Annotated in this window: 62 protein-coding genes and 1 riboswitch (2 of these 63 cut by a window edge); of the genes, 32 read left to right on the forward strand and 30 right to left on the reverse strand. The window is 44.4% G+C overall.

What is annotated here, in order from left to right; genetic code table 11:
* From FD04_RS10470 to FD04_RS10480, 3 genes are all read right to left on the reverse strand, one after another.
* A protein-coding gene (locus FD04_RS10470) for a M13 family metallopeptidase (protein WP_056948724.1) crosses the window boundary here: on the reverse strand, positions 1-650 show its 5' portion. 1,270 nt of this gene lie to the left of the window's left edge; 650 of the gene's 1,920 nt are visible here — the first part of the coding sequence; its start codon is at positions 648-650; its stop codon lies beyond the left edge, outside the window.
* A gap of 160 nt (positions 651-810) precedes the next feature.
* Positions 811-1,239: a universal stress protein gene (locus FD04_RS10475; protein WP_054700583.1), complete on the reverse strand. Its 429-nt coding sequence runs from the start codon at positions 1,237-1,239 to the stop codon at positions 811-813.
* A gap of 47 nt (positions 1,240-1,286) precedes the next feature.
* Positions 1,287-2,870, reverse strand: a complete 1,584-nt coding sequence (locus FD04_RS10480) for an amidohydrolase (protein WP_056948726.1) — start codon at positions 2,868-2,870, stop codon at positions 1,287-1,289.
* Positions 2,871-3,078: 208 nt separating this feature from the next.
* On the opposite strand from FD04_RS10480, the gene FD04_RS10485 reads away from it, so the two are divergent.
* The 3 genes from FD04_RS10485 to FD04_RS10495 all read left to right on the forward strand — a co-directional run bounded on the left by FD04_RS10485 (position 3,079) and on the right by FD04_RS10495 (position 5,979).
* The gene (locus FD04_RS10485) at positions 3,079-3,303 is read left to right on the forward strand and encodes a hypothetical protein (protein ID WP_054700585.1); all 225 of its coding nucleotides are present in this window, start codon (positions 3,079-3,081) and stop codon (positions 3,301-3,303) included.
* Between the two features lie 763 nt (positions 3,304-4,066).
* On the forward strand, positions 4,067-5,209 hold the full coding sequence (locus FD04_RS10490) for a YibE/F family protein (RefSeq protein WP_056948728.1): 1,143 nt from the start codon (positions 4,067-4,069) through the stop codon (positions 5,207-5,209).
* Positions 5,188-5,979 (forward strand): YibE/F family protein, encoded by a 792-nt coding sequence (locus FD04_RS10495; protein ID WP_056948730.1) that lies wholly within the window; start codon positions 5,188-5,190, stop codon positions 5,977-5,979. The genes FD04_RS10490 and FD04_RS10495 overlap by 22 nt, the downstream gene beginning before the upstream one ends.
* 31 nt (positions 5,980-6,010) lie before the next feature.
* Here FD04_RS10495 and FD04_RS10500 read toward each other — a convergent pair whose 3' ends face one another.
* The 3 genes from FD04_RS10500 to FD04_RS10510 form a co-directional block, all read right to left on the reverse strand.
* On the reverse strand, positions 6,011-7,057 hold the full coding sequence (locus FD04_RS10500) for a peptidoglycan recognition protein family protein (protein ID WP_056948731.1): 1,047 nt from the start codon (positions 7,055-7,057) through the stop codon (positions 6,011-6,013).
* A 304-nt stretch (positions 7,058-7,361) separates the two neighbouring features.
* Entirely contained in the window at positions 7,362-7,826 is a 465-nt protein-coding gene (locus tag FD04_RS10505; protein ID WP_056948733.1) for a Fur family transcriptional regulator, read from the reverse strand.
* A 98-nt stretch (positions 7,827-7,924) separates the two neighbouring features.
* Entirely contained in the window at positions 7,925-8,317 is a 393-nt protein-coding gene (locus FD04_RS10510; protein WP_054700591.1) for a GNAT family N-acetyltransferase, read from the reverse strand.
* A 143-nt stretch (positions 8,318-8,460) separates the two neighbouring features.
* On the opposite strand from FD04_RS10510, the gene FD04_RS10515 reads away from it, so the two are divergent.
* Together FD04_RS10515 and FD04_RS10520 are read left to right on the forward strand one after the other, a co-directional pair.
* Positions 8,461-9,501, forward strand: a complete 1,041-nt coding sequence (locus FD04_RS10515; protein ID WP_056948735.1) for a lactonase family protein — start codon at positions 8,461-8,463, stop codon at positions 9,499-9,501.
* A gap of 202 nt (positions 9,502-9,703) precedes the next feature.
* Entirely contained in the window at positions 9,704-9,985 is a 282-nt protein-coding gene (locus tag FD04_RS10520; RefSeq protein ID WP_054700596.1) for a hypothetical protein, read from the forward strand.
* 796 nt (positions 9,986-10,781) lie between these two features.
* Here FD04_RS10520 and FD04_RS10525 read toward each other — a convergent pair.
* Genes FD04_RS10525 through FD04_RS10535 form a run of 3 tightly spaced genes read right to left on the reverse strand, consistent with a single transcriptional unit; the run spans position 10,782 to position 14,774 of the window.
* Complete coding sequence (locus FD04_RS10525) at positions 10,782-11,681, reverse strand: sce7725 family protein (protein ID WP_054700601.1); 900 nt, start codon at positions 11,679-11,681, stop codon at positions 10,782-10,784.
* Positions 11,678-12,373 (reverse strand): hypothetical protein, encoded by a 696-nt coding sequence (locus FD04_RS10530; protein ID WP_056948737.1) that lies wholly within the window; start codon positions 12,371-12,373, stop codon positions 11,678-11,680. Before FD04_RS10530 ends, FD04_RS10525 begins: the two co-directional genes overlap by 4 nt.
* On the reverse strand, positions 12,363-14,774 hold the full coding sequence (locus FD04_RS10535; RefSeq protein WP_056948740.1) for an ATP-dependent DNA helicase: 2,412 nt from the start codon (positions 14,772-14,774) through the stop codon (positions 12,363-12,365). Before FD04_RS10535 ends, FD04_RS10530 begins: the two co-directional genes overlap by 11 nt.
* 433 nt (positions 14,775-15,207) lie before the next feature.
* Between FD04_RS10535 and FD04_RS10540 the strand changes: the two genes are divergently transcribed.
* From FD04_RS10540 to FD04_RS10560, 5 genes are all read left to right on the forward strand, one after another.
* On the forward strand, positions 15,208-16,152 hold the full coding sequence (locus FD04_RS10540) for an aspartate carbamoyltransferase catalytic subunit (RefSeq protein WP_054700604.1): 945 nt from the start codon (positions 15,208-15,210) through the stop codon (positions 16,150-16,152).
* A 1-nt stretch (position 16,153) separates the two neighbouring features.
* On the forward strand, positions 16,154-17,431 hold the full coding sequence (locus FD04_RS10545) for a dihydroorotase (RefSeq protein WP_054700607.1): 1,278 nt from the start codon (positions 16,154-16,156) through the stop codon (positions 17,429-17,431).
* A 146-nt stretch (positions 17,432-17,577) separates the two neighbouring features.
* Entirely contained in the window at positions 17,578-17,793 is a 216-nt protein-coding gene (locus FD04_RS10550; RefSeq protein ID WP_156660457.1) for a hypothetical protein, read from the forward strand.
* Between the two features lie 134 nt (positions 17,794-17,927).
* Entirely contained in the window at positions 17,928-18,320 is a 393-nt protein-coding gene (locus FD04_RS10555) for a hypothetical protein (protein ID WP_056948744.1), read from the forward strand.
* A gap of 515 nt (positions 18,321-18,835) precedes the next feature.
* Positions 18,836-19,990 (forward strand): 5-methyltetrahydropteroyltriglutamate--homocysteine S-methyltransferase, encoded by a 1,155-nt coding sequence (locus FD04_RS10560; RefSeq protein ID WP_056948746.1) that lies wholly within the window; start codon positions 18,836-18,838, stop codon positions 19,988-19,990.
* A 120-nt stretch (positions 19,991-20,110) separates the two neighbouring features.
* Here FD04_RS10560 and FD04_RS10565 read toward each other — a convergent pair whose 3' ends face one another.
* Genes FD04_RS10565 through FD04_RS10585 form a run of 5 tightly spaced genes read right to left on the reverse strand, consistent with a single transcriptional unit; the run spans position 20,111 to position 24,314 of the window.
* Entirely contained in the window at positions 20,111-20,449 is a 339-nt protein-coding gene (locus FD04_RS10565; RefSeq protein WP_056948748.1) for a hypothetical protein, read from the reverse strand.
* Between the two features lie 46 nt (positions 20,450-20,495).
* Positions 20,496-21,575, reverse strand: a complete 1,080-nt coding sequence (locus FD04_RS10570) for an ABC transporter substrate-binding protein (RefSeq protein ID WP_056948750.1) — start codon at positions 21,573-21,575, stop codon at positions 20,496-20,498.
* The gene (locus FD04_RS10575) at positions 21,572-22,387 is read right to left on the reverse strand and encodes an ABC transporter permease (protein ID WP_056948752.1); all 816 of its coding nucleotides are present in this window, start codon (positions 22,385-22,387) and stop codon (positions 21,572-21,574) included. Before FD04_RS10575 ends, FD04_RS10570 begins: the two co-directional genes overlap by 4 nt.
* Positions 22,384-23,205 carry an ABC transporter permease gene (locus tag FD04_RS10580; protein ID WP_056948754.1) on the reverse strand — a complete coding sequence of 274 codons (822 nt, stop codon included), beginning with the start codon at positions 23,203-23,205 and terminating at the stop codon, positions 22,384-22,386. Before FD04_RS10580 ends, FD04_RS10575 begins: the two co-directional genes overlap by 4 nt.
* Positions 23,202-24,314 carry an ABC transporter ATP-binding protein gene (locus FD04_RS10585; RefSeq protein WP_056948757.1) on the reverse strand — a complete coding sequence of 371 codons (1,113 nt, stop codon included), beginning with the start codon at positions 24,312-24,314 and terminating at the stop codon, positions 23,202-23,204. Before FD04_RS10585 ends, FD04_RS10580 begins: the two co-directional genes overlap by 4 nt.
* A gap of 177 nt (positions 24,315-24,491) precedes the next feature.
* On the opposite strand from FD04_RS10585, the gene FD04_RS10590 reads away from it, so the two are divergent.
* The 5 genes from FD04_RS10590 (at position 24,492) to FD04_RS10610 (ending at position 27,892) form a co-directional block, all read left to right on the forward strand.
* Positions 24,492-25,172 (forward strand): Crp/Fnr family transcriptional regulator, encoded by a 681-nt coding sequence (locus FD04_RS10590; RefSeq protein ID WP_235805693.1) that lies wholly within the window; start codon positions 24,492-24,494, stop codon positions 25,170-25,172.
* Between the two features lie 67 nt (positions 25,173-25,239).
* Positions 25,240-25,602: a YxeA family protein gene (locus FD04_RS10595; RefSeq protein WP_054700625.1), complete on the forward strand. Its 363-nt coding sequence runs from the start codon at positions 25,240-25,242 to the stop codon at positions 25,600-25,602.
* 267 nt (positions 25,603-25,869) lie between these two features.
* On the forward strand, positions 25,870-26,301 hold the full coding sequence (locus tag FD04_RS10600) for a MarR family winged helix-turn-helix transcriptional regulator (protein ID WP_054700628.1): 432 nt from the start codon (positions 25,870-25,872) through the stop codon (positions 26,299-26,301).
* A gap of 1 nt (position 26,302) precedes the next feature.
* Positions 26,303-27,025 (forward strand): SDR family oxidoreductase, encoded by a 723-nt coding sequence (locus tag FD04_RS10605; RefSeq protein WP_056948762.1) that lies wholly within the window; start codon positions 26,303-26,305, stop codon positions 27,023-27,025.
* 162 nt (positions 27,026-27,187) lie between these two features.
* Complete coding sequence (locus tag FD04_RS10610) at positions 27,188-27,892, forward strand: MIP/aquaporin family protein (RefSeq protein ID WP_056948764.1); 705 nt, start codon at positions 27,188-27,190, stop codon at positions 27,890-27,892.
* Positions 27,893-28,007: 115 nt separating this feature from the next.
* Here FD04_RS10610 and FD04_RS10615 read toward each other — a convergent pair whose 3' ends face one another.
* The gene (locus FD04_RS10615; protein WP_054700631.1) at positions 28,008-28,676 is read right to left on the reverse strand and encodes a hypothetical protein; all 669 of its coding nucleotides are present in this window, start codon (positions 28,674-28,676) and stop codon (positions 28,008-28,010) included.
* A gap of 303 nt (positions 28,677-28,979) precedes the next feature.
* Positions 28,980-29,348 (reverse strand): hypothetical protein, encoded by a 369-nt coding sequence (locus FD04_RS10620; RefSeq protein WP_056948766.1) that lies wholly within the window; start codon positions 29,346-29,348, stop codon positions 28,980-28,982.
* 129 nt (positions 29,349-29,477) lie between these two features.
* On the opposite strand from FD04_RS10620, the gene FD04_RS10625 reads away from it, so the two are divergent.
* Both FD04_RS10625 and FD04_RS10630 read left to right on the forward strand, forming a co-directional pair.
* Positions 29,478-30,926: an MFS transporter gene (locus FD04_RS10625; RefSeq protein WP_054700634.1), complete on the forward strand. Its 1,449-nt coding sequence runs from the start codon at positions 29,478-29,480 to the stop codon at positions 30,924-30,926.
* A 5-nt stretch (positions 30,927-30,931) separates the two neighbouring features.
* A complete protein-coding gene (locus tag FD04_RS10630; RefSeq protein WP_054700637.1) occupies positions 30,932-31,618 on the forward strand; it encodes a YjjG family noncanonical pyrimidine nucleotidase in 687 nt (228 codons plus the stop codon).
* Here FD04_RS10630 and FD04_RS12510 read toward each other — a convergent pair.
* A complete protein-coding gene (locus FD04_RS12510; protein ID WP_156660458.1) occupies positions 31,615-31,770 on the reverse strand; it encodes a hypothetical protein in 156 nt (51 codons plus the stop codon). The genes FD04_RS10630 and FD04_RS12510 overlap by 4 nt on opposite strands.
* 129 nt (positions 31,771-31,899) lie before the next feature.
* Here FD04_RS12510 and FD04_RS10635 point away from each other — a divergent pair, with 129 nt between their 5' ends.
* A complete protein-coding gene (locus FD04_RS10635) occupies positions 31,900-33,054 on the forward strand; it encodes a hypothetical protein (protein WP_235805694.1) in 1,155 nt (384 codons plus the stop codon).
* 12 nt (positions 33,055-33,066) lie between these two features.
* Positions 33,067-33,429: a hypothetical protein gene (locus FD04_RS10640; protein WP_054700645.1), complete on the forward strand. Its 363-nt coding sequence runs from the start codon at positions 33,067-33,069 to the stop codon at positions 33,427-33,429.
* Positions 33,430-33,497: 68 nt separating this feature from the next.
* Here FD04_RS10640 and FD04_RS10645 read toward each other — a convergent pair whose 3' ends face one another.
* A complete protein-coding gene (locus tag FD04_RS10645) occupies positions 33,498-34,337 on the reverse strand; it encodes a DegV family protein (protein ID WP_056948770.1) in 840 nt (279 codons plus the stop codon).
* A gap of 178 nt (positions 34,338-34,515) precedes the next feature.
* Here FD04_RS10645 and FD04_RS12515 point away from each other — a divergent pair, with 178 nt between their 5' ends.
* Together FD04_RS12515 and FD04_RS10650 are read left to right on the forward strand one after the other, a co-directional pair.
* The gene (locus FD04_RS12515; RefSeq protein WP_156660459.1) at positions 34,516-34,692 is read left to right on the forward strand and encodes a hypothetical protein; all 177 of its coding nucleotides are present in this window, start codon (positions 34,516-34,518) and stop codon (positions 34,690-34,692) included.
* Positions 34,693-34,708: 16 nt separating this feature from the next.
* Complete coding sequence (locus tag FD04_RS10650) at positions 34,709-35,200, forward strand: O-acetyl-ADP-ribose deacetylase (RefSeq protein ID WP_056948771.1); 492 nt, start codon at positions 34,709-34,711, stop codon at positions 35,198-35,200.
* A gap of 127 nt (positions 35,201-35,327) precedes the next feature.
* On the opposite strand, the gene FD04_RS10655 is transcribed toward FD04_RS10650, so the two are convergent.
* Together FD04_RS10655 and FD04_RS10660 are read right to left on the reverse strand one after the other, a co-directional pair.
* Entirely contained in the window at positions 35,328-36,488 is a 1,161-nt protein-coding gene (locus FD04_RS10655) for an MFS transporter (protein ID WP_056948773.1), read from the reverse strand.
* 146 nt (positions 36,489-36,634) lie between these two features.
* Positions 36,635-36,823 (reverse strand): LBP_cg2779 family protein, encoded by a 189-nt coding sequence (locus FD04_RS10660; RefSeq protein WP_054700658.1) that lies wholly within the window; start codon positions 36,821-36,823, stop codon positions 36,635-36,637.
* Between the two features lie 205 nt (positions 36,824-37,028).
* On the opposite strand from FD04_RS10660, the gene FD04_RS10665 reads away from it, so the two are divergent.
* Both FD04_RS10665 and FD04_RS10670 read left to right on the forward strand, forming a co-directional pair.
* Entirely contained in the window at positions 37,029-37,643 is a 615-nt protein-coding gene (locus tag FD04_RS10665) for a C40 family peptidase (protein ID WP_056948775.1), read from the forward strand.
* A 148-nt stretch (positions 37,644-37,791) separates the two neighbouring features.
* Positions 37,792-38,349: a hypothetical protein gene (locus tag FD04_RS10670; RefSeq protein WP_156660460.1), complete on the forward strand. Its 558-nt coding sequence runs from the start codon at positions 37,792-37,794 to the stop codon at positions 38,347-38,349.
* A gap of 86 nt (positions 38,350-38,435) precedes the next feature.
* On the opposite strand, the gene FD04_RS10675 is transcribed toward FD04_RS10670, so the two are convergent.
* The 5 genes from FD04_RS10675 to FD04_RS10695 form a co-directional block, all read right to left on the reverse strand.
* Positions 38,436-38,786 carry a hypothetical protein gene (locus tag FD04_RS10675; RefSeq protein WP_056948777.1) on the reverse strand — a complete coding sequence of 117 codons (351 nt, stop codon included), beginning with the start codon at positions 38,784-38,786 and terminating at the stop codon, positions 38,436-38,438.
* A gap of 78 nt (positions 38,787-38,864) precedes the next feature.
* On the reverse strand, positions 38,865-39,521 hold the full coding sequence (locus FD04_RS10680; RefSeq protein ID WP_054700670.1) for an energy-coupling factor transporter transmembrane component T family protein: 657 nt from the start codon (positions 39,519-39,521) through the stop codon (positions 38,865-38,867).
* Entirely contained in the window at positions 39,518-40,957 is a 1,440-nt protein-coding gene (locus FD04_RS10685) for an ABC transporter ATP-binding protein (protein WP_056948778.1), read from the reverse strand. Before FD04_RS10685 ends, FD04_RS10680 begins: the two co-directional genes overlap by 4 nt.
* A gap of 15 nt (positions 40,958-40,972) precedes the next feature.
* Positions 40,973-41,545: an ECF transporter S component gene (locus FD04_RS10690; RefSeq protein WP_056948779.1), complete on the reverse strand. Its 573-nt coding sequence runs from the start codon at positions 41,543-41,545 to the stop codon at positions 40,973-40,975.
* Between the two features lie 130 nt (positions 41,546-41,675).
* Positions 41,676-41,765: riboswitch (TPP riboswitch) on the reverse strand.
* Between the two features lie 59 nt (positions 41,766-41,824).
* Positions 41,825-43,048: an MFS transporter gene (locus FD04_RS10695; RefSeq protein WP_054700685.1), complete on the reverse strand. Its 1,224-nt coding sequence runs from the start codon at positions 43,046-43,048 to the stop codon at positions 41,825-41,827.
* Between the two features lie 327 nt (positions 43,049-43,375).
* Here FD04_RS10695 and pyrF point away from each other — a divergent pair, with 327 nt between their 5' ends.
* The 4 genes from pyrF to FD04_RS10715 all read left to right on the forward strand — a co-directional run bounded on the left by pyrF (position 43,376) and on the right by FD04_RS10715 (position 46,503).
* Positions 43,376-44,086 (forward strand): orotidine-5'-phosphate decarboxylase, encoded by a 711-nt coding sequence (pyrF, locus tag FD04_RS10700; RefSeq protein WP_056948780.1) that lies wholly within the window; start codon positions 43,376-43,378, stop codon positions 44,084-44,086.
* A gap of 2 nt (positions 44,087-44,088) precedes the next feature.
* Positions 44,089-44,730 carry an orotate phosphoribosyltransferase gene (pyrE, locus tag FD04_RS10705; RefSeq protein WP_056948782.1) on the forward strand — a complete coding sequence of 214 codons (642 nt, stop codon included), beginning with the start codon at positions 44,089-44,091 and terminating at the stop codon, positions 44,728-44,730.
* A gap of 121 nt (positions 44,731-44,851) precedes the next feature.
* Entirely contained in the window at positions 44,852-45,658 is an 807-nt protein-coding gene (locus FD04_RS10710) for a Cof-type HAD-IIB family hydrolase (RefSeq protein WP_054700688.1), read from the forward strand.
* A 44-nt stretch (positions 45,659-45,702) separates the two neighbouring features.
* On the forward strand, positions 45,703-46,503 hold the full coding sequence (locus FD04_RS10715; RefSeq protein ID WP_054700690.1) for a Cof-type HAD-IIB family hydrolase: 801 nt from the start codon (positions 45,703-45,705) through the stop codon (positions 46,501-46,503).
* A 73-nt stretch (positions 46,504-46,576) separates the two neighbouring features.
* On the opposite strand, the gene FD04_RS10720 is transcribed toward FD04_RS10715, so the two are convergent.
* Positions 46,577-47,536: a nucleoside hydrolase gene (locus FD04_RS10720; RefSeq protein WP_056948784.1), complete on the reverse strand. Its 960-nt coding sequence runs from the start codon at positions 47,534-47,536 to the stop codon at positions 46,577-46,579.
* 210 nt (positions 47,537-47,746) lie between these two features.
* Between FD04_RS10720 and FD04_RS10725 the strand changes: the two genes are divergently transcribed.
* Positions 47,747-48,769 carry a PrsW family intramembrane metalloprotease gene (locus tag FD04_RS10725; RefSeq protein ID WP_056948786.1) on the forward strand — a complete coding sequence of 341 codons (1,023 nt, stop codon included), beginning with the start codon at positions 47,747-47,749 and terminating at the stop codon, positions 48,767-48,769.
* 20 nt (positions 48,770-48,789) lie between these two features.
* Positions 48,790-49,785: an NAD(P)/FAD-dependent oxidoreductase gene (locus tag FD04_RS10730; protein WP_191981760.1), complete on the forward strand. Its 996-nt coding sequence runs from the start codon at positions 48,790-48,792 to the stop codon at positions 49,783-49,785.
* A gap of 75 nt (positions 49,786-49,860) precedes the next feature.
* Here the strand turns inward: FD04_RS10730 and FD04_RS10735 are convergent, their stop codons facing one another.
* Complete coding sequence (locus FD04_RS10735) at positions 49,861-51,993, reverse strand: LTA synthase family protein (RefSeq protein WP_156660472.1); 2,133 nt, start codon at positions 51,991-51,993, stop codon at positions 49,861-49,863.
* Between the two features lie 215 nt (positions 51,994-52,208).
* Here FD04_RS10735 and FD04_RS10740 point away from each other — a divergent pair, with 215 nt between their 5' ends.
* Positions 52,209-52,865 carry a histidine phosphatase family protein gene (locus tag FD04_RS10740; RefSeq protein ID WP_054700701.1) on the forward strand — a complete coding sequence of 219 codons (657 nt, stop codon included), beginning with the start codon at positions 52,209-52,211 and terminating at the stop codon, positions 52,863-52,865.
* Between the two features lie 104 nt (positions 52,866-52,969).
* Here FD04_RS10740 and FD04_RS10745 read toward each other — a convergent pair whose 3' ends face one another.
* Complete coding sequence (locus FD04_RS10745) at positions 52,970-53,890, reverse strand: VOC family protein (RefSeq protein WP_054700705.1); 921 nt, start codon at positions 53,888-53,890, stop codon at positions 52,970-52,972.
* A 156-nt stretch (positions 53,891-54,046) separates the two neighbouring features.
* On the opposite strand from FD04_RS10745, the gene FD04_RS10750 reads away from it, so the two are divergent.
* Positions 54,047-54,469, forward strand: a complete 423-nt coding sequence (locus tag FD04_RS10750; protein ID WP_054700707.1) for a GNAT family N-acetyltransferase — start codon at positions 54,047-54,049, stop codon at positions 54,467-54,469.
* Positions 54,470-54,546: 77 nt separating this feature from the next.
* On the opposite strand, the gene FD04_RS10755 is transcribed toward FD04_RS10750, so the two are convergent.
* Entirely contained in the window at positions 54,547-55,035 is a 489-nt protein-coding gene (locus tag FD04_RS10755; RefSeq protein WP_056948790.1) for a C40 family peptidase, read from the reverse strand.
* 180 nt (positions 55,036-55,215) lie between these two features.
* Between FD04_RS10755 and FD04_RS10760 the strand changes: the two genes are divergently transcribed.
* Positions 55,216-55,662: a MerR family transcriptional regulator gene (locus FD04_RS10760; protein ID WP_056948792.1), complete on the forward strand. Its 447-nt coding sequence runs from the start codon at positions 55,216-55,218 to the stop codon at positions 55,660-55,662.
* Between the two features lie 356 nt (positions 55,663-56,018).
* On the opposite strand, the gene FD04_RS10770 is transcribed toward FD04_RS10760, so the two are convergent.
* Positions 56,019-56,828 carry the final stretch of an MMPL family transporter gene (locus FD04_RS10770; RefSeq protein WP_056948796.1) on the reverse strand. The gene runs 1,905 nt beyond the window's last position, so the window shows 810 of its 2,715 coding nt (coding positions 1,906-2,715); the start codon falls outside the window, past its right edge; its stop codon occupies positions 56,019-56,021.

Consider the following 56,828-nt stretch of genomic DNA (forward strand, 5'->3'; position numbering starts at 1 on the left):
ATTTTACTGTAGTCGGCACCTTCCTCAGCTGATTTAACGTGTGGGGCGACTGACCGGTCAAAGGCAATGGCTTGTTTAACGATGGTGGATGCGTGCGCGTCGTCGTAGCCCGCCTGAGTTAACAGTTGCGTCATCATCTTAGTAAAGACCGGCATGAGCTGTTGAGCTGCCTGGTTACCAGCTTCGTAGTAGGTTTTATCGGGTAAGAATAAGCGCGGGCCACCGGCAAATAGCGCGTAGGTGGTAGAATTTTTCATGTCTGAATCAATATCAAGTGAGAAGGGTGTTGGTAAACCAGTCAAGATCCAGTCGGCCAACTGGTCACTGAGATCTTGATAGTTATTCAGTGCTTCGATACGATCTAAAAATGGTTTTAAAGGCTTGCTGCCATCTTGTTCTCGCTTGTCAAAGTCGCGGACCAGCTGGTAAAAGGCTTTGAATTGATTCATTTCATCTGAATTAACGTCTAATTGGCCAGCCAATAATTGATCAAAATCAGCCATCAGCGTTTCTTCAATGCCATCGGCCAAGTCAGTGAAGCCACCCGTTGTAGCATGGTCACCGGGAATCGTCGCGGTTTTAAGCCACTCGCCATTTACGGCATCGTATAGGTCATTTTTAAGTTCAGGTTCATTGATTGTTTCTGCCATATGAAAACCTCCAAGTTATCTGATAGATTGTAACTAGTATACTGCTGTAAAATTCAATTTTAAACGAAAAGTCTTTCACGAATTGCTCAATTAAAAAAGAGTGAACGTTGTTTAATAAGTTCACTCTTAGAGTAAGTTCATTGATAACGTCAGGATGTGGTTACTGACCGACCACTAAAACCGGTGTGGTGGACTTGCGGACCACGTAGGCGGTGGTTGAGCCCATAATCGCGCGGTTGAGACCGTGAACCCCTGATTTACCAATTACCGTAAGATTGGTGCCATAACGCTCTGGTATTGACTCTGCGATGGCTTGTTTGGGAATCCCGACTTCAAACTGTGTTTCTAGTGCGACCTGAGCTTTTTCACCATGAGCCTTGGCTTCAGCCAAAGTGGCCTCAGCTTGCTCTTTCATGTGGGTCATGATATCAGTACCAAAGCGGGCACCGTACTGCGTATAACTTTGGTCGTTGGCAACTACAACTGCAAGTACCTGTGCTTGATAGTGTTTTGCCAGGTCCAGTGCAGCGTCTAAAGCCTGAAATGCGTTTTGGCTACCATCCAGTGGCACTAAGAGTTTGGAAAACATGCGCAACACCTCCATAAGTTTAATCTACTACTATACTACCATAAAGTTTAATCGTTACGTACATATACGCACTGTCCCTTGAGCCAAGTTTCGTTCACTTTAACTTGACCAAGTTGATCACTTGGCGAGGTGAATGGATCTTGATTTAAAATCACAAAATCTGCACGCATCCCGGGCACTAACTGGCCGTTATATTTCAAACCGCCAATTTTAGCTGCATCTCGCGTATAGCCAAGAACTGCTTGGCCAACACTAATGGCTTCGTCAGCATTGACAACATCCCCGTTAGTGGCCTGTCGGGTCACCGCGGCCTGCATGGCAATGAATGGATCGTCGGGTTCGGCCCAAGGGGTGCAGGGAGCGTCTGAACTCAGTGCAGTGGGGGCGGCTTCAAGCATTGATTTGATGCGGTAAGCGGTTTTGAATTGATCTGGTGATAAAAAGTGACGGTATGATTCATCTTCTGCAAAAAAGAAGATTGGTTGGGTCACTAGGGCGAAGTTCATGGTAGCCGACTTAATTTGTGCCAACATGGCATCATCCAGGAGTGTGGCGTGTTCGATGCGAATCGATGGTCGATCGGTTAGCCAAGGTGTTAAATCGGCTGTTGTATCGATAATTAACTGAATAGCTGCATCACCCATCGCGTGCACGGCCACTTGTAAGTGGTGTTGACGGGCAAAGTCAACGGCCGCCAGGAGATCATTTGGTTGAGTGAGTTGGACGCCATTTTGACCAGTTGGGTAAGGTGCCTTGTTCCAGGCCGTCTCACCCGAAATACTGCCGTCCATGAAGACTTTGAGACCAGCTACAGTTAATAATTGGTCGCTTTGTGGCATTACGAGTGGCTGCGCTTGTTTTTGGACCTCAGACCAAACGTAGTAGATTGCGGCTTGAGGTTGAAAACCACGACTGACGGCATCTTCATATAGCTTTAGGCTGTCGTAAGGTTGTTTGCGGCCCATTAACTCACCGATTGCAACCAGACCATTTTCAAGGTAGTGGGTCGATGTTTTTAACATGTTATCGACGTCGGCCGCATAATTTTGGGCGGATTTTGCGCGAATCAGCAGCTGTGTGGCAGCTACTTCTTGCATGTAACCGTTTGGACGACCGTCTGCAAAGTGGCCAATGTGGCCGCCCTTGGGGTCTGGTGTTTCAGCTGTGATACCTGCTAATGCCAGTGCTTTTGAGTTGCCAACCGATGAGTGGCAATCAGAGCGGTAAATAAAGATGGGTTGAGTGGTGGTAATTGCATCTAGGTCGTCGACGGTGGGCGTTCGGTGTTCCTTTAGCTTTGTTTCATCAAAGCCCCAGCCTTCGAGCCAAGTGGCTTCGTCTTGTCCAAACTGTGGTGAATAGCGCATTGCGGTTTGCAGTTCTGAAATACTGTTGACTAGGGGTGGCGTACAGGCGACACCGTGCAAGGCATCGGCTATGTACTTGGGGTGGGTGTGAATATCTAATAGACCGGGTAGAATGGTCTGTTGGTGGAGATCAATCGTGGGTTCTTCCGTGACTTCTTGATCATCGCCGATCCATGTGATGTGACCATTTTCAACACGCATGGCACTCACAAAGTCAGAAGTGCTCCGACCAGTAAAAATGTGTCCGTTAACATACGTTGACATGACGCAATTCCTCCTTGAATTGGGTAAATTATCTTTAAAAATAAAACGCTTTCAAATATAGTTTACCGATTTTTAGGTGTAAAAAAAAGTTAATTTGCGAAATCCTTTGCTGGCGCATGGTCGGCGATTGTGGTGAAAAAGTCAAGATTGAAATCAAATTTTTGGCTTCATATAATGGAAATCGAGTTCTTAAATCGGGGGGATTAGCATGCAGCAATCAACGCAGGAATTAGCATCAACCATCACAGCAGCTTATCATCACAATTGGGTCATTAAACTCAACTTGAATCAGTCTCAAGACGTGACTGGCATGGTGAGTACGTCACCCAACCACGGCGTCTTTTATTTAACGCATCAGGGCGATATCGAGAAATTTGATTTAGCTGATTTGGATGACGTGACCATTTTAGAGGAAAAATGGTGGCAAGATTAATCGAATATTTCAATGTGTTAAAGCACAGTCATTTTTTGGCTGTGCTTTTTTTAGAACTAGATTAAAGATAGTGAGAGCGCTCGCCTTCGGCCACCACCCAAAAACTGGCTTCTGGCACTACGGCTGAGATTGTGAGTGATACTTCTATGCCATATTCACTAGAACAGAGGATAAAATAATACCATTTGCAATGATAACGTTTCCTGAAGTGATAGTGATAGTAATGAACAACTTTCCAAATTAAAAGAGGCGGAAGACACTTGGTTTTCGTGGCTGAAGCCGGTCCCACAGTAACTGAAAAGGAGCGTTACCTGGAGTGAAGTAGCAGTGAAGGTTTAATCTAAGTAGAATCGAAAAAACGCCTCAGTCAACTAACCAATAATGGTTGTTTGACTGAGACGTTTTTACTTGCTAAGCATTCAGAATTCGAATTACTTCTTGTTCTTAAGCCATTGTTGCAAGTTTGAAATTTCTTTTTGACGCTTGGCGTCCTTCTTTTGGTTCACTGGACGACGGCCTTGTACGCCATGTGGATGTGCTTTTCTCATGTGTCTAACCCTCACTTTAAAAATATGATGTAATCAATCATTTAACTATTCTAACGCATGTAAGGGGGTGAATGCAAGTGCCGGTTGCGTAAAGTTCACTTTTGAGATAACACAGCGTTAGTTGGCGCTAAAAGTAACTGTTTTTTTAACCTTTTATCGTGACTGCATTTTAACATTCTGTTTATGATATGATGGTGTTCGACGAGGTGGAATCAATGTTAAAAAAACAGGAGCGTGCGGCTCAAAGTGGGTGGTGGTACCGCTGGTGGCCAATATTAATCGTATTAATTGGCGGATTGGCGGTACTTGGCGTTGCCCATGATGATCAGTTATATCAGACACCAATTTTAAAAATTCAGTCAACTCAAGTCGTCAGTCAGGAAAAACAATCTGATCAGTTTCAAAATGAAGATCAGCAAATTACGCAAAAACTTCACGGGACGATTACCAACGGTCAGTATCAAGGTCGGCGACTAACCGTTCCTAACACCTACATGCGTTCCCAATCAACAACCCAGGGATTTCATACCGGCCAGAAGATTTTTCTCACGCTACATCATCAAAAGGGAAAACTATCAGCGACAGTTTCAGATTATAAACGAGATGTTGCGTTAGCCTTTACGGCCTGGTTAGCGGTGAGCTTGTTACTCGTGTTGATGCGCTTCAGTGGCTTGATGGCTTTAGTAAGTGTTATCGTGAACGGCGTGTTATTCTGGTTAGCGGTTAGTTGGAATACGACGACACAAGGTGGCATTGTGTTGGTTATTTTTGGTGGCTTAGCGGTTGCCTTTGCAGCCTTGACGTTACTCATTGTCATTGGGTTTAATCAACAAATGTTGATGACGCTTTTAGCAACGGTTGGGGGTACGGCCATTTCAATCTTGATTGCGTTGGCCGTTTTTTCAGTAACGCATGAAAAGGGCGTCTATTATGAATCAATGCAATACGTGACCCAATTACCACGACCGCTATTTTTAGCTGAAACCATTTTAGGGTCGTTAGGTGCGGTCATGGACGAGTCAACCGATATTATTGCCTCTCTGATGGCACTGAAGACGGAAAAACCAGATATTTCAGCGAAACAACTATTTGCCTCTGGTCGACAAATCGGTGGCGAGATTATGGGCCCCTTAGTGAACGTCTTATTCTTCATCTTCGTTGCGGATACGTTGCCGTTAGCAGTTCTGTACCTGAAAAATGCCAACTCGTGGGGCTACACGTTTAATATGACCATGAACTTAGGTGTGATTCAGAGTCTAATCAGTGGCATTGGCATTGTGTTGACGATCCCACTTGCATGTGGCATCACGAGTTTGATGATGGGAGGTAAGTTCTCTTGGGGACGATTACGGCGTTAGGATTGTTACTATTGATTGCAATGGTTGTGGTTGGCGGCGGTCAAGGCCTACAAGCCTGGTTGAGTCTCTTGTTTAACTTTGGCGCACTCTTTTTTGCGATGGTGTTAATGGCGTTTCATTTCTCACCGGTACTGGTGACGCTGATTACCGGTGTTATGGTGCTTGCCATGACCATCTTTCTCGGCGGCAATGATTCGAATAGTACATTGGTGGCCTTTTACGCGTCAATTATTGTGTTGCTTTTACTTGTGGTGATGATTATTCCCGTTGAGCACTGGGCTCAGATTCAGGGCTTTGGCCAAGAAGATAGTGAGGACTTAGAGGGGATGTCTACAGTGTTAGGAATCAACTACCTGGATATTGCAATCTCAACCGCGATTTTAAGTACGTTGGGCGCAATCGCTGAGGCGGCAATTGCCATCGCTGCCGGTCTGGCAGAAATTTTAGCGCAGCATCCCAAAATTCCACTTAAGAATCTGCAACGGGCTGGCTTTAAGGTTGGATCACAAATTATCGGGACGACGTTTAACACGCTATTTTTTGGGTTCTTCGGTGGTTTTCTAGCGTTGTTCATCTGGTTTGCTGGTGTTCATTATTCACTGGGCCAAATTTTAAATGATAAAATTTTGGTGGGTGAGGTTTTAATGGTCCTATTCTCAATGACAGCTGTGATTATCACAATTCCGCTCACAACCTGGGCCACAGTCACGTGGGAACGACAAACCCGCCAACACGCACTTAAATTAAAAAATGAAGACACAAAAAAATGAACTCATTGTTGAGTTCATTTTTTTATCCCAATTATTTAGTTGCACTACTTGATGATGCTGTAGCAGAACTTGCAGTAGTTGCGGTAGCATCAACGTTTACAGCACCTGAGTAAGCCCAGTATTGCTTAGCGCCAGCAGCGGTACTAAAGGTGAAGCGATACCAAGTAGTCCCTTGCTTATCCTTAACACCCTTGTTGTTGATATAAATCTTCTTACCAACTGAGGCACCAACGGATGACCAACTGTACTTCTTCATGTTGGTATAAGCGTTTTTAACGTGGTTGTAGAGACGGTACTTAGTGTAGTTGCTTGAAAGGGTACCAGTGGTTGATTGTTTAGTGTAGGTAACCTTGTCAACTGAAGTTGCAGCAGTCGCGCTTGAAGTTGATGAGGCACTAGCAGAACTGAAGTCACTGTTATAATACGACGATACCAATTGATAGAATTGAACCATCGTGTAACCTTGACCAAAGTACTTCTTACCAGTGGTTGAGTAGTAACCAACTGGATCAGTGTGGTCAGAACCACCAAGGTACTTCGCAACGGCACGGTGAGACCAAACAGTTCCCTTACCATCGTAATCAGCACGGTTTGGTTTCAACCCGTATTGGTGAAGTAAGTAGGCGGTGTACCAAGCAGCGTTAGAAACTTCGTGAGCAAAAGCTGACTTACTGTGCACTTCAACTTGTTCAAACTGAACAAAGCGAGCGTTACCTGGGAACCCAACGCCCCAAGCTAAGTAGTTCGTGTTGGCGATATCAATGATGTGCGTTGCATCAACGAATGAGTGAACGAAAGCGTTGTTGTAGTTTGCTTTCATATAGGCAATTTCGTTATAAATCGTTGAATTTGGGTTAGCTGTTTCATGAACAACGACGCCCTCTGGTTTACCAACACCGTGACGATAGGCATTCTTTGGAAAACCGCTCCAAACGTTGCTGGTCACTTTAGCTGGCGTGATCTTTTGGCTGGCAATATAGCTGTTCACGGCAGAGCTGGCATGCGCTGTCGTGGTTCCGGCGGCGCCCACAGTAGCGAGGGTCAGCAGGCCGGTTAATAATAAAGGAAATTTTTTCACGTTAGTCATCTCTCTATAAACATATTTTTATGAACGGTCAATTCATTCTGAAGCTTATCTTACCGATAAAAAGCGATGATGACAAGGTCAATACTGAGTATAAAGCCTAATATTACAGCGTTAGTTGTTGCTTTAACGGCAGAAAGCAGACTTAGTTTCAATCATGTTAAATAAACGTAACAAAACTCTTAAGATTGGGCAGTTTGTTACATTTAGACGTAAATACTTGTGCTTTCAAAAAAAAACATCGAAATCGTCGAGCTGACGTTTCAATGTTTTTTTGTTGATACAAAAAGCACGCGGATTACGAAGCTAAAGTAATGCCCTTCGCTTGGCATTCTGGACAAAGTCCGTACAGCTCAATATGACTACTATTGAAGGTGTAACCGGACTGGGTCTTAGCCGTGTTCTGCAACATTTCATCAATCTGTGGGAGGTTCGGATCATAGATGTCCGTGACTTTTCCACAGTTTTCACAGATGGCGTGATAGTGAGGCCGACCAAAAAAGTCATAGCGAACGCCACCGTTTTCGTTAGGAATCTCAATAACGATGCCTAATTCCACAAAAAGGTTGAGTGTGTTATAAACGGTTGCTAAACTCAGTGAAGCCATTTGTGGTGCAAGTTCCTGGTAAATGGTTTCAACCGGTGGATGATTCTCGTGCGTCATCAAGTAATCTAGAATTAATTTACGTTGCGGGGTGATTCGTACGTGTTGTTCGCGTAACTTTTCAAGTGCCGCATCAAGCGCAGATTCGGGTTGTGACATGACCGAACCCCTCCTTTCAGATTAGAGTTGTTATTAACTAACTCTATTAAAGCACTTTTATTAGAAAGATTCCATTAAAAACAAAATGATATACCACATTAATTATGAATGTTGAGTTTGAGGTGCTGAGTACCCAATTGATTCTGGGCAAACTGGGTCATGTAGGCCTCAATTTCAGCGATTAGATCAGTTGCATCTGTCTTTACTGGTGAAACGTTTAACTCGGCATTGGTCCAACCTTCTTCGATTGGATTAAGTGAGACGATGCCGGCAAATTCGCCAGACTGTTTAAAACTCACACCCCAGGTCAAAGCTTGATCGTGCATGATGGTGCTCATAACCCGGTTAACAAAGTTGGCAGTCTGAATGATAGTTTCAGCAGGTTGCGTTTGTTGTCGCAGGGTATTAATGTCTTTGACTTTAAACTGTGTGAGCCAGTCAAGCTGATAGTGTGGCGTTTGAATTGGGTGGTAAAGCTCAAATTTTGCCATAGTAGTGCCTTCTTCTAAAAAATAAGTGATGACAAGCAGTGTAACACAAAATAAGTTCATGTCACAAGTAATCTAGCGTCTGGAATCTGATTTGTGCGTGCTATAATTAATGGGTACACAAAAAGCATAGTGGAGGATTGAACATGATTGAGACATTTTTAATCGGGACCTATACGCATAAGAGCAGTGAAGGTATCTATCAGCTAAAACTAGATACGACGGCTAAAAAATTATTTGATCTAAGCTTGATTGGCTCAGCAGGCAACCCAACTTACGTTGCTGAATCAAAAGCCCAAAAGGTGTATGCAGTCGATGCAGAATCTGAAGACGGCAAAAAAGTTGGCGGCCTAAAGATGTTTGATGGCAGTACCGAAACGCTTGGCGAACTGGGGACGACCTTAACACCGGGCTCATCACCAGCTTACGTCACGGTTGATGAAGACCGTCAGTTTGTCTATACAGCTAATTATCATACTGGCATTGTTACAGTCTATAAGATTGAAGCAGATGGTACTTTAACAACGGCAAGTACTGTGCAGCATACTGGGGCGGGTCCATTACCGGAACAGCAAGATGGGCCTCACCCGCACTTTGCTGACGTAACGCCAGATGGCCGGTTGGTCGTCTGTGATTTGGGTAACGACACCGTTTATCTTTATGATATTAGTGATGACGGTAAGCTGACTGAACATTCACGGTTTAACTGTGCACGAGGCTTTGGCCCACGTCATATCGTATTTAATACTGCTAAGCACGTTGCATACCTAGTCGGTGAATTAGGTAGTGGTGTTGCCGTTTTGGCCTATGATGAAGCTGAAGGCAAGTTGACTTTGACGCAAGCCCTTAAAACGATTCCAAAGGACTGGACGCAACATAATGGTGCAGCCGCAATTCGCTTAAGCAACGACCAACGGTTCCTTTACGTGTCCAATCGAGGTTACAATTCTTTAGCAACGTTTGCAGTTGGTGAAGATGGGCAGTTATCCTTAATTGATCAAATTTCCTCAGAAGGGGATTTCCCACGTGACTTTAATTTCAATGCTGACGAAAGTTTCGTTATTTTAGTTAACCAAAACACTGATAACGCAACGCTTTATAGTCGTAATGCTGAGACGGGTAAGCTAAGTCTCGTTCAAAAGGACGTTCACGTTCCAGAAGGTGTTTGTGTTGCACCCCGTATTTAGTAATCAATAACGAATTCTATAACAATAAATAAGATTTATCTAAGCACTCTCATTTTTAACCGCCCGGCACATCAAGGTTAAGCGAGGGTGCTTTTTTGCATCATGAGAAGTTGCTAAAAAGGGCGAAAAACCCCTATAAAAGGCAATTGAAAGCGTTACAATGAAATTGAAATCAAACAAATAATGTAAGGAGTGAGTTAGCATGATGAATCGAATTAACCTTCAGTTGGTGGCGATGGGACGACAAATGACCAAGGGGCAGTTCCTAATATTACTGTTGAATGGTGCGACCTTCTTAACCTTGATTTTGGGCTCATCGAACTTCCTCTTTGCCCTTATGATTTTTACTAGCTTGATGCTACTCAATGGTCACTTTATTGTGTACGCTTCGACAGTACGCGCAAGCTATCTGCAACGGTTGGACCTTTGGTTGATTGGTTTAACCTTGGTGGCCGGTTACTTCAAGCTTATGGCTGGTATGTAGTTCCAGCCTTCACTAAACAGTGTCAGGAATCACTTAGCGGTGACCTAAAGAAATAATAAGAGCGTTCCTAAACTCAGTTTGAATTTAGGGACGCTCTTTAATGACGTATGAGAATTAAATTACTGAGGCTGCCGTCTCCAGTTACCAGAAATCGGGGGCTTGCCGTGGGGTCGGTTCGAGCCGAAGAGCGGTCTCGAACCTCGAATTGAAGACCCGCCAAAGGCCGTGCGGGTCTTCAATTCGTCCCTGCCTGGTGGCAAAGTCCCACCAGGCATTTCACCGCAAGCCCCCGATTTCTGGTAACTTCCGACTAAGTGTGTTGTAACATGTCACAGTTATTTAATATTAAATAAAGCTAATGATTCAGGATACTCACTTGATACGCAGAAAACTACTATAAGTAAAAAAATTGAATGACAAAAACAGCTGTAATGGGATCAGTTAGCCGACCCATCATTACAACTGTTATTTTTTAGTGTGTTGATGAAAAAGTTAGTTGCTCACTTGAGCATGAAATCAAGTATAATTCCAATTTTAGCCAAAATGAAGCCGTAGTGCTAGTGGTCGATTGAAACCTGTGGTGGCGGTGATACCAGGTGGTTTTCCTGGGATCACGGGACGACGTTTGAGACTCACAACGATTCTTGGTGAGGCTCAAATGCGAGGGTCGAGACCGCTTTTCGGCTCGACCCGGTCCCCACTTCAGGTTTCAATCGGCCACTGGCCGGAGGCTGTGAGTTAACAAGGACTTAACATTTCTAAAAGTTGAGTGTCAGATTAATCAACTACCGGTAAGTCACGCATTTCCTTCGCACTGCATATACCGACTCATAATCGTCAAATGGTGTTGAATCGTGAGCGACTTCAACACGCCCATCCCCGGAAAATGATGCTCGTCGGCTAATTGTAAAAGTTGTGCGGTAGCCGGCGTTTGATTCACAGGTGAAAGGGTGTTGATCCAGGCAACTGCTTTGGCCAATGCCTCAAAGTATTTTTCACGTTGATGCTTAAAGTCTTCATGTTGGTCTGAAACAAAGTGACGGATGCGAATCTGCTGGTTGGATAAATAAATTAAATGCAGCGTGACTGTCCGACTAGCATGGCCACGCTCGAAGTAGGGCGCTCCTTGGGTGAGATAATCGCTGAAGCCTGTTTCACCATACTGCTCAGCAAATTGCCAATCATTGCTAAAGAAGCTATCGGTCAATCGGGAAAAATCAGCGCTATGATCAGGTACTTGGTAGTGATCAAATAAGTGGCCAAAGTTACGGCCAGCTAACAATCGGCGAATTCTTGCTTCAGGTGGTGCAAGGATTGTGGCGGAATTTGGTAACCAATCATGATCGATAAATAGTTTTAAATCAGCGTAGTGTTGAACAATGACCAGACTATTTTCAAGTTGTTCCGATGGCAAAAGTGGCGTCAAAATGTAGGCTGGTTTGATTTCGGAAAAGCGAAACAGGTCATCGATTGGGTACCGCTTGGCTGCCTGGTAGTTATAGTGATCAACCTGTGGATTTTTAATGACGGCTAACGATTGCCCGTTTTGATGCGCACGGGACAATAATTTTGGTAATGCTGGTACGTCACGAACTGGTTCTATGATTGGCACCACGTTAGGCGTTGCCGTTTCAGTAAAAGTTGATAGGGCGGCTAAGTCAAACTGGCGACCGCGAAGATAGGGGTAGTAGATCATTTTGGTGCCCCTTTAGTTAATTGTTGTTGTAGTTTAGCAATTTCAAAATTCAGCGCATCAACTTCCTCTTGCAGTGCAGTGACCGCACTACTCCTAGTTTCGTCGATAAAGCGAGCGTAAAAATTATCAGCCGGGTTGTAGATGTCATAATGTTGATGCCGTTTTTTGAGTTCTTTATAGAGTCGTTCAGTGCCGTATTGACTAATACCCGTTTCAACGCGCTTAGCCTTGCGCACTTCACGGGCCAGTGAATATAAAAAGTGGTCCATTAACGCCGTTTCGTCTAACGCGAGCTCTTGATAGCGTGGCTTTTTTTCAACAGTTAGGTAACCGGGGGCCAAAACGGGCTCTGTTGCCGTGGCTAACTGCGCTTCATCGTAAGCCTGATAACTGAGAACGCCAATTTCAGCGGGAATTTCTGCCGCCAATTCATGGTAGAGCGCCAGTGGCAATACGAAGTAGTTATAGTTTCCAATGAAGGATAACTTCGCTTTTGAATGAAAATCACTCTTCGTGACCTTAAGTTCGTAACAACGCCAGTCAGTTTTGCCATCTGGTAGTCGCTGGTAACTCAAGGTATCAACGATGCCTTGATCATCAGGCATGGTCACTTCTTCGACCACCACATTACCAGCTTCTAAACACGTTTCATAAAGTGTTTTTTCCATTTCAAGGGTTAGCTTAGTCTTCATGGGTAGCCTCCTTAGATTGTGAGTTGGTTGAGATAGTATGCCAAAATGTTTCGATAGTTGGTGCGAGTTCAGTTTCTTGACGAAGGACACGGTGGTACTGCCAGTGTGGCGGAAAATAACGCGTATAGCGCGGTGTGGCAAATCGCTGGTCCATCAATAGCACCACACCAACGTCATTTGTACTACGGATCAAGCGACCGGCTGCCTGAAAGACGTGGTTGAGACCGGGCAATTGGTAGGCGTATTCAAATCCGGGTTCATTTTGAGCGTCAAAATAGTCGCGCAATAGGTCATTTTCGGTGCTTAGTCCTGGTAACCCAACACTCACAATGCCAACACCAATCAGCCGATCGGCCGTCAAATCGATTCCTTCAGAAAACAAGCCACCAAGAATTGCAAAACCAACCAAACTGTGGTTGGGGTGGGGTTGAAAGGCTGCCAAAAACTCGTTACGATCCGGTTCAGTCATTTTTGCGGTCTGAACCACTGTTGCAATGTCGGGATAGGCGGTTTGAAACGCCAGACTGACAGTACTTAAGAAGCTGTATGAAGGTAAAAAGATCAGATAGTTGCCAGTTTTGCCGTTCACTAATGTCTTAATACTGGTAATAATTTTGACCAGATTTGCGTCACGCTGACGATACGTTGTGTTGATGTAATTTGTCACTAAGATGGTTTGGTGTTTTGGTGGAAAAGGCGAGGGCAGCTGGTAGCATAAACTGTCTTCATTGCCGCCTAACACGCGTTGGTAGTAGTCTAGCGGTGAAAAAGTTGCCGAAAAAAGGACAGCACCACGCCCCTTTTCTAAACAATCATGTAGAAATGCACTGGGGTCTAAACAGAGTTGCTTAAAAACAATATCGCGGTCAGGATCATCACCAATCGTAATTTTGGTCCGGTAGGTATCGTCATAAAAATCGGCAATTTTAAGATAGCTTAAACAACTGAAATAATAGTCAAGTACGGCCTTGGTAAAGTCGGTTTGAGGTCGCTTTTCAGCACCAAGCCAATCGCTGATGTGTTCGGCCAGTTGATTAACGGCTTTATTGAAGCCATCCGCGGAGGCGTTGAAGACACTTTCGTGGTCCTTGCTCTCAAGTAAGGGACCAGCAAACTTAAAAAACGCCTTTCGTAACGATCGAAACGATCGTAGTAAGGTCGTTGAGCCTTCACTTTGATGCTTAGTTTCGGCAATCAGATCAGTGAGTGGTCCAAGCGTCAGGCTGGTTGAATACATATCACGAGAACGGCTCACAAGGTTGTGGGCTTCATCAACCAAAAAGAAGTTGTCATCGTCATGATCAACGGCAAAAAAACGTTGCAAGTAAACTTGTGGATCGAATAAGTAGTTATAATCGCAGATGATCACATCGCAAAAAAGACTGACGTCCAGTGAAAATTCAAAGGGGTCCACTTGGTGTTTTCGAGCGTAAGTTTCAATAGTTGATCGCGTAATGGCCGTTTCAGAAGTTAAGATATCCTTCAACGCCGGCTTTAGTCGGTCATAATACCCCACCATGTAGGGGTTGTCTTCCGGTGCAAGGTCAACCTCTTCAGGAAAGGTAATGGTGTCTTTAGCTGTCAGTGTAATGCTGCGCATCACGAGTCCTTGCTCACCTAGCAGTGAAAGGGCCTGTTCTGCAACACGACGGGTACTTTGTTTGGCGGTCAAATAAAACAGCCGTTGAATCTGGTTTTCGCCCATGGCTTTAATACAGGGAAAGACAGTTGAAATGGTTTTTCCCGTTCCCGTTGGTGCCTCAATGAAGAGCTGCTTTTTTAAACGGAGCGTTTTGTAGACTGAAACGGCGAGTTCACGTTGACCGGTTCGATAGTGGTCAAATGGAAAAGCTAGTGTGGCAATCGAGGTGTTACGACTTTGACGTAGATCGGCTTGCAATTGCAACCAAATTTCATATTCAGTGACAACATCGTCAAAAAAAGTCGTCGCCTCCGCTAAACTTAGTGTGAGTTTACGAGTCGTGACTTCTTCGGTGGGTCGACGATAATAAGTAAGCTGTAAGGTCACTTGTTCAAGGTGTTCATCGGTCATCAAAATGTAGCCGTACATCTTGGCCTGACCCCAGTACAGTGTGAGCGTATTTTCGGATAAATCCTCAAAGGCGGCATCCGAAGTTTTGATTTCTTCAATGAGGGTGTCCGAGTCCGCCAGAATAACACCATCAGCACGCCCATGGACCAGGTAGGTTTTCCCGGCTAACGTGACTTGATGTTCCAAACTATATTCTTTTTGGTAGTGCTCTCCCCGTGATTTTTGGAGCATTCGGTGAATTCTAGCACCTTCCATCGCAGTATTGGTGCTATTCATACTGGCGTTTAAGTCACCAGAGCGTAAGGTGAATTCGACGAGTTCCCGAATCCCGAGCTTTGTTATGGTCATGTTATCGTCCTTTGGTTAATTGCTGAGGTACATTATAACATTCCTTGCCGGCCGATTCAGTAATCGATGCATGTGAGAAGCAACTACTGCAGTTGACCGGTAATGAGGACAATTTAACGGATGACGGGTAAAAATCGCATGCCAAAATGATTAAATTCAAAAATGACTTGTGTTTTTAAATGAATGCAGGTATGATGATTCCAATGAAACCTTTAACAATTAGTCCTGTGAGGCTAAGAAGGATCGTTGAAAGTACTAGACTTGTTCTAGTCTTTAGTGAACCTCTCTACCCACAGGCGGTAGAGAGGTTTTTTGTACACTGACGATTTAATTGTCTCCCGTGAGAGCAAAACGTCCAAAGGTAAGTTTTTGACCTAACAGGCGCGCTTTGCAAACACGGCAAGGCGCGTTTATTTTTAGGAGGATACTTACTATGATGGAAACCACCAAGCCGTTAAGTTACGCAAACGTACTCAGTATGAAGGATTTAAGTGCCGAAGAAGTAATGGCCTTTATCCGTGAAGCACAACAATTCAAAGCTGGTAAGCAAATTGAGTTAACTCGTCCAGTTTATGCAGCCAATTTATTCTTTGAAAACAGTACTCGAACCCACACCAGTTTTGAAATGGCTGAACGAAAACTAGGACTGCAGGTTGTTGATTTTAACCCATCAACCAGTTCGGTGAACAAGGGTGAATCAATGGGCGATACCGTTAAAACCCTGCAAGCAATCGGTGTTGACGTTGTCGCAATTCGCGATAAGCATAATGAATACTACAATGAGTTAGTTAATGACCGTCACATTCATTTGAGCATTGCTAACGGTGGTGACGGTTCAGGTGAACACCCATCACAATCGTTGCTTGATATGATGACCATTTACGAAGAATTCGGTTTCTTCGAGGGGTTAAAAGTGGCAATCGTCGGTGACCTGTCACACTCCCGCGTTGCTCGCTCGAACATGGAAGTTTTGAATAAGCTGGGTGCGCAAGTTTACTTTGGTGGCCCTAAGAAGTGGTTTGATGAACGCTTCGAAGCTTATGGGACGTGGTTACCAGTCGATGAACTGGTTGAACGAATGGACGTCATGATGTTTTTGCGCGTTCAACACGAACGGTTAGACGCGTCTGAAAACCAAGACTTTACAGCGGACAAGTACAACGCACAGTACGGCTTAACCCCTGAACGTGAAGCACGCATGCAAGAACACGCCATCATCATGCACCCAGCACCAGTTAACCGGGACGTTGAAATTGCGGATAGTTTAGTGGAATGTGATCGTTCCCGAATTTTCCAACAGATGGCTAACGGTGTCTTTATCCGCATGGCCATCATGACCAGTATGCTGCGTTACCAAGGGCTCGTGGAAGAGGACTAACATGAAACGACTGATAAAAAATGGCCAATTACTTGTCGACGGACAATTGAAAGTTCAAGATCTTCTAATTGAAGATGGCAAAATTGCGGCAATCGGTACGATTTCTAGTTCGGAAGTTGCGGTTAACCAGATTTATAATGCACAGGGGTTATTTGTCAGTCCGGGTTTAATTGATGTGCATGTGCACTATCGTGAGCCTGGTCAAACGGACAAAGAAACCATTAAAACTGGCAGTCAGGCGGCAGCTCACGGTGGCTTTACAACAGTTGCCGCCATGCCTAACGTCGTACCGACACCAGATACGCCGGAACGGATGGCTAACATGCTGGCTAAAAATCAGCAGGATGGGGCCGTTCATATCCTGCAATATGCCACCATTACGACTGACCGTGGCGGTGATCAGCTCGTCGATATGCCGGCAATGAAAACAGCTGGGGCCTTTGCCTTTAGCAACGATGGCAATGGTGTGCAGACCAGTGCCACAATGTATGAAGCCATGCAGCAGGCGGCTGACCTTGGTATGGCCGTGGTTGCACACGCTGAAGATGATAGTTTAAAGTATGGCGGCGTTATGCATGAGGGCGCAGTTTCTAAGCGACTTGGATTACCAGGTATTCCTAGCGTTAGCGAGACGGCGCAAGTTGCTCGAGACGTCGTACTTGCGGCTGCTACCGGTGCACATTATCATGTCTGTCACGTTAGTTCAGCTGCCACTGTTCAAGTGATTCGTGCCGCTAAACAGGCTGGTGTTAACGTGACCGCTGAGGTGTCGCCACACCACTTATTATTAAGTGATGAGGCGATTACGACGGACAATGCCATGCTGAAAATGAATCCGCCACTGGGCAGTGAACAGGATCGCCAGGCGGTAATTGCGGGCTTGCTGGATGGGACAATCGATATGATTGCAACGGATCATGCCCCTCATACGGATGCAGAAAAGGCACAATCCATGTTAAAAGCACCGTTTGGCATTACTGGCAGTGAGACGGCCTTTGCTATGCTATACACTCGGTTCGTGAAGACGGGACAGTTCAGTCTCGCTCAGTTGATCAACTGGATGGCAGTTCAACCTGCACGGGTATTCAAGTTAACGACGATTGGCGCCTTGAAAGTTGGCGCACCAGCAGACCTAGCTATTTTTGATCTCACAACCCCAACCACAATTCAAAAGGATCAATTTTTGTCCAAGGGCAATAATTCACCGTTCATTGGTGAAACGGTGTATGGTCAAACGAAATTGACATTGGTAGATGGTGAAACAGCCTATCAGGCGTAGTATCATCAACAACGTTGTTATTCATAAAGTCTGAAATTACCGCCTTAGGTTATTTCAGACTTTTTTGTATGTCAACTGAACGAAACCTGCTTGTTGAATTTGAACGACAGTGGCAATGACGTATAATCTTGAATGGAAGGGGAGATATGATGATGATAGCAGCTGAATTAACTGCACTTAAGCCAATCCTAGCAGCCTATAACGTAACCTTGGAAACCGATGGTACGCAAATTACGAAGGTGAACGCACACGAAGCCCAACTTGATGCAGTTGACTATATGTCAGACCAGTTGATCAAAGTAATCTTAGAGATCATTGGGGCCGATGTTAGGGCGGCGTTGTTTAAAAAAATGCACGCCTAATGTGACATTTAGATGTCAAATATTTCAAAAAATGAATTATCGTTAACGTGATTGAGATAGCCATGTTATCTTTAGCCGTTATACTAATCTCTGAATCTTACGGATAAATTAGATATTTCAGGGAGAATGATTTCATGTCAGTTAAAAATTGGGTGACGGGGCTCTGTGTCGCCGTTTCAATCATTGCAGGCGTCAACGGTGTTTCGACAACCAATGCAGCTGCCAAAGCCAAAAAATATAACCCAAAAGCAGATGCTATCATGAGTGTGTCTGCGTTCAAACGAATGGGACGCGTCCATTACCATAAACGGGTCTTTACTTACTACTCACCAAACGGGTCCCACATTTACGGTTTGGGTGCGTACACTTCTGACGGAACTTATACGTTAAACGGTCGGGATAAGAATGGCTATTTGATTTTAGCGAATAATAAAAAATTTGGCACCAAAATTAAGACACCACTTGGCGTCGGTGTTGTGCATGACCGTGGAACCTATGGCGGCCATTACGATATCGTCGTTAAATAGCGTTATGAAACCGTCTAAGCTTTGAACTTAAACGGTTTTTTAGTAAGTTTATGTATCAATCGTAGTGATGATGTGGAGTTAAACTTGTTTGGGACTGCGAATTACCCGAATTTTTGCCTTAAATGAAAATTTAGGTTGACAGTATGATAATCAGCGAATATAATCTAATTTAAATTTAATTAATCGTTAATAAATTGCGTTGATGAGAAGAGTAGTTCTGTTGATGACTTACTAGAGAGCTGTCAGGGTGGAAAGCAGCAGTCAAAGACTGAACGAAGATGAGCTCAGAGCAGGAGTGAGGTTCACGCTTCATTCCCGGTTGCCACCGATAATTGGCCGGGTATCAACAGGTACCTTGAGGCATCAGTTGTGAAACTGGTGCGAACTAGGGTGGTAACGCGAAACTTCGCCCCTATGTCGTTAAGTCGACTAGGGGCGAAGTTTTTTTATGCTTTTATCATGCAAAAGCAGTTAGCGATTAATTCGATCAATAAATCAATTAAGGGGTTTTTACAATGAGCGAAAAAACAGCAGTCAAATTTAGTCAACGTACAACTTCTCCATTCCGGTATGACGTCGTCGGTAGTTTCTTACGGCCAGAATCTTTAAAGCAAGCACGGGAACAATTTGCTGCCAATGAGATTAACGCCGTGGAGCTGAAAGCCGTAGAAGACCAAGCGATTATTGAATTACTTCGAAATGAAGAAAAGGCTGGCTTGAAGGCCGTTACTGATGGCGAATTTCGTCGTAGCTGGTGGCATCTAGACTTTTTCTGGGGGCTTCAAGGGGTTGAAAAAACGGCTCTTAATAATGGTTACGTATTCCACGATGAAGAAACTCGTGCTGAAAGTGCTCGTCTGACTGGGCAATTGAGCGGTGCCAACCACCCGTTTGTTGAACACTTTAAGTTTACCTTAGCACATGCGAACGATGACGTGGTGGTTAAGCAGACGATTCCAGCACCAGCCCAATTTTTAGCTGAGTTGCAACGTCCTGAAAACCTTAGTGCAACGCAAGCCCAATATCCAACTGACGATGAATTGATTGAAGGCATCGCGGCCGCCTATCACCAAGTTATTTTAGATCTCTACAAGGCTGGTTGTCGCAACGTCCAATTAGATGATTGTACTTGGGGTATGTTAGTAAGTCACCATGACGGTGCACGCCCTGGTGATGAAACACCCGCTGAAGAAAAATTAGCTATTTTAAAGCAACAATATGTCACGGTTAATAACAAGGCCATTGCTGATTTACCAGCGGACCTCACTGTGAACACGCATATTTGCCGCGGCAATTACCATTCAACCTGGGCCTCAGCTGGTGGTTATGAGACCGTAGCTGATCCTTTGTTTAACCAAGAAAACGTCTCCGCATATTTCTTAGAATATGACAGCGAACGTGCTGGTGGCTTTGAACCATTAAAGAAGGTTTCAACTGATAAATTGGTGGTCTTAGGCTTAGTGACTTCCAAGACCGGCGAATTAGAGGCACCACAAACCATTATCGATCGAATCCATGAGGCTGGTAAGTACGTGCCATTAGACCGATTGTGCTTAAGCACCCAATGTGGATTTGCTTCCACTGAAGAGGGTAATATCTTAACCGAAGAACAACAATGGGCTAAAATTGCACTCGTTAAAGACGTGGCTAATCAAGTATGGGGTGCATAGCACCAAACTGTTGACTAACAAAAAACACTCGTCAAAACTGCATTATGCAGTACTTTGACGAGTGTTTTTGTGTCTGATTTCGATTCTAAGTCCAAAGCGAATTTGGGCTCATAGTGTTAATTAATTATTTTTCCAGGCGTCTAATTCTTGTTCATGCTTACCAAGGTACTTGATGGCATCTAAAGCAAGTTCGTCTGTTTTAGCAGCAATTTCAGATTCAGATAAATCTGAAAAATAATCGGCGATAAACCCTTCACCGACTGCTTCGTAGACGTGTTGACGGGCCTCTCCTTGATCCTTGAACAGGGTATCTAGGCCATGCAGGTCGTCTTTTGCCGCTTGGTAAATTACTTCCGCTAAGTCATCTCGATGGCCGAGTTTTTTAGTCCCGTATTCAAGCAGGAAGTCATTCATGTCGATAATGACGTTTTGACGAATTTCGTTCTCAGATTTTTTCAATTATCTTCACCTCTGTCCCCATTTTAGTGCTAATGAGGCCAGAATTTCAACGATGGTGCATCTTAAATTCGAGGTAGAGGTCGTTATATTGACCAACTAATTCGGGTGATAAATTTTGGTAAATCTGAAGGTGTGACATGGTTTTGGCATCTGGATAAAACTGGCGGTCACCACTGATACGCTTTGGTAAAAGCGCTTTGGCACGTTGATTTGGTGTTGCATACCCAACGTATTTCGCATTTTGGGCGGCGTTTTTAGGCTGCATCATGAAGTTTAAAAACGCGTAGATGGCGTCAAAGTGCTTCGCCGTTTTGGGAATGACCAAGTTATCAAACCACAAATTACTGCCCTCAGAAGGGACCACGTAGTGTAGATGCGAATTGTTGGCCATCATTTCACTCGCTTCTCCTGACCAATCAACGGCAATACCAGCCTCGTTTTCGGCCATATACATTTTAATCTCATCAGCCACAATGGCTTTCACGTTAGGGCTGAGTTGATTAAGTTTATTCTTAGCATCTGTTAGCTGGTGAAGGTTAGTGGTGTTCATTGAATCACCATTGGACGCTAACGCAAAACCTAAGATATCGCGGGCGGAGTCGACCAACATAATTTGATTCCGATATTTTGGCGACCATAGTTGTTGCCAGTGTTTCAAGCTACCAGGTTTAACGATTTGGTCGTTGTAGATGATGCCCAATGTCCCCCAAAAGTAAGGAATTGAATAGCGATTATGTGGATCAAAGGCTAGATTCATCAAGCGAGGATCGTTATTGCTCAGGCCACTTAAACGTGATTTGTCTAACGGCAATAAGAGGTGGGCCGCGCGCATCTTTTCAATCATGTAGTCACTGGGGACGGTTAGATCGTAGCTGGTGCCACCTTGTTTGATTTTAGTGAACATTGCCTCATTGCTATCAAAAGTTTCGATGTTAACGTGATAGCCGGTTTGTTGTTGAAATTTCTGAATCAAGTTTGGATCGATATAGTCGCCCCAGTTATAGAGATTTAAAACTTTGTTGCCATTACTGCCGCCACTGTCACTGGCAATTAACCGGTTAGCTGAAAATGCCAATAAGCCACAAATAGCGAGCAGACTAATGATCACTGCTAACAATTTTTTCAACGGTTAACACCTCGCTTTTTTCGCAATAAACGTCGCTGGCTGGACTGAGACACGATATAGTAGCCAACAATCAAAACCAGGGTTAAGACAAAGAGCAACCCCGATAGCGCGTTGATTTCGAGACTAATCCCTTGACGTGCCCGTGAATAGATTTCAACTGACAGCGTTGAAAAGCCGTTGCCAGTCACAAAGAAAGTGACGGCAAAATCGTCCAGCGAGTACGTTAAAGCCATGAAAAAGCCGGCGAAAATTCCGGGCGTGATGAAAGGAATAATCACATCACGCAACGTCTGTGATTGGGTTGCGCCCAAATCAGCTGCCGCATCAAGCATACTGCCATTGAGTTCCTTTAGTCTGGGTAGCACCATTAACACGACGATTGGAATCGAAAATGCAGTGTGACTGATTAAAACGGAAGTGAAGCCCAGCGGAATGCTAAGTGTCGTGAAGAAAATCAAAAAACTAGCACCGATAATGACATCCGGGGATACAATCAAGATGTTATTGAATGATAGCAGACTATTTTTGAAGAACGGCCGACTAGTTTGCTGAATCCAAAGCGCACCTAAGGTACCGATGGTGGTCGCAATGAGGGCAGATAACAGGGCAATCAGTAACGTTTGAAGCACGATTGCGATGAGTCGGGTGTCGGCAAATAACGTTGCATAATGCGCGAGAGTAAAACCATCAAAGTGATCCATGGTCGTACCACTGTTGAAGGAATAAACGATTAAAAACAGAATCGGGGCGTATAAAATAACAAAGACTAGCAAGAGATAGATTGAAGACCATTTAAATCGACGTTGTGTCATCGGACGCGCCCCCTATCTTGGCGACGTTCACCGGTAATGATCATAATGAGCACCATGGCAACGATTAAAACCACACCAATGGTAGAACCCATCCCCCAATTCATGGTTGTTAAGAAGTGTTCTTCAATGGCGGTCCCCAAAGTAATGACTTTATTACCGCCAATTAGCCGAGTTAACATGAATAGAGAGAGCGATGGAATGAAAACGGCTTGAACACCGGCTTTAACGCCAGGTAACGTCAGCGGCCAGACCACTTTGCTGAACGTTTGCCAATTGGTGGCTCCCAGATCATGACTGGCGTTGATGTAGGAGCCACTGAGATCATCTAAGGCATTATAAATAGGTAAAATCATAAAAGGAATCTGGATGTAGGTGGCCACGAAGACAAAGCTGAAGTTAGTAAATAAAATTTGTTGGGGCCCAATGCCAAACAAACTTAAAAATTGGTTAACAACGCCAGCCTGGCTGAAGATACCGATAAACGCATAGGCCTTCAGCAGCAGGTTGATCCAAGTTGGTAAAATCGTCAATAACAACCACAACTGACGGTGTTTGAGTTGATGAATGTAGTATGCGGCTGGGTAACTGATTAAAAGGGTGAACAAAGTGATTAAAAAAGCCCACCAGATTGAATTGACCGTCATCATCAGGTAAGTACCAGACTCAAAGTAGGCCTGATAGTTAGCCAGCGTAAAGTGGTGATGAAGGTCTAGAAATGATTGATAAATGATCAGGCCGACTGGTGCAATCACAAATAAACCGACCCAAAGTCCATACGGGACGTAGTAGGTCCAGCTGGTAAAGTGTCGTTGGGTCATGGGCGTTTGACCTCCGCTTGTTCATCGTCGTATCGTTCAAGACGAGCATCAAAGTCGGCTTCCGTTTCGTGAAGCCGCATGACATGAATATCGTACGGTTCAAAGGTGAGACCGACTTGCTGGCCAGCCGTTGCCGGGTTTGTAGAGTGGATCAACCACTCATTATGATCCGAATCGTAAGCCACGATTTCATGATAATCGCCACGAAAGAGTTGACTTTCAATAGTGACGGTTAGCTTACCGTTTTCAGGCGTTGTGATATCAAGGTCTTCAGGGCGTAACACAACTTCCACCGATTCGTTGGGCCGCATACCGGCATCGGCGCATTCAAACCGTTTACCGACGAACTCAACTTCGTGGTCTTTGATCATGGTGCCGGTAAGGATGTTACTTTCGCCAATAAAATCAGCAACAAAGTGATTGATGGGTTCATCGTAAATATCGACAGGCGTACCGCTTTGTAAAACGTGACCGGCATTCATGACAAATATTTCGTCACTCATTGCCAGTGCTTCTTCTTGGTCATGCGTTACAAATAAGAAGGTAATGCCCAAACGTTGTTGTAGATCACGGAGCTCGTATTGCATGTCGCGGCGTAATTTGGCATCTAGAGCCGATAGTGGTTCATCTAATAACAGCATCCGCGGTTTCAAAACAATGGCGCGGGCAATGGCCACTCGTTGTTGTTGGCCGCCTGAAAGTTCGCTAATTTCACGGTCTGCGTAGTCCGCTAAACGGACCGAGGTGAGAGCTTCATGCACCCGCTGGTTGATGTCAGCTTTACTAAATTTTTTTTGAAGGCGTAAGCCAAAGGCCACGTTGTCGTGAACGTTCATGTGCGGGAATAGTGCGTAGTCTTGAAAGACAGTGTTGACCTTTCGTTGATTTGCCGGTAAATCGTTGATTCGTTGGCCGTCAAAATAAACATCGCCTGAGGTTGCTGAGGTAAAGCCAGCAATGATTCGTAAAATGGTAGTTTTGCCGCATCCTGAAGGGCCAAGTAGCGTGTAAAACTTCCCCTGTTCAAGTTCAATGTCGATGCCCTTTAAAATCTCGGTATCATCGTAGCGTTTAAAGACGTTGGTTAAACGAATAATGGGTTCAGTCATGGTGTTTCCTCCCAAATATCAAGCTGAGTCACTTCTAGTGAGTCCTCAAACTATTATACGGAGTCGACTAACACTTCGCCATAGATATTACTTGATTTACGTCAAGTTCAAAAATTTTATTTTGCGATAGAATAAGTTAAAATGAACGTATCAACTAAGGTTAGGGGGTTGTTAACTGTGTTAAAACATCATGATGCGATTGCCTGTGTGAAGTTAGTCCCGATTTTTCAACAACTTGATCATCAAACGGTAGCTTCGATTGCTGATTTGGTTCAAGAACGACACGTTAAAAAAGGTGAATTTGTATTTTTAGCTGGTGATGAGGATGAATCATTGAGTATTATTGCCCACGGTCAAGTCAAGGTGACTCAAAGTACCGCTTCTGGTCGTGAACAGCTGATTCGATTGTTACAGACCGGCGATTTTGACGGTGAATCAGGTTTATTTGAACCTGGAGAGCGGCAAACGTCAGCAGAAGCCTTAACGGATGCGCAGGTTTGTCAGATCAGTCGTCACGATTTTCAGGCACTCTTACAGCGATCCCAACCCGTCGCACTTAATATGCTGAATGCGCTTGGTAAACGGGTAGCACAACTTGAAGCACAGGCTGCGGCAACTTTAACAACCAGTGTGGGTGAACGGTTAGCCAATTATTTGGTCGAAACGAGTTCAGCGTTGGGTGAAACCGAGTATGATTTGCCCCTTCAGAAAAAGGACCTGGCGCTTTATCTGGGGACTTCACCTGAGACAATCAGTCGTAAACTTGGTCAATTTGCCAGCCAAGGTTTGATCAAACAACAGGGGCGTAACCATATTTCTTTATTAGACATTGATGGCTTGATGATGGTTAATGGTTAGTTAGGTTGCGCAGTGGTGCTCGATTCGCTATAGTAGGAAAATACATTGAATAATGGAGGCAACTGAAATGAAACGAGTATGGGCCTGGGTAGCGGCCATTGTGATCATCATCGCCATTCCGGTTAGCATTATGTACGTTATGCAATACGGTGGTCATCAGTATTACGCACAAGTCGGTGAACTAACCCGAACTGAAACGATGCGTCAGTCAAACGGCAAGGTGATGGGCAAGGCTTATGTCTATGACATGATTGGTTATGATAAGAGTGGCGCTGCTCGTAAGTTCACCGTTAAGTCGATGGCAGGCGTTAAGTTTGTGAAGGGCCATTACGTCAAAGTATTGTGGTCACGGGCGAAGGGGGTTAAGAGTTACGAACGGGTTTCGTGGCAATCAATTCCAAAACCAGCGCAAAAGGCCATCAATCACTAAAATTTAATGATTGTGAACACGGCAGTTCGTGCCACAATCAGTCAGTAACGCTGTGGTGCCAAAATATGGTCATCACAGCGTTATTTGTGTGCTAAGAAATCTGGTGTACGTACAGATTGTGGCATTTTTCATGAACAGTCTGTTGTCAATCGATTTTTAAAGTGATATCAGCCTTGCAATTTACGTCATCAGATGATAGGTTTAATTTGTTACCGTGCTAACTATTGCACAAATAATGATAGTGTTGAAGTAAAAGGAGACATCCCATTGACAGAACAAGATACCGGTCGGCTGTTACGCAAAGCGGCGAACCAACTCATAAATAATTTTGATCAATTCGCCGCGAACTACGGTCTGACGAGCATGCAGATGTCGGTGATTGATTACCTCAGTCGGCGGCATGATGAAGTCGTTATCCAACGCGATTTAGAACAAGAATTTAACGTTAAACGGTCAACGATGACTTTACTTTTGCAACGCATGGATAAAAAGGGATTAGTTGTGAGAAAACAAGCGTTATCGGATGGCCGCCAAAAAGAGGTCACGCTCACGAATAAGTCTCGCGAGATGGAACGTTTGATCCAAGACTATATGAAGCAGCAGGATAACCAGATTCGTCAAATTTTTGGTCAGGCTGAGATTGAACAGTTTCAACGGATTTTAAACTATTATATTGAACACACAAATGAGGAAAACTAAAATGACGTTAGAAAATCAGAAAATACTCGTCATTGGCGGTACGTCGGGGTTTGGTGAACAGATCGTCAAACTAGGTCTGGCAAACAAAGCTAACGTCACTGTGATTGGTCGCCATCAGGCGCGACTGGATCAACTTGCTGCACGTTTAAAGACCAACTCAAGTCAGTTACACTGCGCTAATGTCGATGCTAGTCAGGTCACTCAATTAAGGGCTTTTTTTGAACGGTCTGGCAAATTTGACCATATCGTGTCAATGCTTGGCGGTGCAATGGGTGGTGGCTTTTTGGAAAATTCAGTGGCTGCCATTCGTGAGACGGTAGAGGCTAAATTTTTCCAAAATCTACAGTTGGCCCAGTTTGCGGCTAAACACCTTAATCGGGAGGGTTCCCTGATTTTTACGTCTGGTTCTGGCGGTTCACCGGCAACGGCTTCGGGTGCCATTGTTGGTAACCACGCAATCAATCTGATGGTTGAGGGACTCGCGGTTGAAATGGCACCGGCTTATCGCGTTAACGCCGTTTCGCCGACCTGGACACCAACCGGATTGTGGCGTTCATTATCTGAGTCAGAGCTAAAGCAACAAACATCTGCGTTTGCCAAGCAGGTACCGCTCAAGCGAGTTTCAACACCAGTTGAAGTGGCGGAAGCGTATCTATTTTTGATGACAAATCAGTTCGTGACGGGTCAGGTTATCAACGTCGATGGTGGCGTTGATCTTAAATAGTTAAGAATGTGAAATATTGAGACTGAGATTCAATTAACGCACGTGTTACGTCAATTGACCTGAGTGTAGTTTGTGAAAACAGCCTTGTCGAAGCGCTTACAAACTGATAGAATGGGAATGTTTATAAGTTGCTAATCATTCTATTAAAGGTGGGTGTCACTTATGCATGGCTTTATCGGTGAATTTTTTGGAACTGCAATCCTGATCCTGTTGGGTGCTGGTTCTGGCGCTGGTGTTAACTTGAAAAAAACTTACGCCAAGGGTTCGGACTGGACGTTCGTCTGCTTCGCTTGGGGTATGGCGGTAACCATGGGTGTTTATGTTGCTGGCCTGTTAGGCTCACAAGGGCATTTAAACCCAGCTGTGACCATTCCTTACGCCATGTTTGGTCTGTTCCCATGGCATGATGTGGTCCCATACCTACTAGGCCAATTTCTAGGTGCTTTTGTTGGTGCTGCGTTGGTCATGATTGAATTTGGGGCTCATTTTAAGGAGACTAAGTCAGACGAAGGCAATTCGGTCGGTATCTTTGCGACCGCTCCCGCAATTAAGTCACCATTATTCAACTTTTTATCAGAAACCATTGCAACCTTTGCTTTTGTGTTCATTCTCTTGAACCTCGGTGATTTTACAACCGGCTTAAAGCCATTTATTGTTGGGATGCTGATCTTTGTGATTGGCGCCGGCCTTGGGACCACCACTGGGTTCGCGATTAATCCAGCTCGTGACTGGGCACCACGGTTTGCCTACACGATTTTGCCGGTACCTAATAAGGGTTCTGCTAATTGGGGCTACGCCTGGGTACCAATGTTTGGACCACTACTTGGCGGTATCATTGCAACTGCGGTTGAAGTTGCTGTCAAATAATCGGTGGTTAGTTTTGAATTAATCAATTAATGCGTTGTTTACTGACGTAGCTGAAGTAACTTTTTACACAACAAGAAAGCCCTGGCGAATTTTCGCCAGGGCTTTCTTAATGACATTATTTTTGGTAGTTAAATGAGTTGATGAGACTTGTCAAAGTTGTGTTGACCTGTTTATCAACTTCAGTTTTGATTTGAGCTTTTGCATCGGCCGTTGAAGGATCAACCGATGTTTTACCATCTTTGTATTGTGCTTGTACGTAATTAGTTAATGTGGTCATATAAGCAGAAGTCAGACCAGGCTTAGTGTATTTGTTAGCGTACGTTTTAGCTGGTGACGTTTTAACGCTCGTGAACGTATACGCCTTACCTTTGTAACTTGGTAGTAGGCCAGCTTTATAATTGTTCAATTTTACGCGGTAGTGCGCGTTGCTATACTTGTAAAGGTCCATCCGATAAGTGGCCTTACCGACCTTACCCTTATTATTCAATAGCTTGTAGTAAGTTGTGAGTGTTCGATGGGTCTTGCTTAATTTGTACTTAGTTGGAATGGCATAGCTTACACCAGACGTCTTAAAGTTCCCAAAAATTAGGAAAGTACCGGTCTTTTTACCAACTGTTACTTTTTGCCAATGAAAGGCATACTGTGCTTTAGCGCTTTTGAGATAGGTGGTTGGAATCCCGGTAAACTTGCTCGAAGCACTTGCCGTTACTGGTTGTGAAAGGGCCACTACCCCGCCAAGCCCCAATGTCATTGCCAGGACCAACTTTGCAACATTCTTCTTCATAACTTCTCCTCCATCTGTTGGACTAATCTACTTTCACAAAGCGTATCATTAATGATGAACTAACTCAATCAAAAAAAGCCACCATCTGGTCGCTTTTTTGAGTATGACTGTAAAAAAATTGGAACGGGTTCCTGCAAGTTCCCGTGATTGCCTTGTATAGGAGAGATAATTGCGAAAGCTAGGTTAACAGCTGGATTTATGAAATCGCTTACAAGGCAACTGTAATCATTGTAGCCGTTTTAATGAAGTTTGTGAAGCCCCAGATTTCAATTTAGTGATTTGAGGGTGGTCGTGCGCATGAGATTAGTGTCTAACACCACGGTGATTACCACTTTGGCGGCCTTTGACTACGTGGCGTTTAAATTTAGGCTTGGCATTGTCAGCTTCGAACCGGAAATGGTGCATTTTGCCGGCAAATGGTTGGCCACTAAGGCGAATCCTAAGCCATGACTGCATGGTTTGAATCATCTGGCGTGTGTTTTCGACTTGCACGGACTGATTGGCTGCCTGGGCAGTTGGTAAAATGTCATCTTCTAACTGCTTGACTAACTTTTGGTGGTACGCGACTAATTCCGTGGTGAGTGGTGCCTGCGCGTACTGGTTAAATAAATTTTCAATATACCGCAACGCATCCTTTGCGTTTTGGGGTTGGTAATAACGATCATCTGTCATGTAAACACCTCTTTTATCAATTAATAGGGTAACAGTTGCCAGTAAAATGTCAATTTACTTGCGCCATTTGTGGAAAAAGCGTAAATTATTTTGTTGTATCGATAAAATGTTAGGAAGTTGGGTGGTTGTGTGGCTTCGAAGAGTTATTTAGCCGATCCACAGGTGCAAAAGCACCGTTGGTGGATTTTGGCAGCAGTTGGGTTATTCACTTTTATGTCGACCCTTGATGCGAGTATCGTCAACATCGCGTTGCCAGTTATTTCAAAAGATTTAAATGTCCCCATGAATCAAGCCGAGTGGGTTGTTTCGATTTATTTAATTGTGATTTGTGCGCTTTTGTTATTATTCGGAAAACTCGGTGATTCACTTGGGAAAATTAAAATATTTAGAATCGGAACGGTTTTGTTCATCATTGGATCACTCTTCGCTGGGTTCAATGGTAGTTTTGTCATGTTACTTGTTGCTCGAGTGGTTCAGGCACTGGGTGCATCAATGACCATGGCGACCAATAATGGTATTATTACTGAAATTTTCCCCTTTAATGAACGCGGTCGTGCATTGGGGATGATTGGATCATTCGTTGCCCTTGGCTCCATTGCCGGACCAGGCTTAGGTGGTATTGTGCTTGCCCACTTATCATGGGGATACATCTTCTGGTTAAACGTGCCGATTGGCATTATCACTATCATCGTTGGTCAGTTGATTTTGCCGAAGGATCTCACAATGTCACATGATCGAATTGATCGAACCGGTGCTGTAACCATGGCACTCTTTATGGTGACGTTATTCGTTGGTATTTTTCTGGGTCAAGAAATTGGCTTTACCAATCCGTTGATTCTAGGCTTATTCGTAGTGGCAATCCTCTTTGGTTGGGGATTTGTTCGTACCGAGCAACATCAAGAACGGCCGCTGTTAAGCTTCAGCTTATTCAAGAACCACGCTTTTTCGCTCAGTCTCCTATGTGGGTTTCTGATTTTTGTGACGAACTTTTTCTTTAACGTCATTTCGCCATTTTATCTCGAAAATGCACGCGCGCTCCAACCAAACGTTGCGGGCTATATCTTAATGGCCTTTCCGATTGTACAAGTGATTGTTGCCCCCATCGCTGGTTCGATTTCGGATCGTATTGGACCAGAATTGATCACTTTTGCAGGCTTGGTTTTGATCCTGCTCAGTCAGTTGGGATACATGTTAACAGACTTGGGGACACCACTATGGTTATTTACGGCTAACGTTGGGTTGGTGGGATTTGGTAATGGTATTTTCCAAGCACCTAACAATACGATTGTCATGAGTACCGTGGCGCCGAAGGATCTTGGCATCGCTGGCGGTATGAATGCGCTGGTCCGTAATCTCGGGATGGTGGTCGGCATCTCAAGTGCCACCACGGTGCTATTTGCTGCAATGAGTCATCATCAGGGCAGTAAGGTCACGACTTATTTGAATGGTCAGCCGGATGTATTTATCTATGGCATGCACGTTTCATTTTTAATTGCCACCGTGATTTGTGCGATTGCGACCGTTTTAACTGGTTATCGACTGTTGTCCCATAAAACAGTTTCAACGAGGAAGGGGTAAGTTATATGGCTTATCAGACACTTTTATTTGATATTGACGACACACTCTTAAATTTTCAGGCTGCTGAGAAGCAGGCAATGGTTGGGCTATTTCAAGAACTAAATTTACCATTGAGTGATGATACTTATCGTTTTTATCATCACCGGAATGCTGAACTATGGCGACAATTTGAACTTGGTAATATTACTAAAACGGCGCTTTTGAGCAAGCGGTTCACGGATCTATTCGCCTATCTGGGCGAACCTGATGTGAATGGTCCGCAGATTGAAAAGCGTTACCGTCATTACCTATCAATGGGACACGAACCGATGCCCCACGCAACTGAGGTTCTGCAGGCGCTGAAGCCGCAACATGATTTGTACATTGTCACCAATGGCGTTGCTAAGACTCAGCAAAAGCGATTGGCAGAGTCCCACTTCGATCAATACTTCAACCAAGTGTTCATTTCGGAATTGATTGGCGCCCAAAAGCCGGAACCAGCTTTCTTTGAGCGGGCGACAAGTCAAATCAAGGCCTTTGATGCTAATCAAGCGCTCGTAATTGGCGATTCATTGAGTTCAGACATTAAGGGAGCCAATGCCGTTGGTATCGATTCTGTTTGGTTCAATCCACAACATCAAGCTAATCAAAGTGACGTTCGACCAACCTATGAAATTGATCAGTTGACGGATTTAACCCAAATCGTTGCCTAACGGTGCTTTTTAAACAATGATTTAAACCACGATGTCGCCCAGCCGAATAGCGGTCCCCAATCCATAAGGCCGCCAGAGCTAGGCGGCGTTTTAACCTTAACGTTAATTTCGGGCATACTGTGTTTTACCGATTTTTTTGGTTGACTTGGCATGGTTAGTCCTCCTGTAGATGTAGTATAATAGATTCACTATAGGCGATTCTAAACGGTTTCTCAAGTGAGTGACTACGAACGCTGATCGGATGGCATTAAATGAAAGGTGGCGCTTAATTGAATTCAATCATGAGTGATTTACGATACGCATTGCAGCGCAAAGTGCTAGTTAATGTGTATCAACAAAAGCAAGACGTGGTGTACACCGGTTATGTGACCATCGTGGATGATTCAGGCATTATTCTCACCACCTTTGATGATGGTGGAAGCGAAGATGGTGCCGTGTATTTGACTTATGCGGTGATTGAGCTTGTCGAATTTGATAGCGACGACCTCGACAACATGCGGTTTCGGATTGAAATTGCGGCGCAACAGACAGCAGTGTCTTATGGTCGGATGACCACTGACTTTAATTTAAAGCGACCACTGATTCGTCAAGTGCTTGAAACTTCGATGATTGAAGAGAGCGTCGTCATGGTCTTGGATCGTAACAGCGGCGAATTAAACGAAGGGACAGTCACCCGGATTTCAGACCACGATTTTGATTTTCAAATTTTTGATAAGTTTCAACTCGAAAATCACCCTAAATTAGTATTGCCGTTCGATGAGGTTGAACTGGTTGAGTTTGAGGGTAAGGAGTTAACGTTGCAAACTGCGGCAATGGGCTATTTGGAAACAATGGCTAGTGTCGAGACCAACCGAGTGACAAGTTTAACGTCAATTGCGAAGGCCTTAGCGCACGCGCAACAAACCAAGCAGTTGATCTCATTGAACCCGGTGGCTGATGAAGGCATGTTTTTTGTTGGCCGTGTGAATACGTTAAGTGCTGACAGTGTCATTATTGATTTGGTGGATATGACGGGTCAATTTGGCGGCTACTGGTTGGTTAAGTTACCAGCCATCGCCCAGGTGATTACCCAGTCTGACTACTTGAACGTCATCGATACCTATATTGCAATTGACCAGCGCTTGGGCGTTGGTGTGCAGCCAGGATTGAACGACGAACGGTTGTTTGACGCAACGACTGATCTCTTTCAAACCGTCCTGTCACAAGCAGCAGCGTTTCACCACGTGATTCGCTTGCAGCTGACGGATGACCAAAGCGTGGTGGGCTATCTCAGTAAGTATGGTAACCACCAAGTGATTTTTCATCAGGTAGAACAGGGGACCGTTATTGATCCAATGGGCACCATGCTTGAACTGGCAGATATTGAAGAGGTGGCGTTTGACTACCTTGATGCAATGCTGACAGAAAAACAACTCCGTAATCAGGGGGAACTCTAGGAGGGATTCAGTTTGTTTGAAAAATGGCAGCAACTACCCAAGTGGTTTCGAGATACCATGCAGATTATCGTACCGATGGCCATCTTGTTGATTATCTACGACCTACTGGCACCACAGTTGACGCACCAACCGTACTCAATCAACACGATTATTTCGTTCCCATTTCAAGTCATCGGTGGGTTCATTCTTGTAGCAATTTACAATGTGATTAAAATCAGGTCGCGTGAAAAAGAATGTGCTCAAAAAGCTGAGGCGCAGCGAATTGAAAAACTACGTAAACAACAGCAAGCTAAGCAGCATGCTGAAAATTCTCAGCGTAATCAAGCGGTCAAGCAACATCGACCAGCAGAAGATCATACCAATCCTCGCGAATAAACGAACACCCACCCAAGTCAGCTTTTCAGACTTGGGTGGGTGTTTTTTTAAGGTCCAATTGACGTTGATTAATCCGTGTAGAATTCTACGGCCAGTGCCCCAACGCTAGTGTAAGTGCTGATGACGGGTCCAGCTTCATGAATCGTGACCAAGGTGTTGGGTAATGCTGCTTTAATCCGATTGGCAATTTCACTGGTTTGAGTCAAATTATCGACGTGAGTTAAACCAACCTTTGGTGGTGCGACCTCAATAATATGATCGATGAGTTCATCAAGTTGTTTTTTGATGAAGCGTTTACCACGTCCCTTAGCCGCCACTCTTAACTCGCCATCGACCACTTCGGCAACCACTTTAATATTGAGCAAGTTGGCGATGCCGCCAGCAGCTTTGGAGATTCGACCACCTTTAATGAGATTTTCCAAGGTATTGAGGTAAACGTAAATCTCAGTGTGGGTACGGTGCAAGTCAATCGCATTGATGATATTTTCAAGTGGTGCACCGTTTTTAGCTAATTTTGCAGCGGTGATAACTTGAAAGGCGAGTCCACGGTCGATAGAAAGGGTGTCCACAACGGTTACTTTTGTGTCAGTCATATCTGCTGCCTGACGGGCAGCGTTAACTGTGCCACTTAGAAAATGGGTCAGGTTCAAGCACAAAACTTCATCACCATTTTCGCCCAGCCGATCGAACACTTCCAAAAATTGACCAATTGAAGGTTGACTGGTTTTAGGTAGCTCTTCATCATTCACTAAGTGACTTAAAAATTCAGCATTCGTAATTTGAACACCATCATTTAAAAACTCTTGTGTGCCTAAGCGGACGATTAAGGGCACGATGGTGATGGGTAAATCGGCTAATTCAGATTCGGTAAGCTGGACGGTTGAATCCGTCACGATTTGAATTGACATGATGACACCTCTTCTTAAAGATTAAGGGTATTAACTAGTTGATTAATTGACTGTCGCGACCTGGTGACGCGTAATCAAGCGTTGATTCATTCCCGAAAATAACTTTTGGCGGTATACTAACAATATGCACTAGCAGTATTATAACGTAAAATATCATAAAAACGAAGGATGATTAAAAATGGCCGAATCTAAGAAGCAAGTCCCCGACGAAGCGCCATCTAAGACAAAACAGCCATTGAACCTAAATGATTTGGCATCAAACCCGATGCGAGTAGGGATGGCGAGATTGTCAAAGCAAGCTAAAGGTGACGTTAAACAAAAGAAAAGTAAGAAAAAGCATTGGTGGTCGAGATAAAGTAAGGGGGACAAACATGGCGAACTTGACGATTAAAAAGGGTGATATTACAACTTTTCATGTGGATGCGATTGTTAACGCAGCCAACACTGGTTTGTTGGGTGGCGGTGGTGTTGACGGCGCGATTCATCGAGCAGCAGGACCAGAACTAGACGTTGCCTGTCGGAAACTGCATGGCTGTCCGACGGGTGAAGCCAAAACCACGCCTGGGTTTAATTTACCAGCTAAATTCGTGATTCATACGCCAGGACCAATTTGGCGTGACGGGTCGTTTGAGGAAGCAAAATTGCTAAAGAATTGCTATACCAACAGTTTAAAGCAGGCAGTAGCCCATCACTGCCAGACGGTTGCATTCCCATCAATTAGTACTGGTGTTTATCGATATCCGCTCAATGCGGCCTGCAAAATTGCTGTGAAGACGATTGAAGCCTTTAGTGTGCCACTTGATGTCACAATGGTTTGCTACGATGATCAAACTTACCGGGCTTTTTTAGCCGCAATGAAATAAGGGAAAGCTAGTGAAACAACCTTTTTAGAAGTTCTCTGGTCAGTAAAAAAGTGTTATGCCGAATTTTTGGTTAAAAATCGACACAACACTTTTTTAATGGCTTAGATAAGCTGGTTCGGCTGGGCGATTACTGGCGATTTGTGCTGGTCAATTTTTCGTGCATAATCGCCATCAAAATTAACAGAATCATTAAATCAACAGGAAGCCAGGACACTGAAATTTGATTGGCAATGATACCGAACAACGGTGGCATCATGCAGGTACCAACGTAGGCACTGGCCATTTGGACACCGATAATCGATTGTGAATGAGAAATACCAAAGTGGTGTGGTGTCGCGTGTAAAATTGCGGGGAAAATAGGTGCACAGCCAAAACCAATCAGTCCAAAGCCAAGGAGGGCACTTGTTTCGCCAAGTGGTAATAACAGCGCCACAACACCCACGAGCAAGAGTGTTTCACCAAGACGGACCATTTGCTGGTCATTAATTCGAAGACTTAAAAAACCAGACAGTAATCGACCAATTGAAATCCCAATATAAAAGAGGCTGGCCAGTGCAGCCGCGGTTTTTGAAGGCACATTCTTCGCAAGGACCAGGTAGCTGCTTGCCCATAAACCAGTTGTTTGTTCAATCGCACTATAACAAAAAAACGTGATCATGCTGAATTTAACACCTGGCAGCGTGATGGTCTGTATTAAACTTAGTGGTTGTCTGACGATGGTGGAATCCGTTGTGGCATTTTGAGGTGCTTGCCAGAGTGGTAAGCTCAAAAATAAGATGAAGGTTAAGACAACTTGAAAAATGGCAATGTATGCATAGCCGGCATGCCAAGATTGGCCGTGACTTAAAGCGAGTCCCATGACTGAAGGCCCTAGGGCAGCGCCAATTCCCCAAAAGGCATGTAGCCAGTTCATGTGACTACTGGCAAAGTGAATTGCAACGTAATTATTAATCGAGGCATCCACACTACCTGCGCCTAGACCATACGGAATGGCCCATAAACACAGCACCCAAAACAGGTGTGACGTTGAGAAACCAAACAACGCTATCGCCGTGAGCAAGACACTCAGTGAGGTGACTTTACCAGTGCCAAGTCTGCTCGTTAATCGTGCACTGAGTAGGCTGGAAACGATGGTGCCAAGTGCGATGATCATCGAAATAATGCCGGCATATGAAAGCGGTACGTTGAAACCGTGGTACATGACCGGCCAGGCTGATCCAAGTAGTGCATCTGGCAGACCGAGGCTGATGAAGGCTAAGTAAATAATGGGTAATAATAGGCTAACCATACGTAACTCCTTTATTGTTGCAAAGTATGTAGTTGTTGCGTGATTGCGCGCAAATTCTCATGATAGAAAAAAACAGTTGTTACTCGTTAAAGAGCAACAACTGTTTGTCCTGAAATTTGCCTAAATAATGCGATGTGTCCCGTTAATCAGTTAACACCGATAAAGTGGGTCAACACGGCAACTTCTTCAGTTGATGGTTGGGTCTCCATTGACTTGATATTGTGTAATCGTTCCACTGTAATGTGAAGATTTAAGGCCAGTTCAGTATCCGTTAGATTATGCTTCTTTTGATATTGAATAATCTTTTCAGCAATGTCGCTTAATTCTTGCTCCATAATATACCTCCGCCTGATGTGACTTAAAACTAAACAAAACTATCTCTACACACCATTATAAACGTTTCTGCGAAAATAGTCCCATTTTTTCGACTGAGTGAATTTTGTCATGATTTGTTAATACAACGCAATTTAGGTGTAACGGTTTCGTGATGTAAACTTTGTATGATTAAGGGGTTCAATTATTAACATGAGGTGATTTTTTATGAAATTAACACAACAATTATTAGTTTTGGCTGCGGCCACGACTCTATTTGGAACGACCGTTGTTTCAGCTTCTGCAGCCACGACTGACTCGACAACGATTCAGGCACTCCCTAACCAAGCGGCCACCAAGGCTGCCCATGATGCCGTCAATCAAGATGCGTCGACTACTCAGACGTCTTCTGCTGCAACTAACACGACTTCAACCGATAGTGCGACGGTAACAACGGCTTCCAGTACGGCCACGACTTCCCGTGCCAAAGCGGTGGTGGCACTCGCCAAAAAATTAGCGACTGAAAGCATTCCTTACGTGTGGGGTGGTGAATCATTGAGCGGAATGGATTGCTCCGGTTTAACCGATTACGTTTACGCTCACGCGGCTAATGTTAGCCTGGGTCACTACACTGTTACACAAGAAGGCAAGGTCACTAAAAAAGCCGTTTCAGCTGCACAACCAGGTGATTTACTCTTCTGGGGTAAGGCCGGTGCAACATATCACGTTGCGATTTACATTGGTAACAATCAGTTTGTTGCGGCACCACAGCCAGGCCAAAACGTTGAAGTTGAGACCATCAGTTCTTACTTCATGCCAAGTTTTGCTGGAACGGTTAAGTAAACTTCGTTTAATTTTCGTGCCAAAGACCAAGTCGTAATCTTCATGTCCCTGAATGCGTTTTAAGGTTTACATGGTATAATGAACCTGTAGAAAAAGCGCAGATAAAAGGGGGGTAGGCAATCCTGATTGCTTGGGAAAGCCGATTAAAATGAAAAACGTCATTAAACTGGTATTACCAATTGCTGTCATTGGCTTGTTAGCTGGTTGCGGTGGGCAGTCGCAAGCGACGCATGACAGTTCGAATAAAACGACCTCAAGTCGATCGTCAAGCAAGCAGTCAAGCTCAAAGACTAGTTCAGATGAATCGACGAGTACTTCTGAAAGTCAGAGTAGTGAATCGACCTCGAGTCAGTCTAGTTCCAGTCAGAGTTCACAGAGCGCACAACAATCGAGCGGTCAGCAATCTTCGCGAAGTACAGCTAAAGCTACGCCAGCTATCTCTCAAAAAACGCTGGCTAGTCGAATTACGCGGTTGTTGAGTAATCAGTATGCACCACAAGATTTATCGATGCAGTTCAGTCAATCTCAGGCTGGCACTTACACAGTTCAAGTTACTGAAAATCATCAATCTGCTAATATGAAGGCCCAGGGCGCTGATCCGAACACCAGCCCAACAGTGGCTTGGTTCCAGACGAATAGTAAGGGACAGTTACTTGAGTCCAAGGACGGTGGCGCAACTTATGCGGTTGTCGGCAATGCCTACTAGCTGGTTCAGTTATAAATAGAAAATGGCTCACGATTTCCAATTTGGAAGTCGTGAGCCATTTTCTATGATCGCGGCAGTCGGTCGAATTACCACATACCATGCTGATGTCGGACAGATGAGCGAATTTTGAACAATGAAACAATAAAGGCAAAAAATGCAATCGTTAAAATCACCGTCCATAACCAGCTGTTGGTCTGAACCAAAACAAAATAACCGACCCCTATGGAACTAATGGCCGTCAGAGTCAATGAAAACCATAGCTTATTGAGACCATAAAAAGCATGGCCAACGGTGAGGACAACAGCACCGGTAAAGACTGATTCGGCACTAACGCCACTCCCAGACTGGTAAAAGAAACTGCCTGCCTCTAGCAAAAAGCCAAGGATCATCACGATGACACCAAAAGCAGTTGTGAATTTTAGTGGTTGACGTTCCATATTGATCACCTCTTTATGCCTATTATAGTGCATTTGGTTTGATATGGCGCGTTAAATGCTGGTGTGGTAATTGGGCCGCTATTGAAGGTGGAGTCCAAAGAGGGCCACTTGAAGCAACGCCAAACTGACGATCAGGATACCCCAGTCCCACCAACGAATCTGAATTTGAGTGTAATAACTTCTAGGCGCATCTTCGACAAAACCGTGAGACGTCATGGCTTCAGCCAGATTTTCGGACCAACTCAGGGAGGCAAGAATCGCTTTGAAATAAAGCTGCGGTGACCAAAAGTGAAGCTGTTGGCCACGCATGTTACCGGCAGCACGAATGATATTAACTTCACTAATAATTTTGGGTAGCAAGTTAAAGGCACCTAAAAAGCCATACGCGAACTTACTAGGAATGTGCGCATTTTGTTCCAGCGACATGACCAGGTCAGAAACTTGCGTCGTCAAAGTGGCCGCCGAACCAACGAAAACGTACGCGTAGATCCGGGTGAAGAGCACTAAGGCAAAGTGAGTGCCAGCGTTGGATTGTAACAAGATGGCAACTGCTAGTGCGACAGCCGGAATGAGTGGTACGACGAAAAGTAAGGCAAGTCGTTTGATTGAAGGTCGACTTGCAAGAATAATGATCAAGCCGATGACGGCGAGCAAGACGTTCACCATCCAAACATTAGTGAACGAAATTTCGAGCGCAATTAAAATGGCAAGTAAGAATTTTAAACTGGGATTCACGCTAATTCCTCCACGTATTGAAGATGTTGATTGTCTAAGGTTACGTGATAGTCAACTAAGGATTCTAATCCAAATAACTGGTGACTGACGATGAGGTAGGTTTGTTGACAATCAGTTGCGACTTGCCGCATCACTGCCATTATCGCTTGGAGCGAGGCAAAGTCCAGACCCGTAAACGGTTCATCGAAAAGTAGGATCGGTGTTGCCATGATTAACATCTCAAGAATCTGTAACTTCTTTTTTTGACCACCACTCAGTGAGTAAACGACCTGATCTTGCAACTGGTCCAATTGAAGTTGTTTTAAGAACGCGTCAAGTTTCGGCTTGAAGTAGTCAATTTTTTGACTGTTTTTCATGGAAAGTGCCAGTTCTTCGGCCATAGTTACGTTGAGAAACTGTTGGTCGGCGTCTTGAAAAACAAGCCCTTCCTGTAAAAAGAGTTGCTTTGACCGCAACTGGCTGACCTCTTGGTGATTAACTGTGATGGATCCCGCGTAAGCCGTTAACTTTGAGAGGGCGGACAGTAATGTTGATTTGCCAGTGCCGTTTGGCCCGGTTAAGAGCGTAATTCGGTGCCGGTAAAAACGGAAGTCTGGCTGGTCGATGAGTGTTCTTTCACCTGCTGAAAGCTTCAGTTGGTGGAGGATGATCGATGCTTCATCAGAGGAATCAGGCGCGGATAGCGCAACTTGGTGCGTATGTGACCGCTTAAAGTGTGCCAGTTTAACCGATTGCTCTTCCGGTGTCAGTAAACGTAATTGGTCACCAGTAGCGTTTAGAACGTAAAGGTTATCGATGAGTGGCGCATAGTCCTCTAGGTCGTGATCTGAGATGATAATGGTTTTGTGTCGTTCTTGATTCAATTGCACTAATTTACTCAGTAACAGCTGCCGTGCATCAGGATCGACACTAGCAAAGGGCTCATCAAGTAAAATAATGTCGGTATCCATGGCAATAATGACGGCCAAAGCGACTTTTTGTTTTTCGCCACCTGAGAGACTATTCAGTTTTCGGTGACGCAGGGCCTCAATGCCCACGTAGGTAAGCGCAGCATCCACTTTCGGCATCATGTCAGCCGGCGCCAGTTGTTGATTTTCAAGTGCGAATATCAGCTCGCGTTCCACAGTGTCCATGGCAAACTGCTGGTTGGGATTTTGAAACATCATGGCGACCATCTGGCTACGCTTGGTCTCATCAATTTGGGAAACTGGTCGTTGATCAATGGTGATCGTACCAGCCATCACTTTACCAGCAAAATGAGGATATAACCCGCTGATCAGTTTCATGAGAGTGGATTTACCTGAACCTGAAGGCCCCGTCAGTAGTGTAAAGGCGCCACTCGCAAAAGTTGCCGAAATGTCTGACAAAATAAGTGGTGTTTGACCGTCCTCGGTTGGGTATGAAAAGGATAAGTGATCGACTGAAATTGTTGCCATGAAATAACCTCAATTCTAACGAGTTTGTGTTTGCATTAGGTGAGTTCGATCAAGTAAGTTGACGATCATCTTGGAGAGTAGGCCACCAAAGAACCAGGTCGAGATTAAGCGAATGATGAACAGTGCGACCAGTAAGCCAAGGTGGTATGAAGCATAGCCGTTACGGGCCATATCCCAACCAAAGGTGACGATGGTTGTAGTAAGTACGCTTAAGTTCAGGCTAAACCAATCGAAACGTTTATAACCGGTCAGCGTAAAACCAAGTTCGGAGGCAACCCCTTGAACGACACCAGAAATCATCGTGCTAGCGCCCCATTGACCGCCGAGAAACATCTCAACGATTGAACCTAAAAATTCACCTAAAAATGCGGAACCAACGCGTTTGAAGAGGTAGCCGGCTAATGGTCCGGCCATTACCCAGACGCCCATTAAAATATCGTTGGCAGCTGGGCCAAGGCCAACTGGTGTCAGTGCGAGGGTTAGCACGTTATACAACGGGCCAATCACCCAGTAAATCACACCGAAGAAAATAGCAATTAAAGTTAGTAAAATAATGTCGCGAAGATGCCAAGCGTTTGAAGCTTTCATGAAAGCGACCTCCCTATAATAATTGATGCTAAACGTTGTTGAGAAAACCAAATGCTGAACACAAAAAACGGCCCGAAGATAGCAATTGTTATCTTCGGGTCGTCCTTTTGGCAATTTAAATTTAAATGCGATTTATCGTGCATTATGCTCCCTTCGCTGGTACTAACCAGATCAGGTTCAATGGGTGTATCTCAGCCAAAAGGCACCCCAGATAACGTTTAGTTCACTCACAAGTGTACACGGTCTAAAATAATTTTGCAATGAAAATGCAATTCTGTGTTAATGATTACCAAGTTTCTTTAAGTTAGGAATGGTAAGCATGGTACAAAAACTGATCAAGTAGAGGATTGAAAGGAAGCCCATTACGATGAACAAGGTATAATGATCCATCAAGAAACCAATCACAACGCTCGAGAAACCACCGATTGCACGACCAACGTTAACAATCACATTGTTAGCGGTTGATCGAATCTCAGTGGGATATAGGCGTGAGATAACGGCACCATAGCCACCAAACATACCGTTTGAGAAGAAGCCAAGCACAGCACCTGCAATCAATAAGGTGACTTCATTGACGGCTAGCGTGATGGCAAAAACTGCGATGGCCGATGCAATCAGGAAAATTCCGAAGGCCCGCCGTGGGCCGAAGTAGTCTAAAATGCTACCGAAAGTCATCATACCGATACTCATCCCAACGATTGTAGCAATCATCCAGATCGAGCTACCTGAAACACTCAAACCAAGTTTTTGCTGCATGATGGATGGTAACCAGTTCATTAAGCCGAAGTAACCAGCGATTTGGACGATTACCATGACCATGAGTGCGATGGTCTGATAAGTTAATTGGGGCGTTTTGAACAGGGCACTGACGCGGACCCGTTTACTAGCGTCCTTTTCAGCTTGTTTAGCCGCCAAAAATTCAGGGCTTTCGTGTAGGTGACGACGAATGAAGTAGGTCAAAATAACGGGAATCAAACCGAACAAGAATAGTGCCCGCCAACCAAAATCGGGGATGATAAAGGCTGCTGCGATGGCAGCTAGAATGGCGCCAATTTGACCACCAATGGCTGCAATTGAAGTCATCTTACCAATCTTGTTATGCTTAAAGTTTTCGGCGATCAGCGTAATGCCGACGCCGTATTCACCACCGGCGCCGACGCCAGCAATAAAACGACAAAGATAAACCATCGCAACGCTGTGGGCAAAGTACATGGCTGCGGTGGCAATTGCAAAAATGAAAACAGTGTGCGAGAAAGTTTTGACACGACCGACACGATCACCAATAATGCCAAATAAAATACCACCCGCTAACATACCTAAATTCGTAATCGACGAAATCAAACCTGCTTGAGCACCGTTGATGTGTAAATCAGCGATGATCGATGACAATGCGAATGAGAGAAACAAAACGTCCATGTTCTCTAAAGCAAAGCCAGCTGAGGTCGATGCAATCGTCCATTTCTGGTTGGTAGTTAACGCGTGGTTGTGCGTAGTGGTTTCCATATTAAGTTGCCTCCAAAATAAATGCTCACGGGCATTTGTTATTTTTACGGTCCCAGACCGTTGTTGAAGTCATTGTGACATAGTGTTTTGAATTATTCAACCCCCAGTTGTAAAAGCTAAGTCAGCGTCAATTGATTTTCAGGACTTAGATTTCAATTTGAACTGCACTTGACGATTGTTGATGAAGTGCGTTAAACTCAGTACAACAAATCTTTAAATTAGCCCAGAGAGACTAACAAGTTTACGGATAAACCCACCAGTAGTGTGGGATCAGTGAACCGTTTAGCCGTGGGCTAGACGGTTTTTTGCTGTAGAAAGGTGAAGTTCATGCGACCAATCATTATTGCGTTAGATTTCGAGGATCGACAACAAGTTTTTTCATTTTTAGACCAGTTTGAACATCAAGAGCAACTATTTGTTAAAGTTGGGATGGAACTCTTCTACTTTGAAGGGCCAAAGATTTTGGCCGAATTACGCAAACGCGGCATTCAGGTTTTCTTAGACCTCAAGCTTTATGATATTCCTAACACCGTTGAACAGGCCATGTATCAATTGGGACAACAAGAGGTATCAATGGTAACAGTGCATGCCGCTGGGGGCGCTGAGATGATTCGGCGAGCCAAAAAGGGACTATTACGCGGTAGCCAAAAAGCGGGGGTTAAACCAGCCCACTTGCTGGCAATTACCCAATTGACTTCGACTTCAGAAGAACAAATGCGGTCAGAACAATTGGTCAATGCGAGTTTAACTGAATCAGTCAGACACTACGCCCAACTTGCACAAAGTAGTGGTGCGGATGGTGTGATTGCTTCAGCACTCGAAGATCCAATGATTCACCGGTCAACCAGCGATGATTTTTTGTGTATCAACCCTGGGATTCGATTAGCAACGGATAGTGTGGACGACCAAAAGCGAGTCGTGACACCTGCACAAGCCGCCAAATTAGGGAGTAACGGACTAGTAGTAGGGCGTTCAATTACCAAAGCCGCCGATCCGGTTGCTGCTTATCAAAAAATTCTGACAGAATGGGAGCTATAATCATGACAGACATTGCACGTTTAATCGCTAAAGATTTACTTGAAATCAATGCAGTCACCCTTTCACCAAACCAGCCGTTTACTTGGGCCAGCGGCATCAAGGCACCCATCTATACAGATAATCGGCGAACGATTGCTTTTCCAGCGGTACGCAGCCATATTGCGGATGGTCTTGCAACATACATCAAAGCGCATTTTCCAGATGCAACTGTGATTGCCGGCGTTGCAACTGCCGGAATTCCGCATGCTGCCATCGTTGCCGATCGCTTGGGACTCGCTATGGGGTATGTGCGTTCGAAACCAAAGGACCACGGGACTGGCAAACAAGTCGAGGGACAGATTACGATGGCCGATAAAGTGGTTTTGATCGATGACTTGATTTCGACTGGTGGTAGTGTACTTGGCGCCGCTAAAGCCGTACAGGCAACTGGTGCAACCATTCTTGGCGTCTTGGGGATTTTTTCGTATGAGCTGCCAGATAGTACGGTTAATTTTGAAGCTGCTGGTCTGTCATTGCATACTTTGACCAACTACAGTACGTTGGTTGAGCTAGCCAATGAAAATCATGACATTGATGAAACAGAACTCGCTTCTCTAAAAAAATGGCGACAGGATCCTTGGCAATGGGCCCCGACAGCTAAATAACAATTATCGTTAAGTTCAACCAGATAGCATTTAACTCAGGTCGATTTTTGACCAGTTAAATGCTATATTTGTTTGGAAACCAACTCAATTAAATTTACCAGCCACGCAGGAGGCGACGGGCATGACGTTAAAACTGATTGCAACAGATATGGACGGGACGTTTTTAAACGACCAAGGGACATATAACCAACCACTATTTCAAACCCTACTGACAAAGATGGGTAAGCGAAATATTCACTTTGTAGTAGCGAGCGGAAATCAATATCCACATTTGCCACCATACTTTGAAGGCGTAACCGGTGAAATCACTTACTTGTGTGAGGACGGCGCGCACATTGTTCAAGGCAATCAGACCATTAGTGAAGATGTGATACCGGCTGATTTATTACGTGAATTTTTAAACTGGCTGGCTAATCAACCACTCTTTGAGCACGCCTGGATTCTTTTGTCTGGCCGACAAGCAGCCTATACCGAGATGTTACCTAGTTTGAAGCGTTTTAAGCAATCCAGTTATTTTTACGGTAACTTAACGCACGTGCCAGATTTGGCTGAAGTGACCGATGCAATTTATAAAGTTGACATTACCTGGCCCCAATTTGACGTGAGCGAACAAGAGCGGTTAATAAACGAGGCCTTTCACGGCCAACTGCGTGCCACATCAAGCGGATTAGGTGGCCTTGATGTTGTGTTACCTCACGTCAATAAGGCGTACGGCTTAGCCAAACTACAAACGCAATGGCAAGTGACCCCGGCCGAAACCATGGCTTTTGGAGACAGTGGCAACGATTTAGAGATGTTGGCAATGGCACAGCAGGGATACGTGATGCAAAATGCTCCTGAAAGTGTGCGACAACAAGTTGCGTTGGTGACCGGGCTAACGAATAACCAGGACGGTGTGTTAAAGTTAATTGAGGCGGCGCTAAAGTAGTCGCACCAAGAATTTGAATAGATTAAACATAATGAGGTGGCAAAATGATCAAGTTAGTTGCGTTAGATTTGGATAATACCTTACTTACTAATGACAAACGCATCAGTGAAGTCAACGAAAAGGCCTTAAAAGCACTTACGGCGAAGGGCGTAAAGGTCGTACTGTGTACGGGGCGGCCAATTAACGCTATTTGGCATTATATTGAACAGCTTGGGTTAACTCAACCCGATGATTTTACGATTACATTTAATGGTGCATTAGTTATCAATAATACAAGCCGAACGGTGCTGGCACAGCAGGGCATTACCAAAGCTGAACTCAAGCCATTACACGACTTTAGCCAAGCCAACCAATTTCCAATGGATGTCTTGAATTTTGAACAGGTTTATCCGATGACCGATTTAGTTGCCTCGACTTATCAGTTGGGCGGTAACATTAAATTTGAACCCATGACGTTTGACCAGTTGCCTGACAAACTTTACGCAAAGGTTGTGGCAGCTCAAAAGCCAGAGATATTAGACCGCTTAACGGATGCATTACCGACCGAACTGAAACAGCAGTATCACGTTGCCCGGTCCCAACCACACATCCTGGAGTTTTTGAGTCCAACAACTGATAAGGCAGTTGGGTTGCATGCTTTACTAGCTCACTTTGGCTGGGATGAAGCACAATTAATGGCCTTTGGGGATGCTGAAAACGATACTGGCATGTTGAAAGCTGCGCGGGTGGGTGTTGCCATGGCGAATGCTCAACCCCAAATTACTGCGTTGACTCAGTATCATACCGCTTCCAATGAGGATGACGGCGTTGCGCAATTTGTTAACCAGTATTTTAACGAGCATTAGATAATACTTTCGTATAAAAAACAAAAGAACCATCAATACCTAATCTTGGGCATTGATGGTTCTTGCTAATGCATTAGTTTTGTTTAAACAAACCAGTTAAGTAGTTCATAAAGGTTTCCAGGTAACGGTCAGCATCAACGTTAATCCCAACGTTGACGTTGGTTTCTGGTTGATCGAGGCGGGCCTGATCGCCAATGGTTCGACCGTATGTGGCCTTGTCAGTTGAGACAAACATGTTTAGGCCAAGCGTGGTGATAAAGCTTGGATCCAAAGCGACACCGACAGCTAGTGGATCATGCAATGCACAACCAGGCACTTGTGGATTAGTTTCTTCATAGGCTTCAATATAATAGTCGACTAGGTCAGCAAAGGCGGTTCCTGACTTCGTGTTTAATTCACGCCAGAGTGAGGTTTCTTTACGAGTCAGAAGTGTTCGTAACGTCACATCAAGACCAACCATGGTCAGGTGCATTGGGCTGGTGAAGACTGCGTTGGCAGCTTCAGCGTCTTGGTTGATGTTGGCTTCGGCATAAGCATTCACGTTACCTTCAACGGTTAAAGCGCCACCCATTAAGGTGACATTACCAATTTCAGTCGCAATTTCTGGCGCTTTTTCAAGGGCCTTTGCCAAGTTGGTTAAAGGACCAGTTGGCACTAACGTGAGGTTTTTGCCGTATTGTTTAACGGCGTCAATTAAGAAATCAACACCGGATTGCGTTTCAAGTTGGCGGGCGGGTTCTGGTAATTCAACTTGACCGATCCCGTTTTCACCGTGGATTCGTGCACTAACAGCCATTCGGTCAAAGTGGTCACTTGTAAGGGAGTGACTTTCACCGAGGTAAACTGGCACATCAGTTGCGCCAAGTAATTCCAAAATCTTGAGCGCGTTAATGCCGCCATCTTTAACATAAACGTTACCATATGATCCGATGATACCGATCAAATCAACGTCAGGTGCAGCAAGCGCGTATGCGATTGCAAGCGAATCGTCAATACCAGTATCTAAATCCAAAATCATTTTCTTTGTAGCCATCAAAAAACCTCCATCGGTGAGACTTATACCGAGTCTCACTGTATCATTAAGTTGAAAGCGCTGTACTATACACTTTCATAATACCGAGAATATCGGGGGAAAGCAAGCCGTGTCGGTGAGTTGATCCACAATTCTTGACAAGTCCGGTAATGAACCGCTTGCGCTGAGTCGTTTTAGTTAGTAGACTAAACATGTTTGCGGGAGGCGATTATGACTCAAAATTTGACGGATCCGAAAGCACAACCAAAAAAGCATCGAGATAATTTACTCGATGATGCTACTAAAGAACTCAATGAGTGGACTGGTGACGATACCGCGGTTGAAATTCACCTGTTTCGCATGTTTTCTGAAGTGTTCAAGCGCCACGATAAGGATGAGGCGGATGCCCTATTTATCGTTGGCACTAAAACGACAACCCCCAGTTTATCTGCAGTATCATCTGCACCAGTCAAACCCTGGTTATTCTCACGAGTTTTGGCACTTCTGGGTCTTAGCTTTGGACTGCTAACGTTACTGTTTTTAGTATTTCACAGTGATAAAGCCGTGCCGGGAATGGTGTTTATTGGTTCATTAGCGGTGCCGTTTTCGTTAGCCATTATGTTTTTTGAAATTAATGTTTACCAAAACATCTCGGTTTTTCAAGCGACACAGGTGTTTTTGATTGGCGGAATTGCGTCATTAATTGCAACCATGATTTTGTACCAAATTATTCCGTCAGGCAACGGGGTCGATCTTTGGTCCGCAATTGCGATTGGTTTCATTGAAGAGACCGCAAAGTTGCTGATTATTGGCTACTTTATTAATAGTTTTCGCTTGAATTATATCTTCAATGGTTTGTTAATCGGTGCCTGCGTTGGTGCTGGCTTTGCGGTGTTTGAAACGTCAGGATACACTGGTGAATTTGGCTTGGTAACGCTGTTTGTCAGAAGTTGGCAGGCAATCGGTACCCACACGATTTGGTCAGCAATTATTGGTGCGGCCATCGTACTGGCAAAAGAGGGTCGTCAACCCGTTCAAGGCAAAACCATGGTAAGACCCAAATTTTTGCGATTTTACGTATTAGCGGTATTACTGCACGCCGCTTGGGATTGGGAGATTCCCATTCCAATCGTTTCAGATTTCGACCTTCAAAAATGGTTGATCATCATCGTCGGTTGGGTCGCAATTTTTGTCCTAATTGACGCTGGATTAAGAGAAGTACGAACGTTACAGGGACAACACATTATTAATTAGAGCTGAAAGAGGTGTCCATTTTGGATGAACAATATGATTTAACAATTGTCGGTGGAGGACCGGCAGGCATTTTCGCCGGATTCTACGCTGGGTTGCGTGAAGCTTCGGCCCAGTTGGTTGAAAGTTTACCCGTTCTTGGCGGGCAGGTCAGTGCACTTTATCCCGAAAAGCGGATATTAGATGTTGCTGGTATTCCAGACATTCAAGCGCAACATCTCATTGATCAACAGTTGCAACAGTTCAAACAGTTTCCAATCGATGTCAAAACAGAGCAGACTGTGACGGACATCAAAGCCGTTTCCGGTGGGTTTGAAGTCACTACTCCTGCAAGCGTAAGTGCAACTAAGACAGTTTTAATTGCAGTTGGGAATGGTTCCTTTTCACCCCGGCCACTGAATATTGATAACGTGGCGGAATTTGAGGGTAAAAACTTATTCTATGCGGTGACTGATCTTGAACATTTTCGCGGTCGGCGAGTACTCATCGCCGGTGGTGGCGATTCAGCGCTTGATGAAGCACTTATGCTGGCACCCGTTGCCAAATCAGTGCACCTCGTTCACCGGCGTAATGAATTCCGAGCTCTGGAACACACCGTAGCTCAGGTGAAAGATAGTGACGCCATTGAGACGATTACGCCGTACATGATTCATGCGATTACTCAAAAAGAGTCGGGACTTGAAGTCACGCTCAAAAAGATGCGGTCAGACGATGATTTTAAGACGCTAGTAGTCGACGATGTGATTGTCAGTTACGGGTTTACGTCCGACCACAAAACGGTTGATGGTTGGGGAATTCAGCTGGAAACGGATCACCGTTTGTTTAAGGTGGATTCAACGATGCAAACTAGCGTACCAGGGGTCTATGCCATTGGCGACGGTGTAACCTATCCAGGCAAGCAGGCCTTGATTGCAACCGCATTTGGTGAAGCACCAATTGCCGTGAACGCCATTATGCAGTTGCTGTATCCGGATCGACGCGGCCCAATGCACTCTTCTTCAATTATTAAACAGAAATAAAGCAACCAGTAGATTGAAAAAAAAACGCATGACCAACAAAATTTGCTGATCATGCGTTTTTGTAATGTTAAATGATTATTTATCACCACTGTTGGCATCCGGATTAGTGATTTTGATTCGGTTAGTATCGGTGGACTTGTGTTTCAATTCTGGTGCATTCGTCTTGTAGTCAGACTGAGTTGAACCACCCTTTTCAGAGTAAAGACTCGTTGATTTATTCTTGAGTGCCTTTTCAATTTTAATCTCCTTAGTTAAGCCGTCAGCGTAGTTATAATCCGCTGGGTTAACAGCTTTCAGCCCCTTTGGATGGTAGAACCGGAGTAAGTTCTTTTGGTTTAAGGAATCTGAAAGGGAGAGTTTTTGCTTAACCTGATCTTGGACTTTATCAATTTGAGCTTGTAATTTTTTATCCGGATGTAGTTCTTGGCCAGTCTTGTTGTCGTACAGTGTTCCTGACAAGCAAGTATATTTATCACTGACCCAGTCTTCATTCCGGAAAGCGACGACTTGATCATGTTCCTTGGAGAACAAGTCGGTCCCAAATTGAATGTATTCTTTGGTACTGATACCCAGCAAGTGCAAGAGGGTAGGCAACACGTCAATTTCACCACCATAAGTGTGATCGATAAAGCCACCCTTAGTGCCTGGCATATTGAACATTAATGGTACGCGCTGGAGTTGTGTGTTATCAAAATCGGTCCAGTCATCGGCATTTTTACCCAGTACCTTGGCTAGTGCGCTGTTTTCAGAGTTCGAGATACCATAGTGATCACCGTAAAGGACAATCATACTCTTTTTATCAAGACCAGTTTTGTGCAGATAACTGTAGAATTCCTTGATGGCTTCATCTAGGTAATGCGCGGTCTTGAAGTAGTTATTCACCGTTTTGTCCCCAGTGTCAGGTGCCTTAAAACCATCATCTTGATCTTCACTGTCTAGCGAGAATGGGAAGTGATTGGTTACTGTCAGGTACTTCACGTAAAACGGTTGCTGCAGACGCTGGAGGTACTTGACGGAATCGTTGAATAGCAGTTTATCCTTTAAACCAAACCCGAGCGATTTGTCACCAGAGGTATCGTAATAACTCGCGTCGAAGAAGTATTGATAGCCCAGGTTCTTATAGGTGTTATTCCGATTCCAGAAGCTGGCCACGTTGCCATGGAAAACGGCAGTGGTGTAGTCACGCTTTTGGTGCAGAATCGATGGTGCACCTTGGAAGGTGTTATCACTACCCAGTTGCGCGAATAATGAGCCCTGTGGTAAACCATACGTACTGGTTTCAAGCATGTTTTCAGCATCACTGGTCTTACCTTGGCCAACTTCGTGGAAAAAGTTATCAAAGCTGTACGTCGATTGACTGTGGTACAGCTTATTCAAGAACGGCGTGACTTCTTTGCCGTTCACTTTTTTATCGATCAAAAATTGCTGGAAACTTTCCAAATGAACGACAATGACGTTCTTACCTTTAGCCTTGCCAAAATAGGCTTTATTCGGTTTGGCATAGTGCTTATGAACAAACTTTAAAATACTGGTCAGTTCGGACTTCTTAGCCGTTGCACGCACATCACTATTATGTTGGGTCTTAGCAGCATCGTAAATGGTGAAGGTATCAATACCGAGGTACTTCACCACGTAGGAACGATCAAACGTTTTGGTCAGCAGCTGTGGTCGGTTCATTTCGCTAACCGCCATTGTGAGGCCGAAAAGTAACACACCCACTGAGGTCACCGCAAAACCAGCTCGCCAGTTTAAACGGTTGTCATCGGTCTTCATTCGGCGAGTGAGTAACAAGATCACGACAATCACGAGGTCAATCCAAAAGAAGACATCGTGAAAATTGGTGAGTGCCACTGAGCTACCACTCAGTCCCTGGTTAACCTTACTGTAACCAAGCATAGTCGCCACCGTCATGAAGTCGGTAAATTCACGGTAGTAAATAACGTTGAGATAAAGCATCACGGTGTTTAAAATGTCTAAAATAATGATTGACGTGTAAAAAAGTCTGGTGCGCTTGATGTAGAGGGCCAGACTGTAAAAGATAATGGCAGTTGGTATCGGATTAAGGATAAATAGGATAAACTGCAGTGGATCATTTAAGGTGATGTGGAAATCAACAAAGTATGCGATCAGGGTTTTTAACCAAAAACAGATAATCAACAACGTTGCGAATCCCAATCGCGTGTTGGTTTTTTGCCACAAACGTTTCAATAACTCCAAGATGTTGGCTCCTTTAAAAAACGATGTATTAATGACAACTAGTTTAGCAGACTTTAAGGCGTGATTGCCATTTTATCGGTAATTTTATTAAAAAGTTAAGGCCTCGAAGGACCAATCCAGCACTGGAAACCGTTTTCAAAAACGGCTGTCAATTAATTCGGATGATGCTATACTTGAGGTAATAAATAAAGCGAGGTGTCAGTCTCATGACAAAGCTTAATCTTTATGTTGTACGACATGGTCAAACCTACTTCAACATTTACAATAAACTTCAGGGATGGAGTAATTCACCTTTAACCCAGAAGGGCATTGATGGTGCGGTGGCTACCGGTGAACGGTTAGCCGATACGCATTTTGATGCGGCGTATTGTAGTGATACGACTCGTGCGATGGATACGGCCAAATTAATCTTAAAAGCTAACCGCGCTTCGGAAGTTAAGGCGCCACAAACTGCGATGTATTTTCGTGAGGAATTTTACGGCTATTACGAAGGCAATGATATGGCGCAAGCCTGGTACTTAGCAGGTGCGCCTCATGGCTTGCCAACCTTTAAGGACATTGTGTCGAAGTATTCAATTGGTAAAGCCAAGGATTATCTTAAAGAAGCTGATCCTTTCCACCAAGCTGAAAATAACGACGAGTATTGGCAGCGAGTTGACCAGGGCTTTGATCTTATTCGTCATAATCCGGCATTGAAGGATGGCGATAACGTCTTGTTGATCAGTCATGGCAATACGTTGTTGAGCCTGATGGAACGGTATGGCCAGGGAAAGTATGATTTAACGGTTCGGCCGGCAAATGGGAGTCTAACTCGTTTGACGTTGACGGATGACGATATTATCGTTGAGAGTTATAATCAATAGTTTGTTAAATGCTAGATCACAGTAAAGGCCCCTTAGAATACCACAATCGGTATTCTGAGGGGCCTTTACTGGTGTCACTTGTGGTTGGGTGTTTCGTAGTATTGCTAATTGGTTAAATCGCCATCATCAGTGAAATCAACGTGCTGTTTAGCATAGTAATCAAGGATCTCTTGTCGATGAGATTCGAACTTAGGTGTTAAACCAAGGCTGTTACCCATCGTTAAAATTGGCTCGTCTAAGCTAAAGCCAGGTGTTGGGGTGGCAAGTTCGATACGGTTATCGCCAGGTTCACGGATGTAGAGACTCTTGAACCAGCCACGGTCACGGTACATTTCAATATCCCAACCTTGTTCCTTAGCGCGATCGTAGAGCGAGAGCAATTCGGCTTCGTTTTCAACGCGTAATGCAACGTGGTCGATTGAGCCACGACCGAAACGGGTAACTTGCTCAAAGTCGTCAGTCTGTACTAATTTGATTGCCTGCGCACCGTCAAGTTCAACTTGGTTATCGGTAACCGTTAGTCCTAAAAGTTGCTCAAAGAAGCCTTGTGAGGCGGAGACATCGGGTACGTGAAGCTCAGTACCTAGAAACCGGGTAATCTGATACTGGGCGTCGATACCGTTATTGGGTACGATCTGCCATTCCGTCAGCTGTGCATCTGTTTCAATCATGTTAACTGGAATTTGTTCTGGATCTTCAAAGGCCAAACCAGTTGCTGTGTCGCGACTTTCAATGCCGTTATCAGCTAACCGTGCTTGCCAGAAGGCCTTGCTGCCAGTTGGAATGGCCAAGCTAAAACCATTGATGAAGTGATTGCCATCAGTACGTCGACCAAGCAATGGTAAAACGAAAAAGGTGATGACAGAGCCTGGTGTACCTAAATAATCACCGTAAAATAAGTGTCTGATATGAATATTTTCTTGATTAACCGTGTTTTTTACAAGTCGTAACCCCAAAACTTGCGTATAAAAGTGGATGTTTTGCTTAGCATCCTTCGTTAATAATGAAATATGATGAGTTTGCACAACCTTCGCCTACCTTCATTAATATTGCCATCAGTATAGCATAATCACCCGCTAAAGCCGAAGAAAAAGCATGATGGCGGTAAAGAAAGCGCTTTGAATAAATAGTGTTTGACGGTTGTCGTATAATTAAACAAACGAAGATGATGAGGTGCAGGTATGGAAGTCAAATCAGGAACGGGAATGAGTAACGCAGTGTATCAGGATGCTAGCCAAATTAGACAACAAGTTTTTGTTACGGAACAAGGTATTGATGCCCAACTTGAATTTGACGGGTTAGATGATCAAACAACACACTATGTTGGTTATGTGTCACAGACACCGGTGACGACGGCCCGACTTAAAGTCGAACAGGGCGTGGTACATATTCAACGGGTTGCAACGGTTGAACAGTATCGGCATCACGGTTATGCGGCCCAGTTACTGCAACAAATTATTAAGACGTGTGACTCCGGAACGCTAATAACACTAAATGCTCAGGCGACGGCGGTAGGACTCTACGAACAACTGGGCTTTGAGCGTACTGGTCAGCCCTTTGAAGAGGTTGGTATTAAACACTACGCGATGACTTTGAAACGGTAGGGTAGCGTAAATAAAAACGGGTGTTGAATTTCAAATCGAAATTCAACACCCGTTTGAGGTCTTAGCTATGTGTGAAATTAATCTGTAGTAGTTGTGCTAAAGTCAGTGACGTGTGCGTAACCGACAACATGCCACCAAGGTGCGTGAACCTTTTCGGTAACTACACCGCGGTTTTGAGCATCAATCATCTTGCCATTACCAACGTAAAGACCAACGTGGCTAATGCTGTGCTTGCTGTAACCAAAGAAGACCAAGTCACCCTTAGTGACCTTGCTAGCACTAACATGCTTGTAAGCATTGTATTGGGCTTGTGCTGTACGTGGCAAAGTAATCTTAGCGGCTTTTTTATAAACGTAACCAGTGAAGCCTGAGCAATCAAAAGCCCGTGGACCAGTGGCACCATAAACGTATGGCTTACCAAGATACTTCTTGGCAGTGTTATAAACAGTGCTATAAGTTGCATCGGTCGTGGCTGCTTGAGCAGTCGTTGATGCTTGAACACCAGCAATACTGAAACTAAATAATGCGGCAACTGCAATGATACCTTTAACGATTAACTTCTTCATGTCTAATTAAGACCCCTAACTTATCCCGTTTTTATGTACGGTTACTAGTGTACTGGTCGAATATGTCAACTATGTAACAAAGTAATGTCAATGAAGTTAAACTAGTCGTAATAAATTGTAACTTATGTAAAAAATGTGAAATAATAGGGGCATAGGATTACCTGAGAGGCGGTTTATCACATGAGTGATTTAGAACATCGAATTCCAAACTTGATTAATTTTGAAAAGCTAGTTTTTCGGATTGGCGAACTAAGTCGGATGACTGAGGTCTCTTCGCGACAGTTACGGTATTGGGAACAACGCGGCTATATTCAAGCAATGGCCCGGAGTGACCAGAATAAAGCACGCGTCTATGACTTCCACACCTTCTTAGAGGTTCGAATTATTAAGCGACTCCTTGACCAAGGGTACCGCTTGCCAGCTGCCGTCGAGAAGATGCGTAATATTGATGAGGAGATGGGTTTTACCCGGCAATTTTTCTCAAAGGCGTTTAAAGGCGTCGAAATCGTTGACCAACAGCCGATGATCAATATGGGTTATTTCGATGAAAGTAAGAAACAGATATTGTATGGGTTTTACAAGGATGGCGAGATTCGTTATCAGCTACAGCCGGTTGATGCGCAATAAATGCTAAAAATGAGACCGAATCGAGAAGCGCTCAGACCCCAAAATAAAATCGAACGGGCTCGCGGTTTCATGGTTTGGAGTCTACGGGCCTGTTCGATTTTATGGCCGGGACCTGAGCTTTTTTTGTATTTAGGCCAGATAACAATATTGAAATCTAGTAAGACTGTTAGCCAACCTCGAGTTAAGCAAGTCGTTCGAAGAAACCAATGTGACTTTTTTTGGTTACATTGGTTATCTTCGTTACATGTTGATTATCGGGTTGTCGGTAATTTGTTAAACGTGATAGATGCTTTGAAAGCTACACTAAAAAAGCCCCCTAGAGAATTTGCTCTAGGGGGCTTGCTTACTAGCTTGGGTTACTTAGCATGACGTCGCAAATGAGGACGCTTTGAAGGTAGGGTAACCGTTAATTTGCCGACTGCCGTTACAATGATCGGCAAAATGATATTGAAAATAACGGTTGCAATTAAAATAATCAAACCAGCTTGGGTCAACGGTGCAAAGTTAGCAGTGAATAGAACTAAGCAGAAGACCAAGATGGTAAAGATAACGTGTCTGATTGATTGTCCCAGTGACGTGACACCTGGCAGCACCCAATCAAGCAGGTTGGTTTCCTTAAAGCGATAGCTGATGGCCAGTTGTAATAATTGACTGACACCAACGATTAATAGTGGCACAAAGGCAATTAATGGGACTTGCCAGTTGAAGGTTGGGTCACCTGACATAAAGTGGCTGGTTAATTGAGCGACCTGAACACCACCAAGAATGGCTAATCCATAAGTTAACAACCAGTAAATTGGTTGAAGAACCGATCCACTGACGATTGCAATGACCAAGAATAAAATGACACCAATGGTAAATAGTAGTGTGCCAATGTGTGCCTTAATGGCTTGTTCGACCGTATCTTGAACAACCGGTTGGCCAGTATATGCAATTTGAGCGGTGCTGAGACTTGTGCCTTGTAACTGTGTGTTCACTTCGGACTTCAGCTTTTTAAGTGTCGCTGCATTATTAGAACTGGTTGCCGATGACTTGAGGTAGACCTGCAGTTGCGTAGTCTTGTAGTCACCGCTGGTGTTTGATAACAGTGACTGCTGGAACTGCATACTTGTTAATTGTTCTGGTGTAATGTAATACACTTTGGCAGCGTCGGAAGTCTGCAAAGC

It is taken from the genome of Secundilactobacillus odoratitofui DSM 19909 = JCM 15043, assembly GCF_001434895.1.
GTDB lineage: Bacteria > Bacillota > Bacilli > Lactobacillales > Lactobacillaceae > Secundilactobacillus > Secundilactobacillus odoratitofui.

Bases quoted from the DNA above. Each gene is read 5' to 3' on its own strand.
- FD04_RS10475 (WP_054700583.1), bottom strand. From the start codon at position 1,239: ATGTTTTCCAAACTCTTAGTGCCACTGGATGGTAGCCAAAACGCATTT.
- FD04_RS10480 (WP_056948726.1), bottom strand. From the start codon at position 2,870: ATGTCAACGTATGTTAACGGACACATTTTTACTGGTCGGAGCACTTCT.
- FD04_RS10485 (WP_054700585.1), top strand. From the start codon at position 3,079: ATGCAGCAATCAACGCAGGAATTAGCATCAACCATCACAGCAGCTTAT.
- FD04_RS10490 (WP_056948728.1), top strand. From the start codon at position 4,067: ATGTTAAAAAAACAGGAGCGTGCGGCTCAAAGTGGGTGGTGGTACCGC.
- FD04_RS10505 (WP_056948733.1), bottom strand. From the start codon at position 7,826: ATGTCACAACCCGAATCTGCGCTTGATGCGGCACTTGAAAAGTTACGC.
- FD04_RS10510 (WP_054700591.1), bottom strand. From the start codon at position 8,317: ATGGCAAAATTTGAGCTTTACCACCCAATTCAAACGCCACACTATCAG.
- FD04_RS10515 (WP_056948735.1), top strand. From the start codon at position 8,461: ATGATTGAGACATTTTTAATCGGGACCTATACGCATAAGAGCAGTGAA.
- FD04_RS10520 (WP_054700596.1), top strand. From the start codon at position 9,704: ATGATGAATCGAATTAACCTTCAGTTGGTGGCGATGGGACGACAAATG.
- FD04_RS10525 (WP_054700601.1), bottom strand. From the start codon at position 11,681: ATGATCTACTACCCCTATCTTCGCGGTCGCCAGTTTGACTTAGCCGCC.
- FD04_RS10530 (WP_056948737.1), bottom strand. From the start codon at position 12,373: ATGAAGACTAAGCTAACCCTTGAAATGGAAAAAACACTTTATGAAACG.
- FD04_RS10535 (WP_056948740.1), bottom strand. From the start codon at position 14,774: ATGACCATAACAAAGCTCGGGATTCGGGAACTCGTCGAATTCACCTTA.
- FD04_RS10540 (WP_054700604.1), top strand. From the start codon at position 15,208: ATGATGGAAACCACCAAGCCGTTAAGTTACGCAAACGTACTCAGTATG.
- FD04_RS10545 (WP_054700607.1), top strand. From the start codon at position 16,154: ATGAAACGACTGATAAAAAATGGCCAATTACTTGTCGACGGACAATTG.
- FD04_RS10550 (WP_156660457.1), top strand. From the start codon at position 17,578: ATGATGATGATAGCAGCTGAATTAACTGCACTTAAGCCAATCCTAGCA.
- FD04_RS10555 (WP_056948744.1), top strand. From the start codon at position 17,928: ATGTCAGTTAAAAATTGGGTGACGGGGCTCTGTGTCGCCGTTTCAATC.
- FD04_RS10560 (WP_056948746.1), top strand. From the start codon at position 18,836: ATGAGCGAAAAAACAGCAGTCAAATTTAGTCAACGTACAACTTCTCCA.
- FD04_RS10575 (WP_056948752.1), bottom strand. From the start codon at position 22,387: ATGACACAACGTCGATTTAAATGGTCTTCAATCTATCTCTTGCTAGTC.
- FD04_RS10580 (WP_056948754.1), bottom strand. From the start codon at position 23,205: ATGACCCAACGACACTTTACCAGCTGGACCTACTACGTCCCGTATGGA.
- FD04_RS10585 (WP_056948757.1), bottom strand. From the start codon at position 24,314: ATGACTGAACCCATTATTCGTTTAACCAACGTCTTTAAACGCTACGAT.
- FD04_RS10595 (WP_054700625.1), top strand. From the start codon at position 25,240: ATGAAACGAGTATGGGCCTGGGTAGCGGCCATTGTGATCATCATCGCC.
- FD04_RS10605 (WP_056948762.1), top strand. From the start codon at position 26,303: ATGACGTTAGAAAATCAGAAAATACTCGTCATTGGCGGTACGTCGGGG.
- FD04_RS10610 (WP_056948764.1), top strand. From the start codon at position 27,188: ATGCATGGCTTTATCGGTGAATTTTTTGGAACTGCAATCCTGATCCTG.
- FD04_RS10615 (WP_054700631.1), bottom strand. From the start codon at position 28,676: ATGAAGAAGAATGTTGCAAAGTTGGTCCTGGCAATGACATTGGGGCTT.
- FD04_RS10620 (WP_056948766.1), bottom strand. From the start codon at position 29,348: ATGACAGATGATCGTTATTACCAACCCCAAAACGCAAAGGATGCGTTG.
- FD04_RS10630 (WP_054700637.1), top strand. From the start codon at position 30,932: ATGGCTTATCAGACACTTTTATTTGATATTGACGACACACTCTTAAAT.
- FD04_RS12510 (WP_156660458.1), bottom strand. From the start codon at position 31,770: ATGCCAAGTCAACCAAAAAAATCGGTAAAACACAGTATGCCCGAAATT.
- FD04_RS10635 (WP_235805694.1), top strand. From the start codon at position 31,900: ATGAGTGATTTACGATACGCATTGCAGCGCAAAGTGCTAGTTAATGTG.
- FD04_RS10645 (WP_056948770.1), bottom strand. From the start codon at position 34,337: ATGTCAATTCAAATCGTGACGGATTCAACCGTCCAGCTTACCGAATCT.
- FD04_RS12515 (WP_156660459.1), top strand. From the start codon at position 34,516: ATGGCCGAATCTAAGAAGCAAGTCCCCGACGAAGCGCCATCTAAGACA.
- FD04_RS10650 (WP_056948771.1), top strand. From the start codon at position 34,709: ATGGCGAACTTGACGATTAAAAAGGGTGATATTACAACTTTTCATGTG.
- FD04_RS10655 (WP_056948773.1), bottom strand. From the start codon at position 36,488: ATGGTTAGCCTATTATTACCCATTATTTACTTAGCCTTCATCAGCCTC.
- FD04_RS10660 (WP_054700658.1), bottom strand. From the start codon at position 36,823: ATGGAGCAAGAATTAAGCGACATTGCTGAAAAGATTATTCAATATCAA.
- FD04_RS10665 (WP_056948775.1), top strand. From the start codon at position 37,029: ATGAAATTAACACAACAATTATTAGTTTTGGCTGCGGCCACGACTCTA.
- FD04_RS10670 (WP_156660460.1), top strand. From the start codon at position 37,792: ATGAAAAACGTCATTAAACTGGTATTACCAATTGCTGTCATTGGCTTG.
- FD04_RS10675 (WP_056948777.1), bottom strand. From the start codon at position 38,786: ATGGAACGTCAACCACTAAAATTCACAACTGCTTTTGGTGTCATCGTG.
- FD04_RS10685 (WP_056948778.1), bottom strand. From the start codon at position 40,957: ATGGCAACAATTTCAGTCGATCACTTATCCTTTTCATACCCAACCGAG.
- FD04_RS10690 (WP_056948779.1), bottom strand. From the start codon at position 41,545: ATGAAAGCTTCAAACGCTTGGCATCTTCGCGACATTATTTTACTAACT.
- FD04_RS10695 (WP_054700685.1), bottom strand. From the start codon at position 43,048: ATGGAAACCACTACGCACAACCACGCGTTAACTACCAACCAGAAATGG.
- pyrF (WP_056948780.1), top strand. From the start codon at position 43,376: ATGCGACCAATCATTATTGCGTTAGATTTCGAGGATCGACAACAAGTT.
- pyrE (WP_056948782.1), top strand. From the start codon at position 44,089: ATGACAGACATTGCACGTTTAATCGCTAAAGATTTACTTGAAATCAAT.
- FD04_RS10710 (WP_054700688.1), top strand. From the start codon at position 44,852: ATGACGTTAAAACTGATTGCAACAGATATGGACGGGACGTTTTTAAAC.
- FD04_RS10715 (WP_054700690.1), top strand. From the start codon at position 45,703: ATGATCAAGTTAGTTGCGTTAGATTTGGATAATACCTTACTTACTAAT.
- FD04_RS10720 (WP_056948784.1), bottom strand. From the start codon at position 47,536: ATGGCTACAAAGAAAATGATTTTGGATTTAGATACTGGTATTGACGAT.
- FD04_RS10725 (WP_056948786.1), top strand. From the start codon at position 47,747: ATGACTCAAAATTTGACGGATCCGAAAGCACAACCAAAAAAGCATCGA.
- FD04_RS10740 (WP_054700701.1), top strand. From the start codon at position 52,209: ATGACAAAGCTTAATCTTTATGTTGTACGACATGGTCAAACCTACTTC.
- FD04_RS10750 (WP_054700707.1), top strand. From the start codon at position 54,047: ATGGAAGTCAAATCAGGAACGGGAATGAGTAACGCAGTGTATCAGGAT.
- FD04_RS10755 (WP_056948790.1), bottom strand. From the start codon at position 55,035: ATGAAGAAGTTAATCGTTAAAGGTATCATTGCAGTTGCCGCATTATTT.
- FD04_RS10760 (WP_056948792.1), top strand. From the start codon at position 55,216: ATGAGTGATTTAGAACATCGAATTCCAAACTTGATTAATTTTGAAAAG.